General features: G+C 60.0%; 53 protein-coding genes and 1 pseudogene (2 of these 54 cut by a window edge). 36 read left to right on the forward strand and 18 right to left on the reverse strand.

Features of this window, described 5'->3' with window-relative positions:
• A protein-coding gene (plsB, locus tag EJ576_RS07085) for a glycerol-3-phosphate 1-O-acyltransferase PlsB (RefSeq protein ID WP_122724626.1) crosses the window boundary here: on the reverse strand, nt 1–69 show its start. The gene continues 2451 nt to the left of window position 1, outside the view; only the first 69 of its 2520 coding nucleotides appear in the window; the start codon lies at nt 67–69; the stop codon falls past the left edge of the window.
• Between the two features lie 182 nt (nt 70–251).
• On the opposite strand from plsB, the gene EJ576_RS07090 reads away from it, so the two are divergent.
• Nucleotides 252–461: a cold-shock protein gene (locus EJ576_RS07090; RefSeq protein WP_003219353.1), complete on the forward strand. Its 210-nt coding sequence runs from the start codon at nt 252–254 to the stop codon at nt 459–461.
• A gap of 137 nt (nt 462–598) precedes the next feature.
• Here EJ576_RS07090 and EJ576_RS07095 read toward each other — a convergent pair whose 3' ends face one another.
• From EJ576_RS07095 to EJ576_RS07110, 4 genes are all read right to left on the reverse strand, one after another.
• Nucleotides 599–976: a hypothetical protein gene (locus EJ576_RS07095; RefSeq protein WP_016975830.1), complete on the reverse strand. Its 378-nt coding sequence runs from the start codon at nt 974–976 to the stop codon at nt 599–601.
• Between the two features lie 54 nt (nt 977–1030).
• Nucleotides 1031–1840, reverse strand: a complete 810-nt coding sequence (locus EJ576_RS07100; protein WP_028619140.1) for a putative RNA methyltransferase — start codon at nt 1838–1840, stop codon at nt 1031–1033.
• Nucleotides 1840–2991 carry a succinyl-diaminopimelate desuccinylase gene (gene dapE / locus EJ576_RS07105; protein ID WP_028619141.1) on the reverse strand — a complete coding sequence of 384 codons (1152 nt, stop codon included), beginning with the start codon at nt 2989–2991 and terminating at the stop codon, nt 1840–1842. Before dapE ends, EJ576_RS07100 begins: the two co-directional genes overlap by 1 nt.
• A 246-nt stretch (nt 2992–3237) precedes the next feature.
• On the reverse strand, nt 3238–5829 hold the full coding sequence (locus tag EJ576_RS07110; protein ID WP_126569951.1) for a glycosyltransferase: 2592 nt from the start codon (nt 5827–5829) through the stop codon (nt 3238–3240).
• Nucleotides 5830–6046: 217 nt separating this feature from the next.
• Between EJ576_RS07110 and tcdA the strand changes: the two genes are divergently transcribed.
• Entirely contained in the window at nt 6047–6856 is an 810-nt protein-coding gene (tcdA, locus tag EJ576_RS07115; RefSeq protein ID WP_164393649.1) for a tRNA cyclic N6-threonylcarbamoyladenosine(37) synthase TcdA, read from the forward strand.
• A 116-nt stretch (nt 6857–6972) separates the two neighbouring features.
• On the opposite strand, the gene EJ576_RS07120 is transcribed toward tcdA, so the two are convergent.
• From EJ576_RS07120 to EJ576_RS07135, 4 genes are all read right to left on the reverse strand, one after another.
• Nucleotides 6973–7386, reverse strand: coding sequence for a SufE family protein (locus EJ576_RS07120; RefSeq protein ID WP_122724633.1), 414 nt, complete (start codon nt 7384–7386; stop codon nt 6973–6975).
• A complete protein-coding gene (locus EJ576_RS07125) occupies nt 7383–8588 on the reverse strand; it encodes an aminotransferase class V-fold PLP-dependent enzyme (protein ID WP_126569952.1) in 1206 nt (401 codons plus the stop codon). The genes EJ576_RS07120 and EJ576_RS07125 overlap by 4 nt, the downstream gene beginning before the upstream one ends.
• Nucleotides 8589–8652: 64 nt before the next feature.
• On the reverse strand, nt 8653–9687 hold the full coding sequence (dapD, locus tag EJ576_RS07130; RefSeq protein ID WP_028619146.1) for a 2,3,4,5-tetrahydropyridine-2,6-dicarboxylate N-succinyltransferase: 1035 nt from the start codon (nt 9685–9687) through the stop codon (nt 8653–8655).
• Nucleotides 9688–9720: 33 nt separating this feature from the next.
• On the reverse strand, nt 9721–10029 hold the full coding sequence (locus EJ576_RS07135) for an arsenate reductase (protein ID WP_236318523.1): 309 nt from the start codon (nt 10027–10029) through the stop codon (nt 9721–9723).
• Between the two features lie 255 nt (nt 10030–10284).
• On the opposite strand from EJ576_RS07135, the gene EJ576_RS07140 reads away from it, so the two are divergent.
• Nucleotides 10285–11928 (forward strand): Na+/H+ antiporter, encoded by a 1644-nt coding sequence (locus tag EJ576_RS07140; RefSeq protein WP_123476543.1) that lies wholly within the window; start codon nt 10285–10287, stop codon nt 11926–11928.
• A 121-nt stretch (nt 11929–12049) separates the two neighbouring features.
• Here the strand turns inward: EJ576_RS07140 and EJ576_RS30175 are convergent.
• From EJ576_RS30175 to map, 4 genes and pseudogenes are all read right to left on the reverse strand, one after another.
• Nucleotides 12050–12640, reverse strand: a pseudogene (locus tag EJ576_RS30175) (M12 family metallopeptidase); the annotation flags it as partial.
• A gap of 134 nt (nt 12641–12774) precedes the next feature.
• Nucleotides 12775–13971, reverse strand: coding sequence for a succinyldiaminopimelate transaminase (dapC, locus tag EJ576_RS07150; RefSeq protein ID WP_123476539.1), 1197 nt, complete (start codon nt 13969–13971; stop codon nt 12775–12777).
• Between the two features lie 143 nt (nt 13972–14114).
• Nucleotides 14115–16817 (reverse strand): [protein-PII] uridylyltransferase, encoded by a 2703-nt coding sequence (locus EJ576_RS07155; RefSeq protein WP_122724639.1) that lies wholly within the window; start codon nt 16815–16817, stop codon nt 14115–14117.
• A 64-nt stretch (nt 16818–16881) separates the two neighbouring features.
• Entirely contained in the window at nt 16882–17664 is a 783-nt protein-coding gene (gene map / locus EJ576_RS07160; protein WP_016975842.1) for a type I methionyl aminopeptidase, read from the reverse strand.
• 387 nt (nt 17665–18051) lie between these two features.
• On the opposite strand from map, the gene rpsB reads away from it, so the two are divergent.
• The 23 genes from rpsB (at nt 18052) to ispD (ending at nt 44190) form a co-directional block, all read left to right on the forward strand.
• Nucleotides 18052–18789: a 30S ribosomal protein S2 gene (gene rpsB, locus EJ576_RS07165; protein WP_003189158.1), complete on the forward strand. Its 738-nt coding sequence runs from the start codon at nt 18052–18054 to the stop codon at nt 18787–18789.
• 192 nt (nt 18790–18981) lie between these two features.
• Nucleotides 18982–19845 carry a translation elongation factor Ts gene (tsf, locus tag EJ576_RS07170; RefSeq protein ID WP_028619201.1) on the forward strand — a complete coding sequence of 288 codons (864 nt, stop codon included), beginning with the start codon at nt 18982–18984 and terminating at the stop codon, nt 19843–19845.
• A gap of 212 nt (nt 19846–20057) precedes the next feature.
• Nucleotides 20058–20801 (forward strand): UMP kinase, encoded by a 744-nt coding sequence (pyrH, locus tag EJ576_RS07175; RefSeq protein ID WP_003172271.1) that lies wholly within the window; start codon nt 20058–20060, stop codon nt 20799–20801.
• A complete protein-coding gene (frr, locus tag EJ576_RS07180; RefSeq protein ID WP_126569954.1) occupies nt 20798–21355 on the forward strand; it encodes a ribosome recycling factor in 558 nt (185 codons plus the stop codon). Before pyrH ends, frr begins: the two co-directional genes overlap by 4 nt.
• Nucleotides 21356–21372: 17 nt before the next feature.
• A complete protein-coding gene (uppS, locus tag EJ576_RS07185; RefSeq protein ID WP_016974405.1) occupies nt 21373–22128 on the forward strand; it encodes a polyprenyl diphosphate synthase in 756 nt (251 codons plus the stop codon).
• Nucleotides 22129–22935: a phosphatidate cytidylyltransferase gene (locus tag EJ576_RS07190; protein ID WP_028619203.1), complete on the forward strand. Its 807-nt coding sequence runs from the start codon at nt 22129–22131 to the stop codon at nt 22933–22935.
• Nucleotides 22932–24122 (forward strand): 1-deoxy-D-xylulose-5-phosphate reductoisomerase, encoded by a 1191-nt coding sequence (gene ispC / locus EJ576_RS07195; RefSeq protein ID WP_126569955.1) that lies wholly within the window; start codon nt 22932–22934, stop codon nt 24120–24122. Before EJ576_RS07190 ends, ispC begins: the two co-directional genes overlap by 4 nt.
• Before the next feature lie 40 nt (nt 24123–24162).
• Nucleotides 24163–25515, forward strand: coding sequence for a sigma E protease regulator RseP (gene rseP / locus EJ576_RS07200; RefSeq protein WP_068937584.1), 1353 nt, complete (start codon nt 24163–24165; stop codon nt 25513–25515).
• 74 nt (nt 25516–25589) lie between these two features.
• A complete protein-coding gene (gene bamA, locus EJ576_RS07205) occupies nt 25590–27977 on the forward strand; it encodes an outer membrane protein assembly factor BamA (RefSeq protein ID WP_028619206.1) in 2388 nt (795 codons plus the stop codon).
• 45 nt (nt 27978–28022) lie between these two features.
• Nucleotides 28023–28526 (forward strand): OmpH family outer membrane protein, encoded by a 504-nt coding sequence (locus EJ576_RS07210; RefSeq protein WP_003219314.1) that lies wholly within the window; start codon nt 28023–28025, stop codon nt 28524–28526.
• A gap of 3 nt (nt 28527–28529) precedes the next feature.
• Nucleotides 28530–29585, forward strand: a complete 1056-nt coding sequence (gene lpxD / locus EJ576_RS07215; RefSeq protein WP_028619207.1) for a UDP-3-O-(3-hydroxymyristoyl)glucosamine N-acyltransferase — start codon at nt 28530–28532, stop codon at nt 29583–29585.
• Nucleotides 29586–29696: 111 nt separating this feature from the next.
• The gene (gene fabZ, locus EJ576_RS07220) at nt 29697–30137 is read left to right on the forward strand and encodes a 3-hydroxyacyl-ACP dehydratase FabZ (RefSeq protein ID WP_016976866.1); all 441 of its coding nucleotides are present in this window, start codon (nt 29697–29699) and stop codon (nt 30135–30137) included.
• Nucleotides 30134–30910 carry an acyl-ACP--UDP-N-acetylglucosamine O-acyltransferase gene (lpxA, locus tag EJ576_RS07225; protein WP_122724648.1) on the forward strand — a complete coding sequence of 259 codons (777 nt, stop codon included), beginning with the start codon at nt 30134–30136 and terminating at the stop codon, nt 30908–30910. Before fabZ ends, lpxA begins: the two co-directional genes overlap by 4 nt.
• A 2-nt stretch (nt 30911–30912) precedes the next feature.
• The gene (gene lpxB, locus EJ576_RS07230; RefSeq protein WP_126569956.1) at nt 30913–32052 is read left to right on the forward strand and encodes a lipid-A-disaccharide synthase; all 1140 of its coding nucleotides are present in this window, start codon (nt 30913–30915) and stop codon (nt 32050–32052) included.
• Nucleotides 32049–32681: a ribonuclease HII gene (rnhB, locus tag EJ576_RS07235; protein ID WP_126569957.1), complete on the forward strand. Its 633-nt coding sequence runs from the start codon at nt 32049–32051 to the stop codon at nt 32679–32681. The genes lpxB and rnhB overlap by 4 nt, the downstream gene beginning before the upstream one ends.
• Before the next feature lie 73 nt (nt 32682–32754).
• Entirely contained in the window at nt 32755–36276 is a 3522-nt protein-coding gene (gene dnaE / locus EJ576_RS07240; protein ID WP_122724655.1) for a DNA polymerase III subunit alpha, read from the forward strand.
• 128 nt (nt 36277–36404) lie between these two features.
• Nucleotides 36405–37352 carry an acetyl-CoA carboxylase carboxyltransferase subunit alpha gene (locus EJ576_RS07245; protein ID WP_016976871.1) on the forward strand — a complete coding sequence of 316 codons (948 nt, stop codon included), beginning with the start codon at nt 36405–36407 and terminating at the stop codon, nt 37350–37352.
• Between the two features lie 139 nt (nt 37353–37491).
• Nucleotides 37492–38820, forward strand: a complete 1329-nt coding sequence (gene tilS, locus EJ576_RS07255; RefSeq protein ID WP_126569959.1) for a tRNA lysidine(34) synthetase TilS — start codon at nt 37492–37494, stop codon at nt 38818–38820.
• A gap of 273 nt (nt 38821–39093) precedes the next feature.
• On the forward strand, nt 39094–40725 hold the full coding sequence (locus EJ576_RS07260) for a CTP synthase (protein ID WP_010212443.1): 1632 nt from the start codon (nt 39094–39096) through the stop codon (nt 40723–40725).
• Between the two features lie 5 nt (nt 40726–40730).
• The gene (kdsA, locus tag EJ576_RS07265) at nt 40731–41576 is read left to right on the forward strand and encodes a 3-deoxy-8-phosphooctulonate synthase (protein ID WP_010212442.1); all 846 of its coding nucleotides are present in this window, start codon (nt 40731–40733) and stop codon (nt 41574–41576) included.
• A 157-nt stretch (nt 41577–41733) separates the two neighbouring features.
• A complete protein-coding gene (gene eno, locus EJ576_RS07270) occupies nt 41734–43023 on the forward strand; it encodes a phosphopyruvate hydratase (RefSeq protein WP_028619212.1) in 1290 nt (429 codons plus the stop codon).
• 184 nt (nt 43024–43207) lie between these two features.
• Complete coding sequence (gene ftsB, locus EJ576_RS07275) at nt 43208–43486, forward strand: cell division protein FtsB (RefSeq protein ID WP_003231201.1); 279 nt, start codon at nt 43208–43210, stop codon at nt 43484–43486.
• A complete protein-coding gene (gene ispD / locus EJ576_RS07280; RefSeq protein ID WP_122724663.1) occupies nt 43483–44190 on the forward strand; it encodes a 2-C-methyl-D-erythritol 4-phosphate cytidylyltransferase in 708 nt (235 codons plus the stop codon). Before ftsB ends, ispD begins: the two co-directional genes overlap by 4 nt.
• Before the next feature lie 129 nt (nt 44191–44319).
• Here ispD and EJ576_RS07285 read toward each other — a convergent pair whose 3' ends face one another.
• Nucleotides 44320–45216, reverse strand: a complete 897-nt coding sequence (locus EJ576_RS07285; RefSeq protein WP_122724666.1) for a LysR substrate-binding domain-containing protein — start codon at nt 45214–45216, stop codon at nt 44320–44322.
• Between the two features lie 108 nt (nt 45217–45324).
• Between EJ576_RS07285 and EJ576_RS07290 the strand changes: the two genes are divergently transcribed.
• The 8 genes from EJ576_RS07290 to rpoS all read left to right on the forward strand — a co-directional run bounded on the left by EJ576_RS07290 (nt 45325) and on the right by rpoS (nt 52445).
• On the forward strand, nt 45325–46437 hold the full coding sequence (locus EJ576_RS07290) for an S-(hydroxymethyl)glutathione dehydrogenase/class III alcohol dehydrogenase (RefSeq protein ID WP_010212435.1): 1113 nt from the start codon (nt 45325–45327) through the stop codon (nt 46435–46437).
• 8 nt (nt 46438–46445) lie between these two features.
• Entirely contained in the window at nt 46446–47291 is an 846-nt protein-coding gene (gene fghA / locus EJ576_RS07295; protein WP_122724668.1) for an S-formylglutathione hydrolase, read from the forward strand.
• Between the two features lie 54 nt (nt 47292–47345).
• Nucleotides 47346–47819 carry a 2-C-methyl-D-erythritol 2,4-cyclodiphosphate synthase gene (gene ispF / locus EJ576_RS07300; protein ID WP_122724671.1) on the forward strand — a complete coding sequence of 158 codons (474 nt, stop codon included), beginning with the start codon at nt 47346–47348 and terminating at the stop codon, nt 47817–47819.
• Complete coding sequence (truD, locus tag EJ576_RS07305) at nt 47816–48874, forward strand: tRNA pseudouridine(13) synthase TruD (RefSeq protein WP_028619216.1); 1059 nt, start codon at nt 47816–47818, stop codon at nt 48872–48874. The genes ispF and truD overlap by 4 nt, the downstream gene beginning before the upstream one ends.
• Nucleotides 48862–49611 (forward strand): 5'/3'-nucleotidase SurE, encoded by a 750-nt coding sequence (gene surE, locus EJ576_RS07310; RefSeq protein ID WP_068931518.1) that lies wholly within the window; start codon nt 48862–48864, stop codon nt 49609–49611. Before truD ends, surE begins: the two co-directional genes overlap by 13 nt.
• A gap of 41 nt (nt 49612–49652) precedes the next feature.
• Entirely contained in the window at nt 49653–50288 is a 636-nt protein-coding gene (locus EJ576_RS07315; RefSeq protein WP_010212427.1) for a protein-L-isoaspartate(D-aspartate) O-methyltransferase, read from the forward strand.
• Between the two features lie 209 nt (nt 50289–50497).
• On the forward strand, nt 50498–51334 hold the full coding sequence (locus EJ576_RS07320; protein ID WP_126569960.1) for a peptidoglycan DD-metalloendopeptidase family protein: 837 nt from the start codon (nt 50498–50500) through the stop codon (nt 51332–51334).
• Nucleotides 51335–51440: 106 nt separating this feature from the next.
• Nucleotides 51441–52445 (forward strand): RNA polymerase sigma factor RpoS, encoded by a 1005-nt coding sequence (gene rpoS / locus EJ576_RS07325; protein WP_016976882.1) that lies wholly within the window; start codon nt 51441–51443, stop codon nt 52443–52445.
• Between the two features lie 242 nt (nt 52446–52687).
• Here the strand turns inward: rpoS and EJ576_RS07330 are convergent, their stop codons facing one another.
• On the reverse strand, nt 52688–52897 hold the full coding sequence (locus EJ576_RS07330; RefSeq protein ID WP_002554837.1) for a cold-shock protein: 210 nt from the start codon (nt 52895–52897) through the stop codon (nt 52688–52690).
• A 389-nt stretch (nt 52898–53286) separates the two neighbouring features.
• On the opposite strand from EJ576_RS07330, the gene dcd reads away from it, so the two are divergent.
• Both dcd and EJ576_RS07340 read left to right on the forward strand, forming a co-directional pair.
• Entirely contained in the window at nt 53287–53853 is a 567-nt protein-coding gene (gene dcd / locus EJ576_RS07335) for a dCTP deaminase (RefSeq protein ID WP_010212421.1), read from the forward strand.
• 108 nt (nt 53854–53961) lie between these two features.
• Complete coding sequence (locus tag EJ576_RS07340) at nt 53962–54159, forward strand: hypothetical protein (protein ID WP_016976883.1); 198 nt, start codon at nt 53962–53964, stop codon at nt 54157–54159.
• 3 nt (nt 54160–54162) lie between these two features.
• Here EJ576_RS07340 and pdeM read toward each other — a convergent pair whose 3' ends face one another.
• The 3 genes in view from pdeM to EJ576_RS07355 are tightly spaced (at most 57 nt apart) and all read right to left on the reverse strand, a layout consistent with a single transcriptional unit that may run on beyond the window.
• Nucleotides 54163–54813 (reverse strand): ligase-associated DNA damage response endonuclease PdeM, encoded by a 651-nt coding sequence (gene pdeM, locus EJ576_RS07345; protein ID WP_126569961.1) that lies wholly within the window; start codon nt 54811–54813, stop codon nt 54163–54165.
• Nucleotides 54813–57293 carry a ligase-associated DNA damage response DEXH box helicase gene (locus EJ576_RS07350; protein ID WP_126569962.1) on the reverse strand — a complete coding sequence of 827 codons (2481 nt, stop codon included), beginning with the start codon at nt 57291–57293 and terminating at the stop codon, nt 54813–54815. Before EJ576_RS07350 ends, pdeM begins: the two co-directional genes overlap by 1 nt.
• 57 nt (nt 57294–57350) lie before the next feature.
• A protein-coding gene (locus EJ576_RS07355; protein WP_123476519.1) for an ABC transporter ATP-binding protein crosses the window boundary here: on the reverse strand, nt 57351–57671 show its 3' end. It continues 444 nt past the right edge of the window; only the last 321 of its 765 coding nucleotides appear in the window; its start codon lies off the right edge, out of view; it ends in the stop codon at nt 57351–57353.

Here is a 57671-nt window from a genome sequence, read left to right on the forward strand (position 1 = left end):
GCGGACCCAGAGGTACAACAGTCGGCGCAATGTGCCGAACACTAGACGGCGGAACGGGGAACGGGTCATAGGCGTGCTGCTTCAAGTGGAAAAAACCGAGCAGGCGCTCGGGCGGGTAGTGTGCCGTATTCGCCGAAAATCGGCAAAAAAGCAGCGATGTAAACTTGAGTTGATCGTTTTTGAGCCTGTCTTATACTCGGCAGTTCAATGCGAGCGACTCAACAATAAAAATGCATGTGGGAGTAAGACAGATGGCAACGCGTGAAACCGGCAATGTGAAGTGGTTCAACGATGCAAAGGGATATGGCTTTATCCAGCGCGAAGACGGCAAGGATGTGTTTGTGCACTACCGTGCCATTCGCGGTGAGGGCCACCGCTCTCTGGCTGAGGGCCAGCAAGTGGAATACGCCGTGGTGACCGGCGAGAAGGGGTTGCAGGCGGAGGATGTGGTCGGTCTATAAAGACCCAGGCTTGGTAACCCAATCAACTGTGGGAGCTGGCTTGCCTGCGATAGCATCACTGTGGTCTTACTGATAGACCGAGGTGTCTGCATCGCGGGCAAGCCAGCGCCCACATTGATTGGGTTTGCAGGTTTAGCTCAGGCGGTTTTCCAGGTGATCTGTTCTTCACCGTCTTCGCTGATGCGAATCCAGGTGTCAGCGCTTTCCTCACCTTCTTCCTCAACCCAAGTCCCCGGCGCGCAACGCACTTCCACGTTCAGCGCAGCAAACGCCGCGCGGGCGCAGGCGATGTCGTCGTCCCATGGGGTCTGGTCGCTTTCCAGGTACAGGCTGTTCCATTTGCCGACGGCTTTGGGCAGCCAAGTGATGGGCACATTGCCGGCTTTGCATTTGTAGGTCTGGCCTTTCTGGACCCAGTCGGAGCACGGGCCCAGGGCGGCGCCCAGCCAGGCGGCGATGGCCTTGTGGTCGACGTCGGCGTCCTTCAGGTAAATCTCGATATCGGGTTGGCGCATGGATGTTCCTCGTTGCGGGATTCGAAAATCCATTCGCGGATACTGGAAAGTCAGTTATTGAAGCACGAAATAGTCGTAGCGCATCGACACAGTGACCACCAGCGGCTCAGCCGCCTCAATCACCTGTGCGCGACGCTCGGCGCTGGCACGCCAGCCGTGTGGGGTCATGGCCAGCAGGTTGGCGCGGTCCTGGGGCTCGGCGAGGCTCAGGGTGAATTCCAGCGTCTCGCTGTGCGCCAGGCTCATGCCATCCGGCACCAGGGCCAGGTGCTTGTCGTCGGTGTACTCGCGCACTTCGTCGTACAGGCGTTCGCGCAGTTCCATCAGGTGACCGCTGGTCGGGCCGACCTTCATTAACCCACCGCCGGGGCTGAGCAGGCGCTTGGCCTCTTCCCAGTCCAATGGGCTGAACACGCTGGCGAGAAACTGGCAGCTGCCTGACGCCAACGGCACACGGGCCATGCTCGCGATCAGCCAGGTCAGCGCTGGGGTGCGCTTGCAGGCACGCTTGACTGCTTCCTTGGAGATATCCAGCGCGTAGCCATCGGCGTGGGGCAGGGCGTCGGCGATCTGCGCGGTGTAGTAACCCTCGCCACAGCCGATGTCGACCCAGCGCGCCGGGGCACGTTCTGCGGCCAGTTCGGCCAGGCGCTTGGCCACTGGGGCGTAGTGCCCGGCGTTGAGGAAGTCGCGGCGCGCCTCCACCATCGCCAAGTTATCGCCCGGGTCGCGGCTGTTCTTGTGCTGCACCGGCAACAGGTTCAAGTAACCCTGGCGTGCGCGGTCGAAACGATGTCCGGCCGGGCACGCCACGCCATTGTCCACCGCGGTGAGCGGGGCGCTGCAAAGAGGGCACGCGAGCATCAGGCGAGCAACTTGATCAGGGTCTGGTAGTAGATTTCGGTCAGCACATCGAGGTCACTGGCGAGGATGCGCTCGTTGACCTGGTGGATTGTCGCGTTGACCGGGCCCAACTCGACCACTTGCGTACCCAACGTGGCGATGAAACGCCCATCAGAAGTACCGCCGCTGGTGGACGCCTGGGTTTCGCGACCGGTGATCGCCTTGATGCTGGCTGAGACCGCATCCAGCAACGCGCCCGGTTCGGTGAGGAACGGCAGGCCCGACAGCGCCCACTCCACGTGCCAGTCCAGCCCGTGTTTGTCGAGGATCGCCGCAACGCGCTGCTGCAGGCCTTCGACGGTGGACTCGGTGGAGAAGCGGAAGTTGAACACTGCCGTCAGGTCACCCGGAATCACGTTGGTCGCGCCGGTACCGGAGTTGAGGTTGGAGATTTGGAAACTGGTGGGCGGGAAGAAGGTGTTGCCGTCGTCCCAGTGCTCAGCGGCTAATTCGGCCAGGGCCGGCGCAGCCAGGTGGATCGGATTCTTCGCCAGGTGCGGGTAGGCCACGTGGCCTTGTACGCCGCGCACGGTCAGGGTGGCGCCGAGGGAACCGCGACGGCCGTTCTTGACCACATCGCCCACCAGCGTAGTGCTCGATGGTTCGCCGACGATGCACCAGTCCAGGCGCTCCTTGCGTGCGGCCAGGCGTTCGATCACGGCTTTGGTGCCATGGTGCGCCGGGCCTTCTTCATCGCTGGTGATCAGGAAGGCCACCGAACCCTTGTGGTCCGGGTAGTCGGCGACAAAACGCTCCGACGCCACCAGCATCGCGGCCAGGCTGCCTTTCATGTCTGCTGCGCCACGCCCGCAAAGCATGCCGTTTTCATCGATCAACGCGTCGAACGGGTCGTTTTGCCAGGCCTGCACCGGGCCGGTCGGCACCACGTCGGTATGACCGGCGAAGCACAGCACCGGGCCTTCGTGCTTGCCATGGGTGGCCCAGAAGTTGTCCACGTCTTCGATGCGCATCGGCTCAAGCGCAAAACCGGCGTCGCCCAGACGCTGCATCATCAGCTTCTGGCAATCGGCATCGATTGGCGTGACCGACGGGCGACGGATCAGGTCGATGGCGAGTTGAAGGGTCGGCGAAAGGTCGGCGTGGGCCGTCATGGGGGAACTCCGGAAAGCATGTAATGGGCGCAGGGCGAATGTGGACTTGAAACGGCGCAGATTCAGTGTGGGAGCTGGCTTGCCTGCGATAGCATCGCCGCGGTGTACCAGCCAGACCGCAGCGCCTGTATCGCAGGCAAGCCAGCTCCCACATTAGAGCAGGGCTGGGCCAAGACTCACAAAACGGCCGTTATCTTATAGCAAAACGGCGGCCAGAGGCCGCCGTTTAGTGCATTGCGCAAGTTTTTACGCCGCTGGCACGGGTTCCGGCGCCGCCGCAGGTTTCGGCAGCGAAGACAGGAACGCCATGATCAGTGCCGCCACATACGGCAGCGACTGCACCAACAACATCACCACCCAGAAGCGGATGTCATTGCTCGGCAGGCCCTGCACCAGGTAAATCCCCAGCGCCGCGCCCCACAACAGCAGCATGATGAACATTTCTTCGCGGGCTTCGGAAATCGCCACCCAGAAGCCGTGGTTATCCGCGTTTTTCGGTGTGCGGAAGAACGGAATGCTGGTGGTGAAGAAGCCATACAACACCGCCTTGGCGATGGTGTGCGACAACGCCAGGCCGGCCAGGGCCGCGCAGAACGCATCCTTCAAGTTCACGCCTACCGCGCGACGGTAGAGGAAGATGATCTTGCCCACCTTGAACACAAACAACGCCAACGGCGGGATCGCGAAAATCAGCAGCGGCGGGTCAACCCGCGTCGGCACGATGATCATCGCCGCCGACCACAACAACGCGCCGACGGTGAAGAAGATGTTCATGCCATCCGCCACCCACGGCAACCAGCCCGCGAGGAAGTGGTAACGCTGGCCACGGGTCAACTCGGTGTCCTTGCCGCGCAAGAGGCTTGCGGTGTGACGCTTGATGATCTGGATCGCGCCGTAAGCCCAGCGGAAACGCTGTTTCTTGAAGTCGATAAAGGTATCCGGCATCAAGCCTTTGCCGTAGCTGTCGTGGTAATACGCCGCCGACAGGCCTTTCTCGAATACGCGTAGGCCCAGTTCGGCGTCTTCGCAGATGCACCAGTCGGCCCAGCCCAGTTCCTCAAGCACCGAGCGTCGGGTCATGGTCATGGTGCCGTGCTGGATAATCGCGTCACGGTCGTTGCGGGTGACCATGCCGATATGGAAGAAGCCCTTGTATTCCGCGTAGCAGAGCTTCTTGAAGGTGCTTTCGTTCTGGTCGCGGTAATCCTGCGGCGACTGCACTACGGCGATTTTCGGGTCGGCGAAGTGCGGGACCATGTGCTTGAGCCAGTTCGGCGATACGCAGTAGTCGGAGTCGATCACCGCGATCACTTCGGCGTCCTTGGCGGTGTGCGGGATCAGGTAGTTCAGCGCACCCCCCTTGAAACCGGCCAGGGGCGCGACATGGAAGAACTTGAAGCGCGGGCCGAGGGTTTCGCAGTAGTCGCGCACCGGCTCCCACACCGCTGGGTCCTTGGTGTTGTTGTCGATGATCAGGACTTCGTAGTCCGGGTAATCGAGGGCGGCCAGGGCGTCGAGGGTCTGTTTGACCATCTCCGGCGGCTCGTTGTAGCACGGCACGTGGATCGACACTTTCGGGCGGTAGTCCGAATCCCCCTCGACCGGCAGGAATTCACGCCGACGCTTGTGGGTCCACACCGCTTCCGCCAGTTCGTGGGCTTCGGTCAGCAACACGATAAACACGCCCAGGGCGCCGAGGGCGAGAAGGATGCCCACGGTGACACTGAACCAGGTGCTGTATTGCTGGCTGTAGTCATAGCCGATCCATACCAGCACCGAACCGCAGAGGAACGCGATAAAGGTCAGGAAGGTACGACCACGCTGGCGCAGGGCCGAGCCGTCGATCATCAGCAGGGTCAGGGACAGCAGCGCGAGCACCACCGAACCGATGGCCAGCACGCGCCATTGCGGGATCGCGACCACCGGCCCTTCAAAGTTGAATTTCTGCTGGCGTGCGGCGTTGTACACACCCCAGTAAGCGCCCGCCGAGCCTTCGTCGCTGACTTTCCACGGCTGATCGAAGGCCTCGATCACGAAGTAGTTGAAGCCCTGGCGATTCAGCTTGTTCACCAGCGTCCGCAAATAGATCGCCTGGTCGGCCGGGGAGGTTTCATTGCCCCCGCGCATGCGGCCGTTGCTCGGCCAGCCCACTTCCGACAGCAACAGCGGTTTTTTCGGGAACAGTTTCTTCAGGTCGCGGGCGCGGTCGAGTACGTACTGGCCGGCCTTGTCCATCGGGATGTATTCCCAGAACGGCAGGATGTGCGCGGCGATCAGGTCGACGTGCTTGGCCAACTGCGGGTTCTTTTCCCAGATATGCCATTGCTCGGACGTGGTCACCGGTACTTTCACGGCGGCGCGCACCCGGTCCAGCAGCACGATCAGCGCTTCAGGGGTGATTTCTTCACGGAACAGCGCTTCGTTACCGACCACGACCCGCACGACACTGCGCGAGCTGTTGGCTATTTCGATGGCGCGCTGGATTTCTCGCTCGTTGCGCTCAAGGTCCGGGCTGATCCAGATCCCCAGGGTCACACGCAGGCCGAACTCTTCCGCCAGCTTGGGGATATCCCCCAGGGTGCCGTCGACCGAGTAGGTACGGATGTTGTCCGTCAGCTTGCTCATGATCTCGAGGTCGCGACGCATCTGGTCGTCGGTCGGGTACTGGTCTTTCTGCGGGTACTGGCCTTGCTGGAACGGCGAGTAGGAAAAACCGGAGATCTGTTCAGGCCAGTTGGGGGTGGTGACGGGGCGGTTGATCAGCGCCCAGAAACCGGTGAACAGCGCGGCGATTGCCAGCACGATCACCAGGTTGAGTCCAAATTTACGCGATGCCATGGCTATTTCGGGTTCCAAAGGGTGTGGAACGAAAAGAGGTGTCGGCCTACGCCGAACGGCGCGCATCCTACACCGGCCCTTCCCTGACCGTACAGCAAGCAGAGAAAAACCGGACATTAGTCCGCGAAAGACCATCTAAGTTCTTTACTTGTAGCTTGTCGCTTCGAACTTGTCGCTGCGTAGTCCATAATGCGCGCCGGTTTTTGGGGTAATGGTCATGAGTACAGAAGATCCGCGGTTTGCAGGCGTCGCCCGCTTGTATGGCATTGAAGGCCTGGAACGCTTGAAAGCGGCCCATGTGGCGATCGTCGGCGTCGGCGGCGTGGGCTCCTGGGCGGCGGAAGCCGTGGCCCGTTGCGGGGTGGGCGAGATTTCGCTGTTTGACCTGGACGATGTCTGCGTCAGCAACAGCAACCGCCAGTTGCACGCGCTGGACAGCACCGTGGGCAAGCCCAAGGTCGAGGTGATGGCTGAGCGCCTGCGCGGCATCAACCCGGATTGCACGGTGCATGCGGTGGCGGACTTCGTGACCCGCGACACCATGGCCGAATACATCACGCCGGACATCGACTGTGTGATTGACTGCATCGACGCGGTGAATGCCAAGGCCGCGCTGATTGCCTGGTGCAAGCGCCGCAAGATCCAGATCATCACCACCGGCGGCGCTGGTGGGCAGATTGACCCGACGTTGATCCAAGTCTGCGACTTGAACCGCACCTTCAATGACCCGTTGGCGTCGAAAGTGCGCTCGACCCTGCGCCGCGACTACAACTTCTCCCGCACCGTGACCCGTCATTACAGCGTGCCGTGTGTGTTTTCCACCGAACAGCTGCGCTATCCCAAGCCGGACGGCAGCATTTGTTTGCAGAAGAGTTTTGTCGGGGATGGCGTGAAGCTGGACTGCGCGGGCGGCTTTGGTGCGGTGATGATGGTGACGGCCACCTTTGGCATGGTCGCGGCGACCAAGGCGGTGGACAAGATTGTGGCCGGGGTGCGCAGGCCTTCCGAGCGGGTCAAACCCGCCTAGATCTCACTGCTGAACATAGATCCAAATGTGGGAGCGGGCTTGCTCGCGAATGCGGTGATTCAGTCAATGATGTATCTACTGACACTGCGCTTTCGCGAGCAAGCCCGCTCCCACATTTAGTTTTGTGTAAGGCTTAATGCCCGCATACGCTGCAGCACAGCGTTCAGGCCATTGCTGCGCGACGGTGACAGTTGGCGGGAAAGCCCCAGTTGCGCGAACCAATCCGGCAAGTCCACCGCCTGCAACTCAGCCGTCGACAACCCATTGACCCGCGCCAGCAGTAACGCCACCAACCCTCGAATCATCCGTGCATCGCTGCTCGCAACAAACTGCCAGTGGCCATCCTCCAAACGCCCCACCAGCCACACCAGGCTTTCACAGCCCTGCACCAGGTTGGCGTCGACCTTGTCCTCATCCGCCAATGGCGGCAGACGCTCGCCCCATTGCATCAGCATCCGCGCGCGCTGCTCCCAACTGCCGACGGCCTGGAAGGCGTCAAGCGCGGCAACGGCCTCTACCGGCAAGCTCATCGCAGCATATCCAGGGACTGGTCCAGCGCTTCGAAGAAGCGTTCCAGGTCATCGGAATCGTTATACAGCGCCAGGGACACGCGAATGGCTCCCGACAGGTGCATCGCCTTGAGCAGGGGCATCGCGCAGTGATGGCCGGCGCGCACGGCAATACCTTGCTCGGTGAGCAAGTGCGCAAGGTCGGCGTTATGCACGCCCTCCACGACAAAACTCACCAGAGCGACCTGCGGTGATCCGAGTACGCGCACGCCATTGCGCGCGTTGAGTCCGCGCAACAAGTAGTCATGCAGCGCCGCTTCGTGGGCAACGACGGCCTGCTGGTCCAGCGAACTCAGGTAATCCAGGCTGGCGCCCAGGCCAATCACGCTGGCAATCGGCGGTGTACCGGCCTCAAAACCCAGCGGCGCAGGGCGGAAGCTGGCGCTGTGGTAGTCGGCCTGCTGCACCATCTCGCCGCCAAACTGCCAGTGGCGCAGGTGGTGCAGGGCTTCGTTGCGACCAAGCAGCACGCCAACGCCATCCGGGCCATACAGCTTGTGGCTGGAAAACACATAGAAGTCGCAACCCAGGGCCTGCACGTCGTGACGACCATGGACGATACCCTGGGCGCCGTCGATCACGGTCAACGCGCCGTGTGGCTGAGCGAGTGCCAGCAAGGCTTCCAGCGGCTGCCAGGCGCCGAGCACGTTGGACAGCTGGCTCACTGCCAATAACCGTGTACGCGGACCGATCAGCTCGGCAGCGGCAGCCAGGTCGATCACGCCGTCATCGCCCAGTGGCAGTACCACCAGGTTCAGTGCGCGGCGCTTGGCCAATTGCTGCCAGGGCAGCAGGTTGGCGTGGTGTTCCAGGGCGCTGATGACAATCTCATCGCCCGCATTGAATAAGTGCTCAAGGCCATAGGCCAGGAGGTTCAGCGCTGAAGTTGCGCCGTGGGTGAACACGATCTGCCCGCTGTCGCCTGCATTCAACCACTGCGCGACCTTGCTGCGGCTGTCTTCAAACGCCTGGGTCGCATGGGCGCCTGGCAAATGCTGGGCCCGGTGCACATTGGCTGCGCCGTTGGCGTAGTAATGGCTGATGGCATCCAACAAAGCCTGGGGTTTTTGCGTGGTGGCGGCGTTGTCCAGGTAGGTCTGGTCTTGCCGTTGCAGGGTGGCGATGGCCGGAAAGTCGGCGCGCCAGGGGGAGGGCACTAGCATGGTGTTCAAGACTCGTATAAGCGAGCCCCAGGGTCGGGGCCCGCTAGTGGCATCGAGTGGCTGCTTAGTTGTGAGCGTGCAGCGCTTCGTTCAGTTCGATGGCCGATTTGTGGGTTTTGCACTCCACGGCACCGGTCTCGGAGTTACGGCGGAACAGCAGGTCCGGCTGGCCGGCCAGCTCACGCGCCTTGACCACCTTGACCAACTGGTTCTGCTCGTCCAGCAACGCAACCTTGGTGCCGGCGGTGACGTACAGTCCCGACTCCACAGTGTTGCGGTCGCCCAACGGGATACCGATACCGGCGTTGGCGCCGATCAGGCAGCCTTCGCCGACCTTGATCACGATGTTGCCGCCGCCCGACAGGGTGCCCATGGTGGAGCAACCGCCGCCCAGGTCCGAGCCCTTGCCGACGAATACGCCCGCCGATACACGGCCTTCGATCATGCCCGGGCCTTCGGTGCCGGCGTTGAAGTTGACGAAGCCTTCGTGCATCACAGTGGTGCCTTCGCCCACGTAGGCGCCCAGGCGGATGCGTGCTGCGTCAGCGATACGCACGCCGCTCGGCACCACGTAGTCGGTCATTTTCGGGAACTTGTCCACCGAGAACACTTCCAGCAGCTCGCCACGCAGGCGGGCTTCCAGTTGGCGCTCGGCCAGTTCGTTGATGTCGATCGCGCCCTGGCTGGTCCAGGCCACGTTTGGCAGTTGCGGGAACACACCGGCCAGGCTCAGGCCGTGGGGCTTGACCAGGCGGTGGGACAGCAGGTGCAGCTTGAGGTAGGCCTCAGGCGTAGAGGTCAGTGCGGCGTCTTCGGCCAGCAGGGTGGCGACCAGCGGTGTGTGGCTTTCGGCCAGGCGGTTGAGCAGCGCGGCTTGGGTGGCGTCGACATTCTTGAGCGCATCAGCCAGTTGCAGCGCTTGGCTGATGGTGAAGGTGATCGCCTGGTTGCCTTCGGTGTAGCCGAGGATCGGCGCGATGGCGTTGATGATTTCTGCCGACGGGTTGAGCAGCGGTTGTGCGTAAAACACTTCCAGCCAAGCACCTTGGCGGTTCTGAGTGCCGACGCCGAAGCCCAGGCTGAACAGGGAATTGGACATGCTGTTACCTCTACAAAAATGGAAAGGGCTGGCCTACTTGAGGGCCGCCGAATAACTATCTGGCTTGAAGCCAATCAGGGTTCTGTCACCGAGATCCAGCACCGGGCGCTTGATCATCGAAGGTTGTGCGAGCATCAATTCAATGGCTTTCGACTGATCGAGATCGGCTTTGCGTTCGTCTTCGAGTTTGCGAAAGGTGGTGCCCGCACGGTTCAAAACCACCTGCCAACCGTGCTCGTCGCACCATTGGGTCAAGTGTTCGCGGTCGATACCGGCCGTTTTGTAGTCGTGAAACTCATAGTTGACGCCGTGCTCATCGAGCCAGGTGCGCGCCTTTTTCATGGTGTCGCAGGCTTTGATGCCGAAAAGGTGCAACGTTTTGCTTGAAGCGGTCAAGGAATTGCCCCCCTTTGGACCAAGTAGAAACGAAAGGTCACGGATTATGCCACGACCAGCGCGTTTGGGTGCCGCTCGTCAGCGCTGTGCGACTTTTGTGCAAAAGCCAGCGAATAACATAGCCGGGTAATATGGCACTTCAACGGCCAGTTGTTGCCTGATGTGTGTCGTTGCAAGTCGATTGTCCGGGAAAACCGCGTTATGCAAACCGCCTACACCGTTCTTATCCTGCTGATGCTGGTCAGCGTTTCGCGTCTGGTCGGGCGTGTCATTCCTCTGCCGTTGCCCTTGGTACAGATTGCCGCCGGTGCCTTGCTGGCCTGGCCGACGCTGGGGCTGCATGTGGCGCTGGACCCGGAGTTGTTCCTGTTTCTGTTCTTGCCGCCGTTGCTGTTCTCCGATGGCTGGCGTATGCCCAAGCGAGAGTTGTGGCGCCTGCGCGGGCCGATCCTGACACTGGCCGTGGGCTTGGTGCTGTTTACCGTGGTGGGCGCCGGTTACTTCATCCATTGGATTTTGCCGACGATCCCGCTGCCGGTGGCCTTCGCCCTGGCGGCCGTGTTGTCGCCGACGGATGCCGTGGCGGTGTCGGCCATTTCCCAGAATCGCTTGCCCACGCCGCTGATGCACATGCTCCAGGGCGAGGCCTTGATGAATGATGCCTCGGGCCTGGTGACCTTCAAGTTCGCCCTGGCGGCGGCGTTGACCGGGGTGTTTTCCCTGGCGGATGCCAGCCTCACCTTCGTCTTGGTGGCTGTCGGTGGTCTGGCGGTCGGCGTGGCCCTGAGTTGGCTGGTCGGCCGGTTGCGCGCGTGGATGATCGCTCGGGGCTGGGACGACCCGGCAACTCACGTGGTGTTCATGTTGCTGCTGCCGTTTGCGGCCTATGTGCTGGCCGAACGGCTGGGGGCTTCGGGCATTTTGTCGGCGGTGGCGGCGGGCATGATGCAGAGCTGGCTCGACCTGCTGCCGCGCCAGACCAGCACGCGGCTGCTCAATCGCAGCGTGTGGTCGTTGCTGGAGTTCGCCTTCAATGGGTTGATCTTCCTACTGCTGGGCCTGCAACTGCCGGACATCATCAAGGCGGTGGTCAGCCATGAGCCGACTCTGTGGCCGACCCTGTTTTATCGCTGCCTGGATGTGGTCGCGATCTTCCTGGTGCTGGTGGTGCTGCGCTTTATCTGGGTGCAGAGCATCTGGCGGCTGTCGGGATTGTTGCGCAGGCTACGTGGGAAAAGCGAACTGACGCTGGTACCGACCGCCCGGTCCTGCTGGCTGTTGACGGTCGGTGGGGTGCGCGGTGCGGTGACGCTGGCGGGTGTGATGTCGGTGCCGTTGCTGCTGGCGCCAGGCCAGGATTTTCCCGAACGTGACTTGCTGATCTTCATCGCGGCGGGCGTGATTCTGTTGTCGCTGATTGCCGCCTGTATCGCCTTGCCGCTGTTGTTGCGCGGTATCGAAAAGAGTCCCGACGAAAAGCGCCACAACGAGGTGCGCGAAGCCTGGAAGAAAACCGCCGTGGCCGCGATCCATGCTCTGGAAACCGAAGAGCCCGGTGAGGCCGGGACCCAGGATGCCGCCCAGTCGGCATTGGCCGCTGAGCTCAAGGCACGATTGATGTCGGAATATCGCCATCAATTGGAGGTGTTCAACGACTCGACCGAAGCCCAAATGCTGGCGCAGCAGTTGGACCAGTTGGAGCGCAAGCTTCGGCTCAAAGCCCTGCGTGCGCAACGCCTTGAGTTGTACAGTCTGAGTCGGCATCACGAAATCGCGGACGATGTATTGCGGGAGGTATTGGCGGAGCTTGATATGAGTGAGGCGAACCTGGGATTGAAAAAGTAGCGTTTTCGCCCTTATTGGGTCTGGGGTAGGTTTTTTTTGCCCAGGCAATGTCCCCCGCACTGAGTGTCGAGCCTCTTGAGTGAAACTCGTTGCTAGTGGTCAAGGCGGGGTTGATGGAGTAATGCATGATCGAGTCTGGATCGTAGGGCAAAAAATCGTAGGACCCGCTGCGCGGTAGCGGTAGAAAGTTGGTTTGCTGATAGGTTTGTGGGTAGTTCATGTCAAGAACTGACTGATTCCATTGGATATTGGCATCGGGATGTTGATGCGCGTGGTGTGCGCCCAGCATGTGCCCGAACTCATGCAGCACGGTTTGGTTGAATGACGGCAACGTATGATCTATCGGCAGGCTCATCGTTGGGGCTCCATACAAAGCACGTTGAGCGTCGTTACCTATCCGTGAGGAGCCGCCCGTGTCGCCTACTATGTTCTGCGTAATTCTAACGTCGCCCTCGTCGCCCGATACGAACTCGAATGTGAGGTTGATATGGGTTGACCACTCGCTGGCGGCGTTTTTGACTGCCAGCACATAGGGGTCATCCATCGGGTAATCGTACATCGCGATCTTGATGGTGCTGTTTTGCGGCCAGTATTTAGCGGGTTCACCCACATTGCGTCGACGTCTGGAAAGGCGTTCGGGTTGATCGACGCCGTCGTTCGAGCGATCAGTGGGGGGAGGGGAGCAGGGGGTAAAAACGGTGGCTGAGATCATGGCGTTTTCCCGTTGGAGTCAGTGACGAAACTGTCATTTGATTCGTCCTGAACGTAGGGAAAGTTCCAGCATTGAGTGTAGGCGATTGTTACCTTGGCCCGTGATATCTGTCAGATACCACGGGCTTTAGCGTTTTAGCGGCGGCTAATGAACGCCCGGATCCGCTCAGCCGCTTCCACACACTCCGCCAACGGCGCAACCAACGCCATGCGCACACGGCCGGCGCCAGGGTTGAAGCCATCCACCTCCCGCGACAGGTACGAGCCCGGCACGACGGTCACATGTTCTTCCACGAACAGGTCGCGGCAGAACGCAGCGTCGTCGCCATTCACATTCGGCCACAAATAGAAGCCGCCATCTGGGCTCTCTACGTCCAGTACCGGCTTGAGAATCGCCAGTACTGCGTCGAATTTCTCGCGATACAAGTCACGATTGGCCAGCACGTGGGCTTCGTCCTGCCAGGCCGCAATGCTGGCCAGTTGTGTTTGTACCGGCATCGCGCAGCCATGGTAGGTGCGGTACAGCAGGAAGGCCTTGAGGATGTCCGCGTCGCCGGCCACAAAACCAGAACGCAGGCCCGGCAGGTTGGAGCGCTTGGACAGGCTGTGGAACACCACGCAGCGCTTGAAGTCCTGGCGGCCCAGGTCGACGCACGCGCTCAACAGGCCAGGCGGCGGGGTGTGTTCGTCGAAGTACAGTTCGCTGTAGCACTCGTCGGCGGCGATGACGAAGTCGTATTCGTCGGCCAGGGCGATGAGTTTTTTCAGGGTGTCGACCGGGATCAGCGCGCCGGTTGGGTTGCCGGGCGAGCACAGGAACAGGATCTGGCAGCGCTTCCAGATGTCCGGCGTCACGGCGTCGAAGTCCGGGTTGAAGCCATTGGCGTCCAGGCATGGCAGATAGTGCGGCTTGGCCCCGGCCAGGAACGCGGCGCCTTCGTAGATCTGGTAGAACGGGTTCGGGCTGACCACCAGTGCGTCGTCGCCACGGTTGACTACGGTCTGGGTGAAGGCGAACAGCGCTTCACGGGTGCCGTTGACCGGCAAGATGTTGCGCGCCGGGTCGAGCCAGCCCTTGGGCACGTTGAAGCGACGCTCGCACCAGGCACCGATGGCTTCGCGCAGGGCCGGAATGCCCAGGGTGGTCGGGTACACGGCCATTTGGTCGAGGTTGTTGCTCAATGCTTCAGCCACGAAGGTAGGCGATTTATGTTTCGGTTCGCCGATGGACAGCGCGATCGGGCGCTTGTCCGGGTTAGGCGTGACGCTGCCCAGCAGGGCGCGCAGTTTCTCGAACGGGTAGGGCTGGAGCTGGTTCAGGGCGTTGTTCATGTAAGCCTCAGTCACGGTGTACACAGACCCTGTGGGAGCTGGCTTGCCTGCGATGGCATCGCCGCGGTGTACCTGCCGGGCCGTGGTGCCCGCATCGCAGGCAAGCCAGCTCCCACAGGGGTTGTGTTTACACAGTTAAATAATCAAATGGTCAGGCGCGTGAGTTCGACGCCGGGTTCCTGGGTCACGCTTAGCTGCTGGACGATGGCTTCCTGCAGGCGCAGGCACAGTTCCGGGTCGGACAACGGTTGGTTGTAGGCATCGGTAATGAAGAACACGTCTTCCACGCGTTCGCCGAGGGTCGCAATCTTGGCGTTCTGCAATGACAGGTCGAACTCCAGGAAAATCCCGCCGATGCGTGCCAGCAGGCCCGGACGATCCGGAGCACTGAGTTCCAGCACCGTCACCGGGCGCTGGGCGTCATTGGAAATGGTCACCTGTGGCGCAAACGCAAAGTGCTTGAGTTGGCGCGGTACCCGACGCTGGATGATGGTCGGGTAGTCGTCAGGGTTGCGCAGGGCCTCGGTCAGGCCTTCGCGGATCTTTTTCACCCGTGCCGGGTTGTCGCCAATCGAGTCGCCATCGGTGTCGAGCACGATATAGGTGTCGAGGGTGAACTGGCTGCTGGAGGTGATGACGCGGGCGTCATGGATGTTCAGGTTGAGCTGGTCCATGGCCGCCACGGTCACGGCGAAGAAGTCGTGCTGGTCCGGCGCGTAGATGAAGATCTGCGTGCCGCCTTCGAATTCGCGCTGGGTGGTTTCCTTGATCAGCACCAGCGGGCCGCCATCGGCGGGCTGTTGCAGGATTGCGTCAGTGTGCCAGGCGACATCGCCGGCGGTGTGGCGCAGGAAGTAATCGTCACCCAACTGCGACCACAACTGTTCCACGTCGTCCGGATCGTTGCCACCGCGCACCAGAATGTCCAAGGCCGCGCTTTGGGTGCGGCGGATCTGCTCTTCGCGGTCCACCGGGTTCTCCAGGCCGCGGCGCAAGGCGCGCTTGGTCTCGGTGTAGAGCTGGCGCAACAGGCTGGCGCGCCAGGAGTTCCACAGTGTCGGGTTGGTAGCGTTGATGTCGGAGACGGTCAGCACGTACAGATAGTCGAGGCGGGTTTCATCGCTGACGATCTGCGCAAAGTCGTGGATCACCTGCGGGTCGGACAAGTCCTTGCGCTGGGCGGTGGTCGACATCACCAGATGGTTCTGCACCAGCCAGACGATCAGGCGGCTGTCCCAAACGGGCAACTGATGACGCTGGCAGAAGGCTTCGGCGTCAACCGCACCCACCTCGGAGTGGTCGCCATGCCGGCCCTTGCCGATGTCGTGGTACAGGCCGGCCAGGTAGATGAGCTCGGGCTTGGGCAGTTTGGCCATGAGTTTGCTGGCCAGCGGGAATTTCTCTGACACTTGCGTGTACTGAAGCTTACGCAGGTGCTTGATCAGGTTCAGGGTGTGCGCGTCCACGGTATAGATGTGGAACAGGTCGTGTTGCATCTGACCGACGATAAAGCCGAACTCCGGCAGATAGCGCCCGAGGATGCCGTAACGGTTCATGCGCCGCAGGTTGCGGTGGATGCCGATCTTGCACTTGAACAGCTCGATGAACAGGCTGGTGTTGCGGATATCGTTGCGGAAATCGTCGTCGATCAGGTGACGGTTCTCCCGCAGCAGGCGGATGGTGTCGGCGCGCACGCCTTTGATTTCCGGCTGCTGGGCCATCAGCACGAAGATTTCCAGCATGGCGAACGGCGTGCGGCGGAACACGTTGTCGTTGCGCGCCTCGATATAGCCGTCATGCAACTGGAAGCGCGCGTTGATCGGCTGCGGCGGCGCTTCGTCTTCGGGGGCCAGGATCACCTCTTCGAAATGCTGGATGATCAGGTCGCTGAGCTGGGCAATGCTCATGACCACCCGGTAGTACTGCTGCATGAAGCTTTCGATGCTGGTCTTCGCGTCCTCGCCTTCAAAACCCAGCAGGGTGGCGATGGAGCGTTGGTGGTCGAACAACAGGCGGTCTTCGGAGCGCCCGGCGAGCATGTGCAGGGCGTAGCGCACTTTCCACAGGAATTCCTGGGACGAGGCCAGCAAGGCGTTTTCGCTCTCCACCAGGAAACCCTCGCCGGCCAGGGCGCGCAGGTTCAGGGTGCCGTACTGGCGACGGGCAACCCACAAAATCGTCTGGATGTCGCGCAGCCCGCCGGGCGAGCCTTTGACGTTGGGTTCCAGGTTGTATTCGGTGTCGTTGTACTTGTGGTGCCGGGCCTTTTGCTCGGCACGCTTGGCCAGGAAGAAGTCCTTGCTCGGCCACATGTGCGCGGTGCTGGTGACTTCGAGCATGCGCTGGCGCAGGCGCTCGGGGCCAGCGATGGTGCGGCTTTCCATCAGGTTGGTGATGACGGTGAGGTCGGCGCGGGCCTCTTCGGCGCATTCGTCGACCGAGCGCACGCTTTGGCCGACTTCCAGGCCGATGTCCCACAGCAGCGTCAGAAAACGCTCGATGGAATCGCGAAAGATCTCATGATCTGCACTGTCCAGCAGGATCAGCAGGTCGATGTCGGAATAGGGGTGCAACTCGCCACGCCCGTAGCCGCCGACCGCCACCAGGGCAATGTCGGCGTCTTCGCTCCAACTGAACTGTTCCCAGGCCTTTTGCAGGATGTTATCGACGAACCAGGCGCGGTCCTCGATCAGCCGGCGGATGTCCCGGCCACTGCGAAAGCGCTCGTCGAGCACCTCACGGGCCTGGCGGATAGCCTTCTTGAACGCGGCAATTGGGCTCGCTTTCAGGGCCAGTTCGGCCTGGAACTGGCCACGGTCGAAGAGTTCGGGATCCACCTGGGGCATCGATCGGCTTTCCTTTCTATCTAACAGTCAGTCACAACACAGTGGGGGAAAACCTGGGTGATCCTTACGCGGAAACGCGGGGGATCGTGTCGTCCGCACGCAGGGTGAAGATCTCGTAGCCGGTTTCGGTGACCAGCAGGGTGTGCTCCCACTGGGCCGAGAGCTTGCGATCCTTGGTGATAGCGGTCCAGCCGTCGCCCAGCACCTTGGTGTCGGCCTTGCCCTGGTTGATCATCGGCTCGATGGTGAAGGTCATGCCCGCCTTGAGTTCCATGCCGGTGCCTGCGCGGCCGTAGTGCAGGATCTGCGGCTCTTCGTGGAATACGGTACCGATACCGTGGCCGCAGAATTCGCGCACCACCGAGAAACCATTCTTTTCAGCGTGCTTCTGGATCACTTCACCGATGTCGCCCAGGCGGCAGCCGGGTTTCACGATCTCGATGGCCTTGTACATGCATTCCTGGGTGACTTGGGACAGGCGCTCGGCCCAGACCGGCACATTGCCGACGTGGAACATGCGGCTGGTGTCGCCGAAGTAGCGGTCCTTGATCACGGTAACGTCGATGTTCAGGGTGTCGCCGTCCTTCAACGGTTTGTCACCTGGAATCCCGTGGCAGACCACGTGGTTGACCGAAGTGCAGATCGACTTGGGGAAGCCTTTGTAGTTCAGCGGGGCAGGGATGGCACCTTGCACATTGACTATATAGTCGTGGCAGATCTGGTTCAGGGTTTCGGTGGTGACGCCGGGCTTGACGTGTTCGGCAATCATTTCCAGCACGTCGGCAGCCAGTTTGCCGGCGATGCGCATGCCAGCGATGTCTTCGGCGGTTTTCAAGCTAACGGTCATACAGGCTCTCTCTAGCGCGATGCGCTGAAATCAATACGGTTTACGGGCGTGCGACAAAAGGTTGCAAGATTCGCACAAGCCACAGAAAACGCGATTCTAACAGACGATGGCCTCAAATCATGAGCCTCTGATGATCGCTTCTCTCTATAAGGTAGGGCTATATCAGGTCTATTCAAGGGGTTACACGAAAGCGCGCTGCGGCAAGTGTGATTGCGTATTCCGTTTTTGCCGATGCTGTGGTATAAAATGCGCCGCTTTCCGGGGATGCCCCGCAGAGCTTAAATCCACACACGTGTCGACACGATGACCTGGGTGCCGGAGGCCTTGATGCCGCTGGTTGGTCATTGGGATACGTGGAGGCCAAACCCGACTTATTAAGGAACTATCATGTCCCAAGTCAATATGCGCGATATGCTGAAGGCCGGTGTGCACTTCGGTCACCAGACCCGTTACTGGAACCCGAAAATGGGTAAATACATTTTCGGCGCGCGTAACAAGATCCACATCATCAACCTTGAAAAAACCCTGCCAATGTTCAACGAAGCTCTGACTTTCGTAGAGCGCCTGGCCCAGGGCAAAAACAAGATTCTGTTCGTCGGCACCAAGCGTTCCGCTGGCAAGATCGTTGCTGAAGAAGCAGCACGTTGCGGTTCGCCGTACGTCGATCATCGCTGGTTGGGCGGCATGCTGACCAACTTCAAAACCATCCGTGCTTCCATCAAGCGTCTGCGTGACCTTGAAGTACAAGCCGAAGACGGTACTTTCGCCAAGCTGACCAAGAAAGAAGCGCTGATGCGCTCCCGTGACCTGGAAAAGCTCGATCGTTCCCTGGGTGGTATCAAGGACATGGGCGGTCTGCCTGACGCACTGTTCGTTATCGACGTTGATCACGAGCGCATCGCGATCACCGAAGCCAACAAGCTGGGCATCCCGGTTATCGGCGTAGTCGATACCAACAGCAGCCCGGAAGGCGTTGACTACATCATCCCAGGCAACGATGACGCAATCCGCGCTATCCAGCTGTACATGGGTTCGATGGCTGACGCTGTAATCCGTGGTCGCAACCACGTTGCTGGTGGTACCGAGCAGTTCGTTGAAGAAGCTCCGGTAGCTGCCGCTGAGTAATTGACGCCCTGGCGTTGACTCAGTAAGCAAAAAGGGGGCTTGGCCCCCTTTTTGCCACCTCGAAAACCGTTTGTCGGCAGCGTAGCTACATCTATTTGTAACGTGCAGCGGCCTACAACGGAAATTCGGGAAGAATTGATCGCCCGTTTGATCGGGTGGAATGGTTGAAAACCTATCCAAGAGGATTTTGAAATGGCAGAGATTACTGCAGCGTTGGTTAAAGAACTGCGTGAGCGTACTGGCGAAGGCATGATGGATTGCAAAAAGGCCTTGACCAAGGCCGGCGGCGACATCGAAAAAGCCATCGACGACATGCGTGCCTCGGGCGCCATCAAGGCCGCCAAGAAAGCCGGCAACGTCGCTGCTGAAGGCGCTATCGCTCTGGTTGAAGACGGTAAAGCTGCCGTTCTGCTGGAAGTGAACTCGCAGACCGACTTCCTGGCCCTGCAAGACGACTTCAAGGCATTCGTTGCTGCCAGCGTCAAGAAAGCATTCGACGAGAAGCTGACTACCGTTGAGCCTCTGATCGAAGCGCAAGAAGCTGATCGCCTGGTACTGGTCGGCAAGGTTGGCGAAAACGTCAACATCCGTCGCCTGACTCGCGTTGAAGGTGATGTGGTTGGTGGTTACCTGCACGGCAACAAGATCGGTGTAGCGGTTGTTCTGAAAGGCGGCGACGTTGAGCTGGCCAAAGACATCGCTATGCACGTTGCTGCAAGCAACCCTGAATTCCTGCTGCCTTCGGAAGTTTCCGAAGAAGCCATCGAGCGCGAAAAAGCTGTGTTCCTGAGCCTGAACGCCGACAAGATCGCCGGCAAGCCAGAAAACATCGTTGAAAACATGATCAAAGGCCGTATCAGCAAGTTCCTGGCTGAAGCGAGCCTGGTTGAGCAGGCGTTCGTCAAGAACCCTGAAGTCAAGGTTGGCGAACTGGCCAAGAAAGCCGGTGCTGAAATCGTTTCCTTCACTTACTACAAAGTAGGCGAAGGCATCGAGAAGCCGGTCGACAACTTCGCTGAAGAAGTTGCTGCCCAGCTGGCTGCCGCCAAGCAATAAGACAGTTTTCAACTGTCGCCCAAAAGAGGCTGCCCGCTCACGCGCGCAGCCTCTTTTCAAATGGGAAGGCCGATTTTAATTGGCTTCCTTTCGGAACTGGCTTACAAAGCCGTGTTCCGATGGCGCTGTAGCAGCGTCCAGCTAGAGTGAACGCAAGCCGTAAAACGGCTCGCCAAGATTTTTTAAAAAATACGCCGCAGGAGAGATTCGCAATGGCTCAGCAGGGCAGTGGTTATCAGGCTCGCTATAAACGCATTCTACTCAAGCTTAGCGGCGAGGCCCTGATGGGCTCGGAAGAGTTCGGGATCGATCCCAAAGTACTCGACCGCATGGCGCTGGAAGTCGGCCAACTGGTCGGCATCGGCGTACAGGTCGGCCTGGTAATCGGTGGCGGCAACCTGTTCCGCGGTGCGGCGCTGAGTGCTGCTGGTATGGACCGTGTTACCGGCGACCACATGGGCATGCTGGCCACTGTGATGAATGCTCTGGCAATGCGTGACGCCCTGGAACGTGCCAACATCTCGGCTATCGTGATGTCGGCTATTTCCATGGTTGGCGTGACCGATCACTATGATCGCCGCAAAGCCATGCGCCACCTGAACGCCAAGGAAGTGGTGATCTTCGCCGCCGGCACGGGCAACCCGTTCTTCACCACCGACTCCGCAGCCTGCCTGCGCGCCATCGAAATCGATGCTGACGTTGTGCTGAAGGCAACCAAGGTGGATGGTGTATACACTGCCGATCCATTCAAAGACCCGCATGCCGAGAAGTTCGATCATCTGACCTACGATGAAGTGCTGGATCGCAAGCTGGGCGTGATGGACCTGACGGCTATTTGCCTGTGCCGCGACCACAAGATGCCGCTGCGCGTATTTAACATGAACAAGCCCGGCGCCCTGCTGAATATCGTACACGGCGGCGCAGAAGGGACTCTGATCGAGGAAGGCCAACAATGATCAACGAAATCAAGAAAGACGCCCAGGCGCGTATGCAGAAATCCCTGGAATCTCTGAGCCACGCATTCGGCCAGATCCGTACCGGCAAGGCGCACCCAAGCATCCTGGGCAGCGTGATGGTGCCTTACTACGGTTCCGATACTCCGATCAGCAGCGTCGCCAATATCACTGTTAAAGACTCGCGCACCCTGCAAGTCGTCGCGTTCGAGCGCAACATGCTGGGTGCTGTCGACAAGGCCATCCAGAGCGCCGGTTTGAACCTCAACCCGACCAATCTGGGTGAGTTGCTGCTGATCTCCATGCCGGCCCTGACCGAAGAAACCCGCAAGGGCTTCACCAAGCAGGCGCGCAGCGCAGCCGAAGACGCCCGTGTTGCTGTGCGCAACATCCGTCGTGATGCCTTGGGTGACTTGAAGAAACTGGTCAAGGACAAGGAAATCAGCGAAGACGAAGAGCGTCGTGCCACCGCTGATATCGAAAAGCTGACCAAGGATGCCGAGGCCCAAATCACCAAGGCCACCGAAGAAAAAGAAAAGGACCTGATGGCCGTATAAGGGGTCAGGACGCCTTCATGGAAAAGACCAAGCAGACTGTACCCTCTGTGGTGCCGCGCCATGTCGCGATCATCATGGATGGGAATAATCGCTGGGCGAAGAAGCGCTTTATGCCGGGTGTTGCCGGGCATAAAGCGGGTGTCGATGCGGTTCGGGCTGTGATCGAGGTGTGCGCCGAGGCCAAGGTCGAGGTGTTGACCTTGTTCGCCTTCTCCAGTGAGAACTGGCAGCGGCCCGCCGAAGAAGTCAGCGCCTTGATGGACCTGTTCTTCAAGGCCTTGCGTCGTGAAGCCAAGCGCCTCAACGACAACAACATCAGCCTGCGCATCATCGGCGATCGCTCGCGCTTTCATCCCGAACTGCAAGCCGCGATGCGCGAAGCCGAGGCCATTACGGCCGGGGCCAATCGATTTGTGCTGCAGATCGCTGCCAACTACGGTGGCCAGTGGGATATCGCCCAGGCTGCACAGCGTCTGGCGCGTGAAGTGCAGGCCGGTCATCTTCGGCCCGACGACATCACCCCTGAACTGTTGCAAACCTGCCTGGTGACCGGCGACCTGCCGCTGCCAGACTTGTGCATCCGTACCGGTGGTGAGCACCGCATCAGCAATTTCTTGCTGTGGCAGCTGGCGTACACCGAGCTGTACTTCTCCGACCTGTTCTGGCCGGACTTCAAACACGATGCCATGCGTAACGCGCTGGCCGATTTCGCTTCCCGTCAGCGTCGCTTCGGTAAAACGAGCGAGCAGATCGAAGCTGGAGCCCGGGTTTAAATGCTTAAACAACGAATCATCACAGCACTGATCCTGTTGCCGATCGCCTTGTGTGGGTTTTTCCTGCTCGACGGTTCCGCCTTTGCGCTGTTTATCGGCCTGGTGGTCACTCTGGGTGCCTGGGAATGGGCGCGCCTGGCGGGTTTCAGCGCGCAATTGCCGCGCGTTGTGTATGCCGCTGTCGTAGCTGCCTTGGCGTTCCTCCTGTACATCCTGCCGGATATAGCGCCCTGGGTGTTGGGGGCGGCGGTGCTGTGGTGGGCGCTGGCGACATTCCTGGTGTTGACCTATCCGGGCACCAGCAGCAAGTGGTCCAGTGTGGCCTGCAAGCTGGTGATCGGGTTGTTGATCCTGCTACCGGCCTGGCAAGGGCTGGTGGAGATCAAGCGTTATCCAATGGGTAACTGGCTGATCCTGGCGGTTATGGTGCTGGTCTGGGGCGCGGATATCGGCGCCTACTTTTCCGGTCGGGCCTTCGGCAAGCGCAAGCTGGCGCCGGCGGTCAGTCCAGGCAAGAGCTGGGAGGGCGTGTATGGCGGCCTGGCGTTGACCCTGGTGATCACGCTGGTCGTCGGTGTAGTGCGTGACTGGTCGGTGAAGGAAATTTTCCTGGCACTGCTGGCCACCGCCATTGTCGTGTTCATCTCGGTTGTAGGTGATCTCACTGAAAGCATGTTCAAGCGTCAGGCCGGGATCAAGGACAGCAGCAACCTGCTGCCGGGTCATGGCGGTGTGCTGGACCGTATCGACAGCCTGACCGCAGCCATCCCGATCTTCGCCGTACTGTTGTGGATGACCGCTTCGTGAGCCGCCTGCAGCAAGTCACCGTGCTCGGTGCAACCGGCTCGGTGGGGTTGAGCTCCCTGGACGTGATAGCTCGTCATCCAGATCGCTACCAGGTCTTTGCCCTGACCGGTTTTACCCGGCTGAGCGAACTGCTGGCCTTGTGCGTGCGTCACGCGCCGCGCTTCGCCGTGGTGCCTGAGGCCGCTGCTGCTCGGGGCCTGCAGGATGATCTGCAGGCCGCCGGGCTTGCCACTCAAGTGCTGGTGGGGGAGGAGGGGCTGTGCCAGGTCTCGGCCGATGCTGAAGTGGATACCGTGGTCGCCGCTATCGTCGGCGCTGCGGGCCTGCGTCCAACTTTGGCTGCCGTGGATGCTGGCAAGAAGATCCTGCTGGCCAATAAAGAAGCATTGGTCATGTCTGGTGCGCTCTTCATGCAGGCGGTACGCAAAAGCGGGGCCGTGCTGCTGCCACTCGATAGCGAGCACAACGCAATCTTCCAGTGCATGCCTGGCGACTATGCTCGCGGCTTGAGCCAGGTGGGCGTACGCCGGATCCTGCTGACCGCCTCTGGTGGTCCGTTCCGACAAACCCCGCTGGCTGAGTTGGAGCATGTGTCGCCCGACCAGGCGTGCGCTCATCCGAACTGGTCCATGGGGCGCAAGATCTCCGTGGATTCGGCGAGCATGATGAACAAAGGCCTGGAGCTGATCGAAGCGTGCTGGTTGTTCGATGCGCGCCCGGATCAGGTCGAGGTGGTGATTCACCCACAAAGTGTGATTCATTCTCTCGTTGATTACGTGGACGGCTCGGTCCTGGCGCAGTTGGGCAACCCTGATATGCGCACGCCGATTGCCAATGCCCTGGCCTGGCCAGAGCGGATCGACTCGGGCGTAGCGCCTTTGGACCTGTTTGCCGTGGCCCGTCTGGACTTCGAGGCGCCGGACGAGGAGCGCTTCCCCTGCCTGCGACTGGCGCGGCAAGCGGCTGAAGCGGGTAACAGTGCACCGGCAATGCTGAATGCGGCCAACGAAGTGGCTGTGGCAGCGTTTCTCGAACGGCGCATCCGCTTTCCGCAGATCGCGAGTATTATCGAGGACGTCCTGGCGCTTGAGCCTATCGTGGCGGTGAATGATCTGGCGGCAGTGTTCGAGGCGGATACCAAGGCCCGAGCCTTGGCAGAACAATGGTTGAGCCGCAACGCGCGTTAGCCTGATCTTCAGGCACTGGATTGGAATGCGGAGAAATTAGATGAGTGCGCTTTACATGATTGTCGGCACCCTGGTTGCTCTGGGTGTGCTGGTTACCTTCCACGAATTCGGCCACTTCTGGGTGGCGCGTCGTTGCGGCGTCAAGGTACTGCGTTTTTCTGTCGGTTTCGGCATGCCGCTGGTGCGCTGGCACGACCGTCGTGGCACCGAGTTCGTGATTGCGGCCATCCCGCTGGGTGGCTACGTCAAGATGCTCGACGAGCGCGAAGGTGAAGTGCCTGCAGATCAGTTGGACCAATCTTTCAACCGCAAGACCGTTCGTCAGCGCATTGCTATCGTCGCCGCCGGCCCGATCGCCAACTTCCTCTTGGCGATGGTGTTCTTCTGGGTCTTGGCCATGCTGGGCAGCCAGCAGGTGCGTCCGGTCATCGGTGCGGTCGAGTCAGACAGTATTGCCGCCAAGGCTGGATTGGTTGCCGGGCAGGAAATTGTATCTATTGATGGCGAACCCACCACGGGATGGGGTGCGGTCAATTTGCAGTTGGTGCGTCGCCTCGGTGAAAGCGGCATCGTCAATGTGGTGGTGCGCGAGCAGGATTCCACCAGCGAAACTCCGCGTGAGCTGGCCCTTGACCACTGGCTCAAGGGCGCTGATGAGCCTGATCCGATCAAGTCCTTGGGCATACGTCCGTGGCGCCCGGCCTTGCCGCCGGTCCTCGCTGAGCTCGACCCGAAAGGTCCGGCCCAGGCTGCCGGCCTGAAGACCGGTGATCGCCTGTTGGCCCTTGATGGGCAGGCGCTGGGCGACTGGCAGCAGGTGGTCGATCTGGTTCGTGTACGTCCTGATACTAAGATTGTGCTGAAAGTTGAGCGCGACGGTGCTCAAATCGACGTCCCGGTGACCTTGTCGGTCCGTGGGGAAGCCAAGGCCGCTGGGGGTTACCTCGGTGCCGGGGTCAAGGCTGTCGACTGGCCACCATCGATGGTGCGCGAGGTGAGCTACGGGCCTTTGGCTGCGATTGGCGAAGGTGCAAAACGCACTTGGACCATGAGTGTGCTGACCCTCGAATCCCTCAAGAAAATGTTGTTCGGCGAGCTCTCGGTAAAAAACTTGAGTGGACCGATAACCATTGCTAAAGTGGCGGGCGCTTCTGCCCAGTCGGGTGTCGCGGATTTCCTGAATTTCCTGGCTTATCTGAGTATTAGCCTGGGTGTTCTGAATTTGCTGCCCATTCCTGTATTGGATGGGGGGCATCTGTTGTTTTATCTGGTCGAGTGGGTGCGTGGTCGCCCCTTGTCGGATCGGGTGCAGGGTTGGGGGATACAGATCGGTATCAGTTTGGTGGTCGGGGTGATGTTGTTAGCTCTGGTCAACGATCTGGGTCGACTGTAACGCTTCGCTGAATTGCGAATCTGCCGCATTTTGCGGCAGTTTGTTTATTGCCAGTTGGAATAAGAAAGGACTTCATGAAACGTCTGCTGCTAACTGCGGTTCTCACCGTATTGATGATCGCCGAAGTTCACGCCGAGTCCTTCACCATCTCCGATATTCGCGTCAATGGCCTCCAGCGGGTTTCCGCGGGTAGCGTCTTTGGTGCCTTACCGTTGAACGTCGGTGAACAGGCTGATGACCGTCGCCTGGTGGAATCCACTCGTGCGCTGTTCAAAACCGGTTTCTTTCAAGACATCCAACTGGGTCGCGAAGGCAACGTCCTGGTCATCACCGTGGTCGAGCGACCTTCCGTCGCCAGTATCGAGATCGAAGGCAACAAGGCGATCTCTACTGAAGACCTGATGAAAGGTCTGAAACAATCCGGTCTGGCCGAAGGCGAGATCTTCCAGCGCGCCACCCTTGAAGGTGTGCGTAACGAACTGCAACGCCAGTACGTTGCCCAGGGTCGCTACTCCGCCACCGTGGAAACGGAAGTGGTGCCGCAACCGCGTAACCGTGTCGGCCTCAAGGTCAACATCAACGAAGGCACCGTGGCGGCGATTCAGCACATCAACGTGGTGGGTAACACCAAGTTCGCTGATGAAGACCTGATCGACCTGTTCGAACTCAAGACCACCAACTGGTTGTCGTTCTTCAAGAACGATGACAAGTATGCCCGTGAAAAGCTGTCCGGTGACCTGGAGCGCCTGCGTTCCTACTACCTGGACCGTGGCTATATCAACATGGATATCGCTTCGACCCAGGTGTCCATCACCCCGGACAAGAAGCACGTCTACATCACCGTCAACGTCAACGAAGGCGAGAAGTACAAGGTTCGTGACGTAAAACTGAGCGGCGACCTGAAAGTACCTGAAGACCAGGTCAAGGCGCTGCTGCTGGTGCAGAAGGACCAAGTGTTCTCGCGCAAGCTGATGACCACTACTTCCGAACTGATCACCCGTCGCCTGGGTAACGAAGGCTACACCTTCGCCAACGTCAACGGCGTGCCGACGCCCCATGATGATGACCACACCGTGGACATCACCTTCGTGGTCGATCCAGGCAAGCGTGCTTACGTAAACCGTATCAACTTCCGCGGCAACACCAAGTCTGCGGACGAAGTGCTGCGTCGCGAAATGCGTCAGATGGAAGGTGGCTGGGCGTCGACTTACCTGATCGACCAGTCCAAGACCCGTCTCGAGCGCCTGGGCTTCTTCAAGGAAGTCAACGTCGAAACCCCGGCCGTACCGGGTGTGGATGACCAGGTTGACGTGAACTACGCCGTGGAAGAACAAGCGTCGGGCTCGATCACCGCCAGCGTCGGCTTCGCACAGAGTGCCGGTTTGATCCTCGGTGGTTCGATTACCCAGAACAACTTTCTGGGTACCGGTAACCGTGTATCTATTGGCCTGACCCGAAGCGAATACCAAAGCCGATACAACTTCGGTTACACCGACCCCTACTGGACTGCTGATGGTGTGAGCCTGGGCTACAACGCCTTCTACCGCACCACCGACTACAAAGACCTCGACGTTGACGTTGCAAGCTATGCGATCGACAGCCTCGGCGCCGGTGTGAACATCGGTTACCCGATCAGCGAGACTTCGCGTCTGACGTTCGGCCTGACTGCACAACAGGATGAGATCAAGACCGGTGTGTACACCGTGGATGAGATCTTCGACTTTACCCGTCGCGAAGGTGACAAGTTCCTGAACTTCAAGGCGTCTGCCGGCTGGTCCGAGTCGACCCTGAACAAAGGTGTACTGGCAACCCGTGGTCATTCCCAGAGCCTGACCCTGGAAACCACCACGCCGGGCAGCGACCTGTCGTTCTTCAAGCTCGACTACCGTGGCCAGTTGTTCACGCCGTTGAGCGATAACTACACCATGCGCCTGCACACTGAACTGGGTTATGGCGATGGTTATGGTTCCACCAATGGTCTACCGTTCTACGAGAACTACTATGCGGGTGGCTTCAACTCCGTACGTGGTTTCAAAGACAGCACCTTGGGCCCGCGTGGTACGCCAAGCCGTGGTGTCGGCATCACCGGTAACCAGGGCACTGTGGCGGATTCGGACAACGACCCGCTGCCGTTCGGTGGTAACGTGTTGATCCAAGGTGGTGCGGAGATCCTGTTCCCACTGCCGTTCGTGAAAGATCAGCGTTCCCTGCGGACTTCGGTCTTCTGGGACGTGGGTAACGTGTTCGACTCCAAGTGCGAGCAGATCCGTAACCCGAGCGGTGTGAAGTCCAACACCCAGTGCAACGATGTGAGCCTGAGCAACCTGGCAAGCTCCGTGGGTGTGGGTGTGACTTGGGTGACTGCGCTTGGCCCATTGAGCTTTGCTCTGGCCATGCCGATCAAGAAACCGGATAACGCTGAAACCCAGATTTTCCAATTCTCCCTCGGCCAGACGTTCTAAGCGTCTGACCCAAGATAACGACAACGGATTCTGTAGGAGTGCATCGTGCGTAAGTTGACTCAATTGGTGCTGCTGGCAACCGTGCTGGTAGCGACCCCGGCCTTCGCCGAAATGAAAATCGCCGTCCTGAACTATCAGATGGCCCTGCTGGAATCCGATGCGGCCAAGAAGTACGCCGTGGATGCCGAGAAGAAGTTCGGTCCGCAACTGACCAAGCTCAAGACCCTGGAAAGCAGCGCCAAGGGCATCCAGGATCGCCTGGTAGCCGGTGGTGACAAGATGCAGCAAGGTGAGCGCGAGCGCCTGGAGCTTGAATTCAAGCAAAAGGCCCGTGATTACCAGTTCCAGTCCAAGGAGCTGAACGAAGCCAAGGCTGTAGCTGACCGTGAAATGCTGAAGCAACTGAAGCCGAAACTCGACAGCGCTGTGGAAGAAGTCATCAAGAAAGGTGCCTTTGACCTGGTGTTCGAGCGTGGCGCTGTGATCGACGTCAAGCCTCAATACGACATCACCCGTCAGGTGATCGAGCGCATGAACCAGCTGAAGTAAGCCATGACCGCGACTATCAAACTCGGCGAGTTGGCCGAGTTCCTGGGGGCCACCTTGCGTGGCTCCCCGGAGAAAGAAATCACTGGGCTAGCCACCTTGCAGGAGGCTGGCCCAGCTCAGTTGAGCTTCCTCGCAAACCCCCAATACCGTAAATACCTGGTCGACAGCCAAGCTGCAGCCGTGTTGCTGAAAGCCGCTGACGCCGAAGGGTTTGCCGGGGATGCGCTGGTGGTGCCTGACCCGTACCTCGCTTATGCGCGGGTGTCGCATCTGTTTGATCCGAAACCCAAGGCCGCTGCCGGTATTCATCCGTCTGCAGTCATTGCCGATGATGCCCAGGTTGATCCTGCGGCCAGTATCGGCGCCTTTGCGGTGATCGAGAGCGGTGCACGCATCGCGGCCGGTGTCACAGTCGGTGCCCACTGCTTTATCGGCGCACGCTGTGAAATCGGCGCCGGCGGTTGGCTGGCACCTCGCGTGACCCTTTACCACGATGTGCGTATCGGTGAGCGTGTGGTCATCCAGTCGGGTGCCGTGATTGGCGGTGAAGGCTTCGGCTTTGCCAACGCCAAGGGCATCTGGAACAAGATCGCCCAGGTTGGCGGCGTACTGATCGGCGACGACGTGGAAATTGGCGTGAACACGGCTGTTGATCGCGGGGCCCTGGCCGATACGGTGATCGGCAACGGTGTGAAACTCGACAACCAGATCCAGATCGCCCACAACGTGCAGATTGGTGATCACACCGCCATGGCGGCCTGCGTGGGTATCTCCGGCAGCACCAAGATCGGCAAGCATTGCATGCTCGCCGGTGGCGTAGGGCTGGTGGGGCATATCGATATTTGCGACAACGTCTTCATTACCGGCATGACCATGGTCACCCACTCGATCACCGAGCCAGGCGCCTATTCTTCCGGTACCGCCATGCAGCCTGCGGCTGAATGGCGCAAGAGTGCAGCACGGTTGAGGCAGCTCGACGACATGGCTCGACGTCTCAAACAGCTGGAAAAGCGTGTTGGGGACGTGACCCCTGGCGGTAATGCTTCATCAGAAGGCTGATACCATTTCCATATCAAGTGTGCACAGCCGCTAGACTGCCTCCTTGATTTGCTAGCGGGGCGTGCTTTTAGTTCGCCCGCCCCCAATCTTTATTACAGGCTTCCCCCCGAAATGATGGACATCAACGAGATTCGCGAATACCTGCCTCACCGTTACCCGTTCCTGTTGGTGGACCGCGTAGTGGACCTCAACATCGAGGAAAAGCGCATTCGTGCCTACAAGAATGTCAGCATCAACGAACCGTTCTTCAACGGTCACTTTCCTGCGCATCCAATCATGCCGGGCGTGTTGATCATCGAAGCGATGGCCCAGGCTGCCGGTATCCTTGGTTTCAAAATGCTCGACCTCAAGCCTGCCGACGGCACGCTTTACTATTTCGTGGGCTCCGACAAGTTGCGTTTCCGCAACCCGGTTACCCCGGGTGACCAGTTGATCCTGGAAGCCAAGTTCATCAGCTGCAAGCGCCAGATCTGGAAGTTCGAATGCCAGGCCTCGGTGGACGGCAAGCCGGTGTGCTCCGCCGAGATCATCTGTGCGGAACGCAAACTATGAGTTTGATTGACCCTCGCGCAATCATCGATCCGTCGGCCGTTCTGGCCGCCGACGTTGAGGTCGGCCCCTGGTCGATCATCGGCGCAGGTGTGGAAATCGGCGAGGGGACTGTCATCGGGCCGCACGTGATCCTCAAAGGTCCGACCCGCATTGGCAAACACAATCGCATCTACCAGTTTTCCTCGGTAGGTGAAGACACCCCGGACATGAAGTACAAGGGTGAAGAGACTCGTCTGGTAATCGGTGATCACAACATCATCCGAGAAGGCGTGACTATTCACCGTGGCACCGTGCAGGATCGTGCCGAGACCACCCTGGGTGATCACAACCTGGTCATGGCTTACGCGCACATCGGCCACGACAGTGTCATCGGCAACCACTGCATCCTGGTCAACAACACTGCATTGGCCGGACATGTGCACGTTGATGATTGGGCGATCCTGTCCGGCTTCACGCTGGTGCATCAGTACTGCCATATCGGTGCCCACAGCTTTTCCGGCATGGGCACTGCCATTGGCAAAGATGTTCCAGCGTTCGTCACGGTATTCGGCAACCCGGCGGAAGCGCGCAGCATGAACTTCGAAGGCATGCGCCGTCGCGGTTTCAGCGAAGACGCCATCCATGCCCTGCGCCGTGCCTACAAGGTGGTTTACCGCCAAGGGCTCACGGTTGACCAGGCATTGAGCCAACTGGCCGAGCCGGCAGCGCTGTTCCCGGAAGTCGCGGTGTTCCGTGACTCGATCCAGGCGTCGACTCGCGGCATCACCCGCTAATCATGGCTAATCTGCGTATCGCGCTGGTGGCCGGGGAAGCTTCCGGCGACATTCTGGGCGCAGGTCTCATGCGGGCCCTCAAGGTCCAGCATCCAGCGGTTGAGTTCATCGGTGTCGGCGGTCCGTTGATGCAGGCTGAAGGGCTCACGTCCTACTTCCCCATGGAGCGTCTGTCGGTCATGGGGCTGGTCGAGGTGCTGGGTCGCCTGCGCGAGCTGTTGGCCCGCCGTAAGCTGCTGATCCAGACTCTGATCGAAGAAAAGCCCGACGTATTTATTGGTATCGACGCGCCGGACTTCACCCTCAATATCGAACTCAAGTTGCGTCAGGCCGGCATCAAGACCGTGCATTACGTCAGCCCGTCTGTGTGGGCGTGGCGGCAGAAGCGCGTGCTGAAGATCCGTGAAGGCTGCGATCTGATGCTGACACTGCTGCCGTTCGAGGCCAGGTTCTACGAAGAGAAGGGCGTGCCGGTGCGGTTTGTCGGGCATACCCTGGCCGACGCGATTCCGTTGCAGGCTGACCGCACGGCCGCGCGTGCCGAATTGGGCTTGCCTGACGGCCCGTTGGTCGCGCTGATGCCCGGTAGTCGTGGCGGCGAAGTCGGTCGCCTGGCCTCTGTATTCTTTGACGCTGCCGAGCGTTTGCAAGCCTTGAAGCCAGGCGTACGTTTCGTACTGCCTTGTGCCAGTCCGCAACGTCGGGCACAAATCGAAACACTGCTGGAAGGCCGCAACCTGCCGTTGACCTTGCTCGACGGCCAATCGCACCTGGCCCTGGCGGCCTGTGATGCGGTGCTGATCGCCTCGGGCACCGCGACCCTGGAGGCCTTGCTGTACAAGCGCCCGATGGTGGTGGCCTACCGTTTGGCGCCGTTGACCTTCTGGATTCTCAAGCGCATGGTCAAAAGCCCTTACATCTCCCTGCCCAATCTGCTGGCTCAACGCCTGCTGGTACCGGAGTTGTTGCAGGACGATGCGACGCCTGAGGCCCTTGCGCAAACCCTACTACCCTTGATCGACGGCGGCGAAGAACAGACCCGCGGTTTCGACGACATCCATCGCATATTGCGTCGTGATGCCTCGAACCAGGCGGCAGACGCCGTGTTGACCTTGATCGGCCAGAAACAGGAAACCTTATGACGACGCAAATGGGCCTGGATTTCAGCCTGGTTGCCGAAGCCCACGAACTGGTCGCCGGTGTCGACGAAGTCGGGCGTGGACCTTTGTGCGGTGCCGTGGTTACGGCGGCGGTGATCCTCGATCCGAACCGCCCGATCCTCGGCCTCAATGACTCGAAGAAACTCACCGAGGCGCGCCGCGAAAAGCTCTACGACGAGATCATCGAAAAAGCCCTGAGCTGGTCTATCGCCCGGGCTGAAGTCGAAGAAATCGACAAACTGAACATTCTCCACGCCACCATGCTCGCGATGCAGCGTGCGGTTGAAGGCCTGCACATCACCCCTAAAATGGCGATGATCGACGGTAACCGTTGCCCCAAGCTGGCCATGCCTTCTGAGGCGGTGGTGAAGGGTGATAGCAAGGTGCCTGCCATCGCAGCCGCCTCGATCCTCGCCAAAGTCAGTCGTGATCGTGAAATGGCCGCGTTCGAATTGATCTATCCCGGCTATGGCATTGGCGGGCATAAAGGTTATCCGACGCCCGTTCATCTGGAAGTCCTGGCTCGGCTTGGCCCGACGCCGATCCACCGCCGCTCCTTCGCCCCAGTTCGCCAGGCTTACGAGTTGCGCGAGAGCCTCAACGAGGCGTAGTCGCAAGGCTGATGTTTTGCTCAAGGCCCGGTACAATCCGGGCCTTGTTGTTTTCCACGTATAAGAGATCACTATGCCGGCTTCATTCGTTCACCTACGCCTGCACACTGAATACTCCCTGGTCGACGGCCTGGTACGGATCAAACCGCTGGTCAAAACCCTGGTGGGCATGAACATGCCTGCGGTCGCGGTGACCGATCAGAACAACATGTGTTCCCTGGTCAAGTTCTACAAGAACGCCATGGGCGCCGGCATCAAGCCGATCTGCGGTGCCGACCTGTGGCTGTCCAACAAAGACCCGGATAACCCCCTGAGCCGCATCAGCCTGCTGGCGATGAACGGCGTGGGTTATCGCAACCTCACCGAACTGATTTCCCGTGGTTTCATCGACGGCCAGCGTAATGGCTCGATCATCATCGAGCGCGAATGGGTCGCCGAGGCCAGCGAAGGCCTGATCATGCTGTCGGCCGCCAAAGAGGGCGAGATCGGTATCGCGCTGCTGGGTGGCAATCCTCAAGAAGCCGAAGTACTGGCCAAGGAGTGGATGCAGGTCTTCCCGGATCGTTTCTACCTGGAAGTCCAGCGTACCAACCGCCCCAACGATGAAGAACACCTGCACGCCGCCGTGGCTCTGGCCGATAAGCTGGGCGCGCCGTTGGTGGCGACCAACGATGTGCGCTTCATCAAGAAGGAAGACTTCGAAGCCCACGAAACCCGCGTGTGCATCGGCGAAGGCCGTGCCCTGGATGACCCGCGTCGCTCGAAGAACTACAGCGAAGAGCAGTACCTCAAAAGCGCCGACGAAATGGCCGAGCTGTTCAGCGACCTGCCCGAGGCCCTGGAAAACTCCGTCGAAATCGCCAAGCGCTGCAATATCGAAGTGAAGCTGGGCAAGCACTTCCTGCCCAACTTCCCGATTCCCGATGGCATGACCATCGATGAATATTTCCGCAAGGTGTCCTTCGACGGGCTGGAAGAGCGCCTCAGCGTTCTGCTGCCCAAGGACACCACCGAAGATTACGATGCCAAACGCCAGGTCTACGTCGATCGGCTGAATTTCGAGCTGGATATCATCATCCAGATGGGGTTCCCCGGTTACTTCCTGATCGTAATGGACTTTATCCAGTGGGCCAAAAGCAACGGCGTGCCGGTAGGTCCAGGCCGGGGGTCGGGTGCCGGCTCGCTGGTGGCCTATGTGCAGAAGATTACCGACCTCGACCCGCTGGAATATGACCTGCTGTTCGAACGGTTCCTGAACCCGGAACGGGTTTCCATGCCCGACTTCGACGTCGACTTCTGCATGGACGGCCGTGACCGCGTGATCGAATACGTGGCCGAGAAATATGGCCGCAACGCGGTGAGCCAGATCATCACCTTCGGTTCCATGGCGGCGAAGGCTGTAATCCGTGACGTGGCCCGGGTGCAGGGCAAGTCCTACGGCCTGGCGGACCGTCTGTCGAAGATGATCCCGTTCGAAGTCGGCATGACCCTGGAAAAAGCCTACGAGCAGGAAGAAATCCTGCGCGACTTCATCAAGGTCGATGAAGAAGCCGCCGAAATCTGGGATATGGCCCGCAAACTCGAAGGCGTGGTGCGTAACGTCGGTAAGCACGCCGGTGGTGTGGTTATTGCTCCTACAAAACTCACCGACTTTTCGCCGATCTACTGCGACGAAGAAGGCGACGGCCTGGTAACCCAGTTCGACAAGGACGACGTGGAGGCTGCCGGCCTGGTGAAGTTCGACTTCCTCGGGCTGCGAACCCTGACGATCATCGACTGGGCGCTCAAGACCATCAACCGCGACCGCGCCAAGGTCAACGAAGCGCCGTTGGATATCGCGTTTATCCCGCTGGACGACAAACCGACTTACACCTTGTTGCAAAAAGCCGAAACCACGGCGGTGTTCCAGCTTGAGTCGCGCGGCATGAAAGAGCTGATCAAAAAGCTCAAGCCCGACTGCCTGGAAGACTTGATCGCACTGGTGGCCCTGTTCCGTCCGGGCCCGCTGCAATCGGGCATGGTGGACGACTTCATCAACCGTAAGCACGGCCGCGCCGAGCTGGCGTACCCGCACTCCGATTACCAGTATGAAGGCCTCAAACCAGTACTGGCGCCGACCTATGGCATCATCCTGTATCAGGAACAGGTGATGCAGATCGCCCAGGTGATGGCCGGCTACACCCTCGGCGGCGCGGACATGCTGCGTCGCGCCATGGGTAAGAAAAAGCCCGAAGAAATGGCCAAGCAGCGTGGCGGTTTCATTGAAGGTTGCGCCACCAACAATATCGACGCGGACCTGGCCGGTAACATCTTCGATCTGGTGGAAAAGTTCGCCGGTTATGGTTTCAACAAATCCCACTCGGCCGCCTACGGCCTAGTGTCGTACCAGACTGCCTGGCTGAAAGCCCACTACCCGGCGCCGTTCATGGCCGCGGTACTCTCGGCGGATATGCACAACACCGACAAGGTCGTAACCTTGATCGAGGAAGTGCGCACCATGAAGCTGCGCCTTGACGCGCCGGACGTGAACGCCTCGGAGTTCAAGTTCACGGTGAACGACGAAGGCCGCATCATTTATGGCCTGGGCGCGATCAAAGGCGTAGGCGAAAGCCCGGTGGAAGCTATCGTCGAAGCGCGTCAGAGTGGGCCGTTCGCCGACCTGTTCGACTTCTGTGCGCGGGTTGACCTCAAACGCATTAACAAGCGTACCCTCGATGGCCTGATCCGCAGCGGCGCACTCGACCGTCTCGGCCCGTATTTCCATGATGAGCCCAAGGCTTACCAGGCGAATATCGACCGCAACCGTGCGGTGCTGCTCACCGCCATGGAAGAAGCGATCAAGGCCGCCGAACAGACCGCGCGCACCCATGACAGCGGCCATGCCGACCTGTTTGGCGGGTTGTTCGTCGAAGAAGATGCGGATGTGTACGCCAACCACCGCAAGGCCAAGGAGCTGACCCTCAAGGAACGTCTCAAGGGTGAGAAAGACACCTTGGGCCTGTACCTTACCGGTCACCCGATTGACGAATACGAAGGTGAAATCCGCCGTTTCGCCCGTCAGCGCATCATCGACCTGAAGCCTGCGCGGGATACCCAGACCGTCGCCGGCATGATCATCGCCTTGCGGGTGATGAAGAATAAAAAGGGCGACAAGATGGGCTTCATCACCCTTGACGACCGTTCAGGGCGCATCGAAGCCTCACTGTTTGCCGACGCCTTCCACTCCGCACAGTCGCTGTTGCAGACCGATGCCATGGTGGTGGTGGAAGGGGAGGTCAGCAACGATGACTTCTCCGGTGGCCTGCGCCTGCGGATTAAGCGGGTGATGAGCATGGAAGACGCGCGCACCAATCTGGCCGAAAGCCTGCGCTTGAAGGTAAAAACCGAAGCGCTCAAGGGTGATCAGCTACGCTGGTTGGGCGATCTGCTCAAACGCCACCGCGGCGCATGCCCGGTGACCATGGAGTACACCGGCAGTGACGCCAAGGCCATGTTGCAGTTTGGCGAGACTTGGCGGATTGATCCGGCTGATGGCTTGATTCAAGCTTTGCGTGACCAGTTCGGGCGAGACAACGTCTTCCTCCAATACCGTTGACGGTCAGGGCACCTGATCTCGACTGAACATTTAATCTCGACCTAAACGCGCCTCTCCCTTAAGGTAGGGCGCGAATAGACAACCGGCTGGCCAGGCACTCCCTGGCCGTCGACCCAAGACGGACGCTTATGAACCCGAATTTTCTTGATTTCGAACAGCCGATCGCTGACCTGCAAGCCAAGATCGAAGAACTGCGCCTGGTCGGCAATGACAATTCGCTGAATATCGGCGATGAAATCGCTCGCCTGCAAGACAAGAGCAGCACGCTCACCGAAGACATCTTCGGCAAGCTGACCAGCTGGCAGATCGCGCGCCTGGCCCGCCACCCGCGCCGTCCGTATACCCTGGACTACATTCAGCACATTTTCACCGAGTTCGACGAGTTGCATGGTGATCGCCACTTCTCCGACGACGCGGCCATCGTGGGCGGTATCGCTCGCCTGGACGACCAGCCGGTGATGGTGATCGGTCACCAGAAAGGCCGTGAAGTGCGCGAGAAAGTCCGTCGCAACTTCGGCATGCCGCGTCCAGAGGGCTACCGCAAGGCGTGCCGCCTGATGGAAATGGCCGAACGCTTCAAGATGCCGATCCTGACCTTCATCGACACCCCGGGCGCCTACCCAGGTATCGACGCTGAAGAGCGCAACCAGAGCGAGGCTATCGCCTGGAATCTGCGCGTCATGGCCCGCCTGAAAACCCCGATCATCGCCACCGTGATTGGTGAAGGTGGTTCCGGCGGCGCACTGGCTATTGGTGTCTGCGACCAGTTGAACATGCTGCAGTATTCGACCTACGCGGTGATTTCGCCGGAAGGTTGCGCCTCGATCCTGTGGAAAACCGCCGAAAAGGCGCCGGACGCTGCCGAAGCCATGGGCATTACCGCCGATCGCCTCAAAGGCCTGGGTATCGTGGACAAAGTCATCGCCGAGCCGCTGGGCGGCGCCCACCGCGACCCGGCTGCTGCTGCCGCGACTATCCGCGCTGAACTGGGTTCGCAACTGGCGATGCTCAAGAAGCTGGACAACGAAGCGCTGCTAGCCCGTCGTTATGAGCGCTTGATGAGCTACGGTCTCTAAGTACGACGCAATACCTGGCTTTTGTGGGAGCTGGCTTGCCTGCGATAGCATCAACGCGGTATCACTGATATACCGAGTTGCTTGCATCGCCGGCAAGCCGGCTCCTACAAAGGTGTGATTCGGTTCGGACGGTAATGCAATGAAACCTTTCAAACCGAATCTGCCTGCCAAGCTGTTGCATACCCTGGCTCCCTGGCGCAATGCCCCAGCCTGGCACATCGCATTCTCGGGTGGGCTTGATTCCACCGTCCTGCTGCATCTCCTGGCCAACCTGGCCAATATCGACACCCTGCCGCCCCTCAGCGCTGTCCATGTTCATCATGGCCTGCAAGCCGCCGCCGACGCCTGGCCGGCCCATTGCCAATCGATTTGCGACCACCTGGGGGTCCCCCTGCGCGTGATGCGCGTCCAGGTACACCCCGGTGCCAGCCTCGAGCGTGCCGCCCGTGAAGCGCGTTACCAAGCATTCATCCAAGTGACCGGGGCAGGGGAGGTGCTGCTGACAGGCCAGCATCGCGATGATCAGGCTGAAACCTTGTTATTCCGACTCTTGCGCGGGGCTGGTGTGCGCGGGCTGGCGGCAATGCCAGTACAGCGCCCGCTGGCGGCTGGCTGCCTTGTGCGGCCCTTGTTGGATGTCTCGCGTGCAGAGCTGGAAGCCTATGCCGAGGCGCATCAGCTCAAATGGATCGAAGATCCTTCCAATGCGGACTCGCGATTCTCCCGTAATTACCTGCGCCATCGCGTGCTTCCCGTCCTGACGGAACGTTGGCCGCAGGCTACCGCAAACCTGGCGCGCACCGCCGAGCACCTGAGTGAAGCCCAGGACTTGCTGGATGAGCTGGCGCAGATGGACCTGCGAGCCGCCAATCAATCTTCGCCGTTTTCATGGCTGCATTTACCGTCCTTGGCCCTTGCACCTTTGCGCGAGCTTACCGACGCTCGCCAGCGCAACGCCCTACGCCACTGGCTAACCCCTCTGACCCGTCTACCCGACAGCGACCACTGGGCCAGTTGGCATTCCCTACGTGACGCCAAGGGCGACGCGCAGCCCCTGTGGCGCCTGGCGGACGGTGATCTGCACCGCAGCGGCGAGCGTATCTGGTGGCTGCCCTCCACTTGGTCGGATTTTTCCGACGCGTCGGTGAGCTGGCCCGATCCGCAAAACCCACTAGAGTTACCCGGCAATGGTCAGGTGCAGCTGACGGGCAGGGTGCCTGGAGGTCCATTGACGATCCGCTACCGCCAAGGCGGCGAAATCCTCGCAGTGCCAGGCCGCGGTCGGCGTGACTTGAAGCGCCTGCTTAACGAAAGTGGCTTGCCGGGCTTCGTCCGTGGCAGATTGCCGCTGCTGTACCAAGGCGAGCAATTGCTGGGCGCGCCCAGCCTTGTGGGACTCTGGCCGGCACCGAGCGATGAGTGGCAATTACATTGGATGCCACAGACCTGCGATCAAGGTTTGAGCTGATAGCGCCTTTCCGGTAGACTACGCTCCCTTCTTGATACAACTTCTGTGGATTCTCTTGAATTGCAGCAGTTGCCGATTACCAAGCAGTCTTTGCTGGGCGATTCCAAAAAATGTGTAGCGATCAACGTACCGGTGTTTCATTGCTGGTCTGTCACCACGCGGCGGTTTTTTTGAAAGGTGCACTGTGATTAATGCAGGTGATCGGGGGCTTCGGCCTTCCTTCGCTTTCCCCGGCGGCTCGGACCGCTTTAACGCAGACTTCTAGGGTTTTTCATGACGCGCTACATATTCGTCACGGGCGGTGTTGTTTCTTCATTGGGGAAAGGCATCGCATCGGCTTCATTGGCGGCCATCCTGGAGGCGCGGGGACTTAAGGTCACCATGCTCAAGCTGGACCCGTACATCAACGTTGACCCGGGCACCATGAGCCCGTTCCAGCACGGTGAAGTGTTCGTCACCCACGATGGCGCCGAGACCGACCTGGACTTGGGCCACTACGAGCGGTTCATCCGCACGACCATGACCCAGAACAACAACTTCACCACCGGCCGTGTCTACGAGCACGTGCTGCGCAAGGAGCGCCGTGGTGACTACCTGGGTGCAACCATCCAGGTGATCCCGCACATCACCGACGAAATCAAGCGCCGCATCATCAAGGGTGCAGGCGATGCCGACGTGGCAATGGTCGAGATCGGCGGCACCGTCGGTGACATCGAGTCCCAACCGTTCCTCGAAGCCATCCGCCAGCTGCGTTTCGAAGTCGGCGCCAAGCGCGCGATGCTGATGCACCTGACCTTGGTGCCGTACATCGCCACCGCCGGCGAGACCAAAACCAAGCCTACCCAGCACTCGGTCAAGGAACTGCGTTCCATCGGCCTGCAGCCGGACGTACTGGTTTGCCGCTCCGATCACCCGATCGACATTTCCTCGCGTCGCAAGATTGCGCAATTCACCAACGTTGAAGAACGTGCGGTAATCGCGCTGGAAGACGCCGACACCATCTACAAGATCCCGGGCATCCTGCACTCGCAAGGCCTGGACGATTTTGTGGTCGAGCGTTTCGGCCTGCAATGCAACGGCGCGGACCTGTCCGAGTGGGAAGCCGTGGTCGACGCCAAGCTCAACCCTGAGCACGAAGTCACCATCGCCATGGTCGGCAAGTACATGGAACTGCTGGACGCGTACAAGTCGCTGATCGAAGCGATGAGCCACGCCGGTATCAGCAACCGCACCAAGGTCAACCTGCGCTACATCGATTCCGAAGACATTGAGAACCAAGGCACTGCCTTGCTCGAAGGTGTGGACGCGATCCTCGTTCCCGGCGGTTTCGGCCTGCGTGGCGTGGAAGGCAAGATCACCGCAGTTCAATATGCTCGCGAGAACAAGGTGCCGTACCTGGGTATCTGCCTGGGCATGCAAGTGGCCGTCATCGAGTTCGCCCGTAACGTGCTGGGCTGGAAAGACGCCAACTCCACCGAGTTCGACAGCAAGAGCGGCCACCCGGTCGTGGGCCTGATCACCGAGTGGGAAGATGCCACTGGCGCGGTCGAAACCCGTACCGAAGCGTCCGACCTGGGCGGCACCATGCGCCTCGGCGCGCAGGACTGCCTGCTGGAACCGGGCTCGCTGGTTCACGACTGCTACGGCAAGGACGTGATCGTCGAGCGTCACCGTCACCGCTACGAAGTGAACAACAACCTGCTGCCGCAAATCAAAGAAGCTGGCCTGAAAATCTCCGGTCGCTCCGGTGATGGCGCGCTGGTTGAAGTGGTCGAGGCGCCGGATCATCCGTGGTTCGTGGCGTGCCAGTTCCACCCTGAGTTCACCTCGACACCGCGTGACGGTCACCCGTTGTTCAGCGGTTTCGTCAAGGCCGCACTGACGCAACACCAGAAGAAGGCGTAACCCTGATGGCCCAGAAGATCATTCGCGTCGGCGACATCGAGATTGCCAACGACAAGCCCATGGTGCTGTTCGGCGGCATGAACGTGCTGGAAAGCCGCGACATGGCGATGCAGGTCTGTGAAGAGTACGTCAAGGTGACCGAGAAACTCGGTATCCCTTACGTGTTCAAGGCCAGCTTCGACAAGGCCAACCGTTCGTCCGTGACCTCCTATCGCGGCCCGGGCCTTGAGGAAGGCATGCGGATCTTCCAGGACATCAAGCAAGCCTTCGGCGTGCCGATCATCACCGACGTCCACGAGCCTGAACAGGCCGCCGTGGTCGCCGAGGTGTGCGACATCATCCAGTTGCCGGCCTTCCTGTCGCGCCAGACCGACCTGGTCGTCGCGATGGCCAAGACTGGCGCTGTGATCAATATCAAGAAAGCCCAGTTCCTCGCGCCCCAGGAGATGAAACACATCCTGAACAAGTGCGTGGAAGCGGGTAACGACCAGTTGATCCTCTGCGAGCGCGGTTCTAGCTTCGGCTACAACAACCTCGTGGTGGACATGCTCGGTTTCGGCATCATGAAACAGTTCGAATACCCGGTGTTCTTCGACGTGACCCACGCGCTGCAAATGCCTGGTGGTCGCGCCGATTCCGCTGGCGGGCGTCGTGCCCAGGTGCTGGACCTGGCCAAGGCCGGCATCAGCCAGTCCCTGGCGGGCCTGTTCCTGGAAGCCCACCCGGATCCGGACAACGCCAAGTGCGACGGCCCATGCGCCCTGCGCCTGGACAAGCTGGAGCCATTCCTGGCCCAGCTCAAGCAGTTGGACGAACTGGTCAAGAGTTTTCCGACGGTAGAGACCGCGTAAGCTTCGTTTCTCCGGTAGAATTTCCCACGCTTTACGCTCAGGCCTGCGGGCCTGAGCCTTGTCGTCTGCAAGCCTGCCTCGTTGTTCCACCCTTGCGGTCGGTCAAAAGATTTCCTTCAGCTGCGTCGTTTTCGTCAACTTTGGAGTGTTTACAACAATGGCAAAAATCGTCGACATCAAAGGTCGTGAAGTTCTCGACTCCCGTGGCAACCCCACCGTCGAAGCCGACGTGCTTCTCGATAACGGCATCATCGGCAGCGCCTGCGCGCCGTCCGGTGCTTCCACCGGTTCGCGCGAAGCGCTGGAACTGCGTGATGGCGACAAGAGCCGTTACCTGGGCAAGGGTGTACTCAAGGCGGTAGCCAACATCAACGGCCCGATCCGTGACCTGTTGCTGGGCAAGGACCCGCTGGACCAGAAAGCCCTGGACCACGCGATGATCAAGCTCGACGGCACCGAAAACAAAGGCAGCCTGGGCGCCAACGCCATCCTCGCCGTGTCCCTGGCCGCTGCCAAGGCTGCTGCCCAGGACCAGGACCTGCCGCTGTACGCGCACATTGCCAACCTGAACGGCACGCCGGGTGTTTACTCGATGCCGGTGCCGATGATGAACATCATCAACGGTGGCGAGCATGCCGATAACAACGTCGACATCCAGGAATTTATGGTGCAGCCGGTGGGCGCCAAGTCCTTCTCCGAAGGCCTGCGCATGGGCACCGAGATTTTCCATCACCTCAAAGCGGTACTGAAGGCCCGTGGCCTGAGCACTGCGGTGGGTGACGAAGGTGGTTTCGCACCGAACCTGGCGTCCAACGAAGATGCACTGAAAGTGATCTCCGAAGCTGTGGCCAACGCTGGCTACAAGCTCGGCACCGACGTGACCCTGGCCCTGGACTGTGCGGCCAGCGAGTTCTACGAAGACGGTAAATACAACCTGTCCGGCGAAGGCCAGGTGTTCAACTCCGAAGGTTTTGCTGACTACCTGAAGGGCCTGACCCAGCGCTACCCGATCATCTCGATCGAAGACGGCCTGGACGAGTCCGACTGGGATGGCTGGAAAATCCTTACCGACAAGATCGGCGAGAAAATCCAACTGGTGGGCGACGACTTGTTCGTGACCAACACCAAGATCCTGAAAGAAGGCATCGATAAAAAGATCGCCAACTCGATCCTGATCAAGTTCAACCAGATCGGCACCCTGACCGAAACCCTGGAAGCCATCCAGATGGCCAAGGCTGCGGGCTACACCGCCGTGATCTCCCACCGCTCCGGTGAAACCGAAGACTCGACCATTGCCGACCTGGCCGTGGGCACCTCGGCGGGCCAGATCAAGACCGGTTCCCTGTGCCGTTCCGACCGCGTTTCCAAGTACAACCAATTGCTGCGTATCGAAGAGCAACTGGCGGGCAAGGCCAAGTACAACGGTCGCGGCGAGTTTCGCGGCTGATCGCTACTTGATGGTAAGGCATGGTAAAAAGTCAGCGGATTGCGTCGGAAAACTCACGACAGTGTGGATTTCGACGCTAATCTGATGGCTATCAAGCACAAGCCTGGTTCTTCCAGGCTTCGTGCTATCAGTTGTTTCAAAAGTTTTGCATGGCTGTCTTTTTTCACTGGATACCCGATATTCGATGCGCAGTCCCAATTGGTTGTTCCTCGTCTTGCTCTTGTTGCTGGCTGGCCTGCAGTACCGCCTATGGGTGGGTAATGGCAGCTTTGCGCAGGTAAAAGACCTGACCGAGCAAATTGCTGCACAGCACGCCGAAAACGAGATCCTGCTGGAGCGTAACCGCGTCCTCGATGCCGAAGTGCTTGAGCTGAAAAAAGGTACGGAGACCGTGGAAGAGCGGGCTCGTCATGAACTGGGCATGGTCAAGGAGGGCGAAACCCTCTACCAGTTGGCCCAATGAACCACCGCTTGCCGGCCTTCTGGGCCGTGATTCCTGCCGCGGGCGTCGGTGCCCGGATGGCCGCGGACCGTCCCAAGCAATATTTGCAACTGGGCGGGCGCACTATTCTCGAACACAGCCTCGGCTGTTTTCTTGACCATCCATCGCTCAAGGGCTTGGTGGTCAGCCTTGCTCCTGATGATCCTTATTGGCCGACGCTGGCGTGTGCGAATGATCCGCGTATCCAGCGTGCGGACGGCGATTCGGAGCGCTCGGGCTCGGTGCTCAACGCGCTGTTGCACCTGAATGCCCTGGGCGCCGGCGATGAGGATTGGGTGTTGGTACACGATGCGGCGCGGCCGAACCTGAGCCGCGATGACCTCGACAAACTGCTGGCTGAGCTGGCTGACGACCCGGTCGGCGGCCTGCTGGCCGTGCCGGCCCGCGATACGCTCAAGCGCGTCGACAAACACGGCCGTGTGGTAGAGACCGTCGACCGCAGCCTGATCTGGCAAGCCTACACGCCGCAGATGTTCCGCCTCGGAGCCCTGCACCGCGCGTTGGCCGACAGCTTGGTGGCGGATGCGGTGATTACCGATGAAGCCTCGGCGATGGAATGGTCGGGTCAGGCGCCGCGCCTGATTGAAGGGCGTTCGGACAATATCAAAGTCACCCGGGCGGAAGATCTCGAGTGGTTGCGCTTGCGGTGGGTTAACCGACAGTAGTCAGTTGCACCGAGTCGACCCCTTCGCAGGCAAGCCAGCTCCCACATTTGACCGCGTTTATCCTGTAGGAACGCGATCAAATGTGGGAGCTGGCTTGCCTGCGAAGAGGCCGGGACAAACAGCCATTAATTACCGGCTGTACTCCGGCCGCTCAGCCAACCCTTCCTTCAAAAAATCCACCAACTTGCGCACCTTCGGCGACAAATGCCGCTGCTGCGGATACAACGCCCACACCGCCGTATTCGGTGGCTGATGCGCCTCCAGCAACGACACCAGCGCACCACTGTGCAAATGCTCCAGCACGTAATAATCCGGCAACTGGCACAACCCCACACCTTGCAACGCTGCGTCCAGCACCGCTTGCCCACTATTGCAGCGCCAGTTTCCCTGAACTCGCTGAGAAAATTCGCGCCCATCCTGGGCCAGTTGCCAGATATCCGAACTGCCAATCAAGCAGTTATGCCGACTCAACTCCGACAAGCTATGTGGCCGACCATACCGCGCCAGGTAGGACGGTGACGCGCACAAGTACATGCGCCTCGGTGCCAGTCGGCTGGCGACCATGCGCGAATCCTGCAATCGCCCCAGGCGGATCGCCAGGTCGAGGCCTTCGTGCACCAGGTCCAACTGGCGGTTGCTCAGCTCAATATCCACGCGCAACTGCGGATAGAGCGCCATGAAGCGGGTGACCAGCGGCACGATAAAGCGCTCGCCGTACGCCACTGCACAGGTCATGCGCAACATGCCCTTGGGTTCGCTGGTGAGGTCGCCCACTGCGCGCAAGGCTTCTTCGCGACCGTCCTGCAGGCGTTGGCAATGTTGCAGGAACGTCTGGCCCGCTTCGGTCAGGGTCACCTTGCGCGTACTGCGGTACAGCAGCCGTGTTTGCAGGCGTTCTTCCAGGCGCGCCACTTGGCGGCTGATGTGGGACGACGACACTCCCAGGCGTTCCGCCGCTGCCGTGAACTGGCTGCATTCGGCGACCGCGACAAACTCGTCGATGCCTTCCCAGCGGTTTTCCAGCATGTGATTATCCCTGTACAGCAATAAAGTTTTGCTTTTGCCCGGATTATTCATCAGTCAGCCATGTTTTACACTCACCGTCTCAATTTTTAACCGCCTGGAGAAACCCGGATGATCAAGTCCCGCGCTGCCGTAGCTTTCGAAGCCAAAAAGCCCCTTGAGATCGTCGAAGTGGATGTCGCCATGCCGAAGGCTGGCGAAGTGCTGTTGCGGGTGGTCGCCTCCGGTGTCTGCCATACCGACGCCTACACCCTGTCGGGCGCTGACCCGGAAGGCATCTTCCCGTCGATCCTCGGTCATGAAGGTGGTGCGGTGGTTGAGGCGATTGGCGAGGGCGTGACGTCGGTAGCGGTGGGTGATCACGTGATCCCGCTGTACACCCCGGAATGCGGCAAGTGTAAATTCTGCCTGTCGGGCAAGACCAACCTGTGCCAGGCCATCCGTTCCACTCAGGGCAAAGGCCTGATGCCGGACGGCACCACGCGTTTCTCCTACAAAGGCCAGCCGATTTTCCACTACATGGGCACCTCGACTTTTTCCGAGTACACCGTGCTGCCGGAAATTTCCGTAGCCAAGATTCCTAAAGAAGCCCCGCTGGAAAAAGTCTGCCTGCTGGGCTGTGGCGTCACCACCGGCATCGGCGCGGTGATCAATACTGCCAAGGTCAAGCCGGGCGACACCGTGGCCATTTTCGGCCTCGGCGGTATCGGCCTGTCGGCGGTGATCGGTGCGGTCAAGGCTAAGGCCGGGCGTATCATTGCCATCGATATCAACCCGGCCAAGTTCGAAATCGCCAAGCAACTGGGCGCCACCGACTGCATCAACCCGAAAGACTACGATCGCCCGATCCAGGACGTGATCGTCGACCTCACCGACGGCGGCGTGGACTTCTCTTTCGAATGCATCGGCAACGTGCAACTGATGCGCGCCGCCCTTGAGTGCTGCCACAAAGGTTGGGGCGAGTCGGTGATCATCGGCGTTGCCGGTGCCGGCCAGGAAATCGCCACCCGTCCGTTCCAGTTGGTGACCGGTCGCGTCTGGCGCGGTTCGGCCTTTGGCGGCGTGCGCGGCCGCAGCGAATTGCCAAGCTATGTGGAAATGGCCCAGACCGGGGAGATCCCGCTGGACACCTTCATCACCCACACCATGGGCCTGGAAGACATCAACAAAGCGTTTGACCTGATGCATGAAGGCAAGAGCATTCGTACCGTCATCCACTTCTGAGGTCGACCATGAGTCTGGAAAACCTGTCGTGCCAGAAAAGCTTCGGCGGCTGGCATAAACGCTACAAGCATCATTCCGATGTGCTCGGTTGCGACATGACGTTCGCCGTCTACCTGCCGCCGCAAGCGGAAGAGGGCGGCAAGTTGCCGGTGCTGTACTGGCTGTCCGGCCTGACCTGCACCGACGAGAACTTCATGCAGAAGGCCGGCGCCCAGCGCATGGCTGCCGAGCTGGGCTTGATCATCGTCGCGCCGGACACCAGCCCGCGTGGGCCGGGTGTGCCGGGCGATCCAGACAACGCCTGGGATTTCGGCCTCGGCGCCGGCTTCTACCTGAATGCCACCCAGGAACCCTGGGCCAAGCACTATCGGATGCATGACTACGTGGTGCAGGAATTGCCGGCATTGGTTGAAGCGCATTTCCCGGCTTCGGACAAACGCGGCATCAGCGGCCACTCCATGGGCGGCCACGGGGCGCTGGTGTGTGCCTTGCGCAACCCCGGGCGATACCTGTCGGTGTCGGCGTTTTCGCCGATCAACAATCCGATGGATTGCCCGTGGGGCCAGAAAGCCTTCTCGCGTTATTTGGGTGAAGAGCGCTCGAAATGGCGCGAATGGGATGCCTGCGTGTTGATCAGCGAGGCCTCGCAAAAGCTGCCGCTGCTGGTGGACCAGGGCGATCGCGACGATTTCCTCGCTGTGCAACTCAAGCCCGAAGCCCTGCAGCAAGCGGCCAAGGCGGCCAACCATCCGTTGGAACTGCGCCTGCAACCCGGCTACGACCACAGCTACTTCTTTATCGCCAGCTTCATCGAAGACCATTTGCGACACCATGGCCGTGCTTTGCTCGGTTAATGTGAGGCAAAAGTAGGTAGAATCACGCCCTGAATTAAATCGGGGCGTTTTTTTATGCGTATTGGCCACGGCTACGATGTGCACCGTTTCGCCGAAGGCGATTTCATCACCCTGGGCGGCGTGCGCATTGCACACCACCATGGGTTGCTAGCTCATTCCGACGGCGACGTTGTGTTGCATGCCTTGAGCGATGCCTTGCTCGGCGCGGCGGCGTTGGGCGATATCGGCAAGCACTTTCCGGACACCGACCCGACCTTCAAGGGCGCGGACAGCCGTGTACTGCTGCGCCATGTGGTTGGCCTGATCCACGCCAAAGGCTGGAAGGTCGGCAACGTCGACAACACCATCGTGGCCCAGGCGCCGAAGATGTCCCCCCATATCGAGTCGATGCGCGCGCTGATTGCCGCGGATCTGCAAATTGAACTGGATCAAGTGAACGTGAAAGCCACTACTACCGAAAAGCTCGGCTTTACCGGTCGTGAAGAGGGCATCGCCGTGCACTCCGTCGCCTTGTTGCTGCGCGCATGAATGACGTGCAACTGTTGGGTCCACGGGCCTATGGCGAAGCTCTGGGCAGCGCGGTACTGAAAGCGACGGCCGAAGACTTCCAGGTTGATGAAGTGCTGGATATCCCGCTGACCGGCGAGGGTGAGCACCTGTGGTTGTGGGTTGAGAAGCGCGGCCTCAATACAGAAGAAGCCGCGCGGCGCATCGCCAAGGCGGCGGGCGTGCCACTGCGCACGGTCAGCTACGCCGGGCTCAAGGATCGCCAGGCGTTGACCCGCCAATGGTTCAGCGTGCAACTGCCCGGCAAGGCCGATCCGGACATGAGCGCGGCGGAGAACGACACGCTCAAGGTCCTCAAGACCGCCCGCCACAAGCGCAAGCTGCAACGCGGTGCGCACTCAGCGAATGGTTTCACCTTGCGCCTGACCCAGTTGGCCGGTGACACCGCCGCCATCGACGCGCGGTTGCAACTGATTGCACAACACGGCATTCCCAACTACTTCGGCGCGCAGCGTTTTGGCCACAACGGCGGCAACGTGGTCGACGCCCGTGAGTGGGCCGCGCGCAAGGCGTTGCCGGAACAGCGCAACGTGCGATCGCGGTTGCTGTCCACGGCGCGCAGCTTCCTGTTCAACAAAGTGTTGGCGGCGCGTGTGGCCGACGGTTCATGGCAGCGCGCCCAGGTTGGCGACTTGCTGGCCTTTACCGACAGCCGCAGTTTTTTCCCGGCGGGGGAGGCTGAATGCAGCGACCCACGCTTGGCGATCCTGGACCTGCACCCGACCGGACCACAGTGGGGCGAAGGTGATTCGCCTGCCACGGGGGCAACTTTTGAGCTTGAACAGGCGGTCGCCGCCGGTGAAGCCGACTTGCGTGATTGGCTGGTGAATGCCGGCATGAGCCAGGAACGTCGCATTCTGCGACTGCCCATTGGCGGTTTGACGTGGCATTATCCCTCGCTGGACATTCTGCAATTGGAATTCGTCCTGCCGGCCGGATGCTTCGCCACTGTCTTGGTGCGCGAGCTTGTTGATCTGGTGCCGGTGGGGCAGACGGACAACCCATGCGTATTCTGATATCAAACGATGACGGTGCCACCGCACCCGGTCTTGCCGCGCTCTATGCTGCGCTGGAAGATTACGCCGAGTGCGTGGTGGTTGCCCCCGACCAGGACAAGAGCGGCGCCAGCAGTTCGCTGACGCTCGACCGTCCGCTGCACCCGCAAGTCCTGGCCAATGGCTTTATCAGCGTGAACGGCACCCCCACCGACTGCGTCCACCTGGCGATCAACAGCCTGCTGGATCATGAGCCGGACCTGGTGGTGTCGGGTATCAACCTCGGCGCCAACCTGGGCGACGACGTGCTGTATTCCGGCACCGTGGCGGCGGCGCTTGAAGGTCGCTTCCTGGGGCGTACGGCGTTCGCCTTTTCGTTTGCTTCGCGCCAGCTGGATAACTTGCCGACTGCTGCGTATTTCGCGCGCAAGCTGGTCGAGGCCCATGGTTCCCTGAGCCTGCCGCCGCGCACGGTGCTCAACGTCAATATTCCCAACTTGCCCCTCGACCATATTCGCGGCATCCAACTCACGCGCCTGGGGCATCGTGCCCGCGCGGCGGCGCCGTTGAAGGTGGTCGACCCGCGTGGCAAGGAAGGCTATTGGATTGCGGCAGCGGGTGATGCGGAAGATGGCGGTGAGGGCACGGACTTTCATGCCGTGATGCAAGGCTATGTGTCGATTACCCCGTTGCAATTTGATCGCACCTTCAGTGATGCCTTCAGTGGTCTCGATGGCTGGCTGGAGGGGCTGCGCTGATGGGCCGTGAACAAGACGACTTGCTGCGCCGGGGGATCGGGATGACGTCCCAGCGTACCCGCGAACGCTTGATCCAGCGCTTGTACGAAGAGGGGTTGTCCAACGCTCAGGTGCTGGAAGTGATCCGGCGCACGCCTCGGCATCTGTTTGTCGATGAAGCCCTGGCCCACCGAGCCTACGAAGACACCGCGCTGCCCATCGGCCATAACCAGACCATCTCCCAGCCGTATATGGTGGCGCGCATGAGCGAGCTGCTGCTGGCGGCGGGGCCTTTGGACAAAGTGCTGGAGATCGGCACCGGCTCCGGCTACCAGACCGCCGTGCTGGCGCAACTGGTGGAGCGGGTGTTCTCGGTCGAGCGCATCAAGGTGCTGCAAGACCGTGCCAAGGAGCGCCTGGTCGAATTGAACCTGCGCAACGTGGTGTTTCGCTGGGGCGATGGCTGGGAAGGCTGGCCGGCGCTGGCGCCTTACAACGGCATTATCGTCACCGCCGTGGCCACCGATGTGCCCCAGGCGTTGCTCGATCAACTTGCTCCAGGCGGACGGCTGGTCATCCCGGTGGGCTCCGGTGAAGTGCAACAATTGATGCTCATTATCCGTGAGGAAGAAGGGTTTTCCCGGCATGTACTGGGCGCTGTGCGTTTCGTGCCGCTGCTCAATGGGCCGCTGGCCTGAGCATTTGTTTGCAGGCAGTGAATTCTGTTGGCGGGGATGTGTCTTACGGCGGGGTCCATCGAGTCAACATGATCGGGCGTCGGCATTAAACGCGATGAATTTTTCGTTTCAGTCGTGTGCCGGTAAAAAGCCAATGCCCAGTTATACTTGCGTCATATTTCAAGCCTGATACAGGCATTCATGTTCAGCCACCACAAAGGGAGCGGCGGGTGAGTCTCACAGGTCTTGCGCAGCGTATGAGTAAAACAAGCTTTCATCGACTGGTGCTTGGCCTCGTCTTCAGTTCCGTGTTGGTAGGATGCTCCAGCTCGCCAAGCAGCGGCGCGCGGGTGGTTGACCGTAATAATGCGGTCCCGCAGAAACCGACGGTGACCACCGGGCAATACGTGGTGCGCAAGGGCGACACGATGTTCTCGATCGCCTTCCGTTATGGTTGGGATTACAAGGCACTTGCAGCTCGTAACAATATTCCCGTGCCCTATACGATACATCCGGGTCAGACGATTCGCTTCGACGGGCGCACCGGTTCAACGCCTACGGCAGTTGTGACAAACACCGGATCTTCGCCGTCGTCTTCGAGCAAAACCACCATCATCACCCGGCCTGCAGGCACCGCCACGCCGACCCCTGCGGCCAAGCCGGCACCCGCGCCGTTGCCACCTGCCGGGCCTGCGCCGACCGGTTGGGGATGGCCCTCAAACGGGGTGTTAATTGGAAAATTCTCTTCAAACGGTAGTTTGAATAAAGGCATTGATATCGCCGGAGATTTGGGACAGCCTGTTTTAGCTGCGTCTGATGGGACAGTGGTGTACGCCGGGAGTGGTTTACGGGGCTACGGCGAGCTGGTCATCATCAAACACAGCGATACCTACGTCAGTGCTTACGGCCATAACCGTAGGCTGTTGGTTCGGGAGGGGCAGCAGGTCAAGGTCGGACAGACAATTGCCGAAATGGGGTCAACTGGTACAGACCGGGTGAAACTGCACTTTGAGATTCGCCGCCAAGGGAAGCCTGTAGATCCACTGCAATTCCTACCCCGTCGTTGATGTGTTGCACAGCCTGTTCCCTCACGTAGAAGGAACAGGCTCCAGCGTTGCCAAGGATAAAGGCGCCGCTTGAGCTTGAGGTCGAACTCACCAAAGGACTATAACAATGGCTCTCAGTAAAGAAGCGCCGGAGTTTGACATCGACGATGAGGTTCTCCTTATGGAGACCGGTATCGATACGGAATCGATGTCGAATGAGGGACCTGCTGTACCTTCAGTTCGCACCAAGTCCAAGAACTCCACCGCGTTAAAGCAACACAAGTACATTGACTACACGCGGGCGCTCGATGCGACCCAGCTGTACCTCAATGAAATCGGCTTTTCCCCTCTGCTGACCCCCGAAGAAGAAGTCCATTTTGCGCGTTTGTCGCAAAAGGGCGATCCGGCTGGGCGTAAGCGCATGATTGAAAGCAACCTGCGCCTGGTGGTGAAAATCGCCCGACGCTACGTCAATCGTGGGCTGTCCCTGTTGGACCTGATCGAGGAAGGCAACCTGGGCCTGATCCGGGCTGTGGAGAAGTTCGACCCCGAGCGGGGCTTCCGCTTTTCGACCTATGCCACCTGGTGGATTCGCCAGACCATCGAACGGGCGATCATGAATCAGACCCGCACGATCCGGTTGCCGATCCATGTGGTCAAGGAGCTCAACGTCTACCTGCGGGCAGCGCGTGAGCTTACCCAAAAACTCGATCATGAACCTTCGCCCGAAGAAATCGCCAACCTGCTGGAAAAACCGGTAGGAGAGGTCAAGCGCATGCTCGGTCTCAATGAGCGCGTGTCTTCGGTCGATGTCTCGCTGGGTCCTGATTCGGATAAAACCCTGCTGGACACCCTGACGGATGATCGTCCTACCGATCCTTGCGAGCTGTTGCAGGACGATGATCTTTCCCAAAGCATTGACCAGTGGCTGTCGGAGCTCACGGACAAGCAGCGTGAGGTGGTGATTCGCCGCTTCGGCCTGCGCGGCCATGAGAGCAGCACCCTGGAAGACGTAGGCCTGGAGATCGGCCTGACCCGTGAGCGGGTGCGGCAGATCCAGGTGGAAGGGCTCAAGCGCTTGCGTGAGATCCTGGAGAAGAATGGCTTGTCGAGTGAGTCGTTGTTTCAGTAACGATTGATTAGGCCGCTATGACAAAACGCCCGGTGCATGGGAATGCACCGGGCGTTTTGCTGTGCGCTGATCATTCGTTACCAACACTTCCCCTGTAGGAGCCCGGCTTGCCGGCGATGAGGCCCTCAAGACCGCCATCGCCGGCAAGCCGGGCTCCTACAGGGGAGGGTGTAGCACCGAATCCCAGCCATAAAAAAACCCCGCTTTTAAGGGCGGGGTCTTTTCGACTAAGTCAGTACAAGTTAGATAACTTGAACTTCTTCAGCTTGCATGCCTTTCTGACCGCGGGTAGCGATGAAAGAAACCTGTTGGCCTTCTTTCAGGCTTTTGAAGCCGTCGGATTGGATAGCTTTGAAGTGAACGAACAGGTCGTCACCGGATTGTGGAGTGATGAAGCCGAAGCCTTTTTCATCGTTGAACCACTTAACGGTACCAGTTTGGCGATTAGACATGGTGTATCTCCTTGGACAAAGTTAACTGCGACTCAGGAAAAGCCCTGGCCGAGACTGAGTGCAAAGAGCAGGAAAAATTCTTGGAGATGGTTGGATCGAAATTCAACATATCGTGTAGAGATTCTCAGTGACACAAGCAGCACAGTGGCGCCACCTTAACCCTTTTTCCGGGACGTGCCAATGATATTTCCGAAGGTTTCTCCAAATTCGTTACTGGCGGTGGTATTTCCGCTCACCGGACATGCCAGCACAAGTCCCGGCCCCACTGGCTGCGGCTTATAGGAGCAGACACATTCGTCAAGAAAACCCCTGTGGCCTTTGAACCCCAACGCCAGCCCCGGTAAGATGCCCCACAGAATTTTTCCACCTCGCTATTCAGGACACCCGCCATGAGCATCAAATCGGACAAGTGGATTCGCCGCATGGCGCAGGAACACGGCATGATCGAACCGTTCGTCGAGCGCCAGATCCGTGGTCAGGGCGATGCACCGGTGATTTCCTACGGCGTTTCCAGCTACGGCTACGATGTACGCTGCGCCGATGAGTTCAAGGTGTTCACCAACATCAATTCAGCGATCGTCGATCCCAAGAACTTTGACGAAAAGAGCTTCGTCGACGTCAAGAGCGACGTATGCATCATTCCGCCGAACTCCTTCGCCCTGGCGCGCACCGTGGAATTCTTCCGTATTCCCCGTGACGTGCTGACCATCTGCCTGGGTAAAAGCACCTACGCGCGCTGCGGCATCATCGTCAACGTGACACCGCTTGAACCCGAGTGGGAAGGCCACGTGACCCTGGAGTTCTCCAACACCACCACGCTGCCGGCGAAAATCTACGCCAACGAAGGCGTGGCGCAGATGCTGTTCCTGCAGTCCGACGAGGCCTGTGAAGTGTCCTACAAAGACCGTGCAGGCAAGTATCAGGGCCAGCGCGGCGTCACTCTCCCACGCGCTTGATCGAAAGCTCCTACGCGTAAAGGGAATTAGTCTGCAAAAAGCGACTCTATCTAGGTGTACTGCCCCGGCGCGTGTAAAACGCGCCGGGCCACGCTTGAGGAGTACTTTATGAAGCTCGACCCGCGAATAAGCGCAGAACTTGCCCGGCTTGAACCCAATCAGATTGGCGTTCTGGCCTGGTCCCTGATGGCCGACCCTGCTTATGCGGGCGGCATCCCCGGTCAACCCGAGCCGGATTACCCCCAACCGACCGAGCCTGGCGAGCCGACCCTGCCGGACGAGCCGCCACCCGCGCCGGTTGCCTGATCCCTAGCCCACTGGCCAGACGTCATGATCGCCAATCACATAGATTCGGCGGTCATTGTCCTGTTCCACTCTATGCCCGCCGGTAAATGCACCGAACGCCGGCAGCAGGCTCACTCGGGCACCGACCACAAAGCACGGCAGCCTTAAGCTCTGTCGTCCCTTGCCGCGTAACCGATACACCGGATGCACATGCCCCGCCAGCACGTGGTGGCTGGGGTGGGCGTCAGGTTCGTGCTGCAAGGCAAAAGGGCCTATCAGCAGCGGCTCCGTGACCACCTCTATCCTCAAGTCCTCCGGCGGGTCGCCCGCGCGTTTATCGTGATTGCCACGAATCAAGGTCATGGGCAGGTCAGGATTAAGCGCTCGCCAGCTTCTTAATGCGCCCAGCGTGCCACTGGCGTGCGATCCCGGGCCGTGCAGGAAATCGCCGAGGAAGATCACCTGAGCGCAGGGTAGCGCTGAGAGCAACCGGTCCAGGCGCTGCAAGTTCTCGGTGGTGGTGCCTTGCGGCACCGGTTGCCCCAGGCTGCGATACGCCGAGGCTTTGCCGAAATGCGCATCGGCGATCATCAGGCATTGGCGTGCAGGCCAGTAGACAGCCTTGTCCGCCAGTAACCACAGCTCTTCACCCTCCAGCCTCACCGTGCACACCATCAGCGCTTCCCGTTATCCGCGACTTTTTCCAGGTCCTTGACCATGCGTGCGATGCGTTCCGAGAGTTTTTCCGAACTCAGGCTTTCGCGCATCCGTTCAACCAACAATGGGAAGGCCAGTGGCGTAGGTCGTTCGATCGGATGCAAGCCCAGTTTCAGCGCGCAAAGATGACGCAACGTCTCTTCCAGCCGACGAATATCCAGCTCATCGCGTAAGACTTCTTCGCCTGCCTGAGTCAGCAACAGATTCTGCGGGTCGTACTGCTTGAACACCTCAAAGAACAAACCGCTGGAGGCCTGCACTTGCCGTGTACTTTTTGGTGCACCCGGATAGCCGGCAAACACCAGCCCGGCAATGCGAGCGATCTCACGGAAGCGGCGCAGCGCCAGCTCCCCGGCATTCAGGCTGGCTGCCACGTCTTCCCGCAAATGTTCAGGGCTCAGTAGCGCATCATTCAGCAATGCCGGCCAGTCCATTGCAGTGGCACTCAATAACTCCAGCCCGTAATCATTGACTGCGATCGAAAATGTCACTGCCTGCTGTTGACTCACACGCCACGCCAGCAGGCTCGCCAAACCCAGGTGCACTTGGCGCCCGGCAAAGGGATAGAGGAACAGGTGCCAGCCTTCCCGTGACTTCAGCGCCTCTGCCAGCAGATGTTCGCGCGTCGGCAAGCCGGACCAGCGTAACTGCGTTTGCAACAAAGGTTGCACCGCTTGCATCTCCGGTCCCTCGAAGCGGCCATGGGCCGCTGCATCAAAGCGTTCCACCACCGCTTGCGCCAGCTCATTGGAAAGCGGCATGCGCCCGCCATTCCAGCGCGGCACGGCGGCTTTCTTGGCAGTGCTGCGACGTACATAGGCGGTCATATTTTCCACGCGCACCAACTCCAGCAGGCGGCCGGCAAACAGGAAGCCATCTCCCGGCTTTAGCCGCGCAATAAACCCCTCCTCGACACTGCCCAGGTTCTTGCCGCCACCGCCCTTGCTCCAGAATTTCAAGTGGATGCTCGCATCACTGACGATGGTGCCCACGCTCATTCGATGGCGCCGCGCCAGCCGGGCATCCGGGACACGCCAGATGCCGTGCTCGTCCGGTTCCACGCGGCGATAGTCCGGATAGGCCGTCAGCGACAGCCCACCATGCCGCACGAAACCCAGGGCCCAGGCCCAGTCTTCATCCGTCAGGTCGTGGTAGGCCCAGGCGCCGCGCACTTCCGTCAGCAAGGCCTCGGGCGTGAAGCCACCCCCCAATGCCATGCTGACCAAGTGCTGTACGAGTACATCCAAAGGCTTGTACGGCGATTCCCGCGCTTCGATACGCCGTTGCGCGATCGCATCCTGGGCGGCGGCGGCTTCAACCAGCTCAAGGCTATGGGTCGGCACCAATGTCACCCTCGACGGCCGTCCCGGCGCATGCCCCGAACGCCCGGCGCGCTGCATCAGCCGCGCTATGCCTTTGGCCGAACCGATCTGCAACACCCGCTCCACCGGCAGGAAGTCCACCCCCAGGTCCAGGCTTGAGGTGCACACCACCGCTTTGAGCTGGCCGTCTTTCAAGGCCCGTTCCACCCAGTCACGGGTCTCTCGGGACAGCGAACCATGGTGCAGCGCAATCACCCCAGCCCAATCGGGGCGGGCGTCCAGCAATGCCTGGAACCAAATCTCCGACTGCGCCCGCGTATTGGTAAACACCAGGCAACTGCTGCTGGCGTCCACTTCCGCCACCACCTGGGGCAGCATCTTCAAACCAATATGCCCGGCCCACGGAAAGCGTTCGGTCACGGGGGGCAATAAGGTGTCGATGACTAACTGTTTAGCCGTCTGCCCCTGCACGTTGATCCCATCGCCTTGTGGAACCAACACCTCCAGTGCGTGGGATTGGTTACCCAAGGTCGCCGAAATCCCCCACACCATCAATTCGGGATGCCAGCGCCGCAGGCGCGCCAAGGCCAGTTGCAACTGCACGCCGCGCTTATTGCCGATCAGCTCATGCCATTCATCTACCACCACCATGCGCAGATGCGCCAGGCTCACTTCGCTGTCGGCCCGCGCCAGCATCAGCGTCAGGCTTTCCGGGGTGGTGACCAATGCGGTGGGCTGACGGCGGGTCTGGCGTGCGCGCTCGCTGTTGCTGGTGTCACCGGTGCGCAGGCCGACACTCCAGGGAATCTGCAACGCCTCAAGCGGGGCTTCAAGGGCGCGGGCGGTGTCGGCGGCCAGCGCGCGCATGGGCGTGATCCACAGCACCGTCAGCGGCTCAGCGGGCGGTTTGCGTTTAGCGGTTACAGGTGGGCGAGTGATGGCGAAGCGATTGAGGGCGGCGAACCACAGCGCATAGGTTTTACCCGCACCGGTGCTGGCATGCAGCAGCCCCGATTGGCCGCTCTTGACCGCCGCCCACACCTCTTTCTGGAAGGCAAACGGCTTCCAGCCTTTGGCGGCAAACCAGTGCTTGGCGAAATCGGTGGGTTTTGCCATGGGGCGGCTGACACTCTGGAAGGCCTATTCCACAGACCCTCCAGAGCGGCCAAAGGTTTACTTCAAATTGCCACTCAAAAACTGCTGCAAACGCTCGCTCTTCGGATTGCCCAGCACGTCTTCCGGCACACCTTGCTCTTCCACCAGGCCCTGGTGCAGGAACAACACCTGGCTCGACACCTTGCGTGCAAAACTCATTTCGTGGGTCACCATGATCATGGTGCGGCCTTCCTCGGCCAAACCCTGAATCACCTTCAACACTTCGCCCACCAGCTCCGGGTCGAGGGCCGAGGTGGGTTCGTCGAACAGCATCACCTCCGGCTCCATGGCCAAGGCGCGGGCGATGGCGACGCGCTGTTGCTGGCCGCCGGAGAGGAA

The organism is Pseudomonas sp. C 49-2 (assembly GCF_003970195.1).
GTDB lineage: Bacteria > Pseudomonadota > Gammaproteobacteria > Pseudomonadales > Pseudomonadaceae > Aquipseudomonas > Aquipseudomonas canadensis.

Coding starts and splice junctions, on each gene's coding strand:
- EJ576_RS07090 (WP_003219353.1), top strand. CDS start 252: ATGGCAACGCGTGAAACCGGCAATGTGAAGTGGTTCAACGATGCAAAG.
- EJ576_RS07095 (WP_016975830.1), bottom strand. CDS start 976: ATGCGCCAACCCGATATCGAGATTTACCTGAAGGACGCCGACGTCGAC.
- EJ576_RS07100 (WP_028619140.1), bottom strand. CDS start 1,840: ATGCTCGCGTGCCCTCTTTGCAGCGCCCCGCTCACCGCGGTGGACAAT.
- dapE (WP_028619141.1), bottom strand. CDS start 2,991: ATGACGGCCCACGCCGACCTTTCGCCGACCCTTCAACTCGCCATCGAC.
- EJ576_RS07110 (WP_126569951.1), bottom strand. CDS start 5,829: ATGGCATCGCGTAAATTTGGACTCAACCTGGTGATCGTGCTGGCAATC.
- tcdA (WP_164393649.1), top strand. CDS start 6,047: ATGAGTACAGAAGATCCGCGGTTTGCAGGCGTCGCCCGCTTGTATGGC.
- EJ576_RS07120 (WP_122724633.1), bottom strand. CDS start 7,386: ATGAGCTTGCCGGTAGAGGCCGTTGCCGCGCTTGACGCCTTCCAGGCC.
- EJ576_RS07125 (WP_126569952.1), bottom strand. CDS start 8,588: ATGCTAGTGCCCTCCCCCTGGCGCGCCGACTTTCCGGCCATCGCCACC.
- dapD (WP_028619146.1), bottom strand. CDS start 9,687: ATGTCCAATTCCCTGTTCAGCCTGGGCTTCGGCGTCGGCACTCAGAAC.
- EJ576_RS07135 (WP_236318523.1), bottom strand. CDS start 10,029: ATGAAAAAGGCGCGCACCTGGCTCGATGAGCACGGCGTCAACTATGAG.
- EJ576_RS07140 (WP_123476543.1), top strand. CDS start 10,285: ATGCAAACCGCCTACACCGTTCTTATCCTGCTGATGCTGGTCAGCGTT.
- dapC (WP_123476539.1), bottom strand. CDS start 13,971: ATGAACAACGCCCTGAACCAGCTCCAGCCCTACCCGTTCGAGAAACTG.
- EJ576_RS07155 (WP_122724639.1), bottom strand. CDS start 16,817: ATGCCCCAGGTGGATCCCGAACTCTTCGACCGTGGCCAGTTCCAGGCC.
- map (WP_016975842.1), bottom strand. CDS start 17,664: ATGACCGTTAGCTTGAAAACCGCCGAAGACATCGCTGGCATGCGCATC.
- rpsB (WP_003189158.1), top strand. CDS start 18,052: ATGTCCCAAGTCAATATGCGCGATATGCTGAAGGCCGGTGTGCACTTC.
- tsf (WP_028619201.1), top strand. CDS start 18,982: ATGGCAGAGATTACTGCAGCGTTGGTTAAAGAACTGCGTGAGCGTACT.
- pyrH (WP_003172271.1), top strand. CDS start 20,058: ATGGCTCAGCAGGGCAGTGGTTATCAGGCTCGCTATAAACGCATTCTA.
- frr (WP_126569954.1), top strand. CDS start 20,798: ATGATCAACGAAATCAAGAAAGACGCCCAGGCGCGTATGCAGAAATCC.
- uppS (WP_016974405.1), top strand. CDS start 21,373: ATGGAAAAGACCAAGCAGACTGTACCCTCTGTGGTGCCGCGCCATGTC.
- EJ576_RS07190 (WP_028619203.1), top strand. CDS start 22,129: ATGCTTAAACAACGAATCATCACAGCACTGATCCTGTTGCCGATCGCC.
- rseP (WP_068937584.1), top strand. CDS start 24,163: ATGAGTGCGCTTTACATGATTGTCGGCACCCTGGTTGCTCTGGGTGTG.
- bamA (WP_028619206.1), top strand. CDS start 25,590: ATGAAACGTCTGCTGCTAACTGCGGTTCTCACCGTATTGATGATCGCC.
- lpxD (WP_028619207.1), top strand. CDS start 28,530: ATGACCGCGACTATCAAACTCGGCGAGTTGGCCGAGTTCCTGGGGGCC.
- fabZ (WP_016976866.1), top strand. CDS start 29,697: ATGATGGACATCAACGAGATTCGCGAATACCTGCCTCACCGTTACCCG.
- lpxA (WP_122724648.1), top strand. CDS start 30,134: ATGAGTTTGATTGACCCTCGCGCAATCATCGATCCGTCGGCCGTTCTG.
- lpxB (WP_126569956.1), top strand. CDS start 30,913: ATGGCTAATCTGCGTATCGCGCTGGTGGCCGGGGAAGCTTCCGGCGAC.
- rnhB (WP_126569957.1), top strand. CDS start 32,049: ATGACGACGCAAATGGGCCTGGATTTCAGCCTGGTTGCCGAAGCCCAC.
- dnaE (WP_122724655.1), top strand. CDS start 32,755: ATGCCGGCTTCATTCGTTCACCTACGCCTGCACACTGAATACTCCCTG.
- EJ576_RS07245 (WP_016976871.1), top strand. CDS start 36,405: ATGAACCCGAATTTTCTTGATTTCGAACAGCCGATCGCTGACCTGCAA.
- tilS (WP_126569959.1), top strand. CDS start 37,492: ATGAAACCTTTCAAACCGAATCTGCCTGCCAAGCTGTTGCATACCCTG.
- EJ576_RS07260 (WP_010212443.1), top strand. CDS start 39,094: ATGACGCGCTACATATTCGTCACGGGCGGTGTTGTTTCTTCATTGGGG.
- kdsA (WP_010212442.1), top strand. CDS start 40,731: ATGGCCCAGAAGATCATTCGCGTCGGCGACATCGAGATTGCCAACGAC.
- eno (WP_028619212.1), top strand. CDS start 41,734: ATGGCAAAAATCGTCGACATCAAAGGTCGTGAAGTTCTCGACTCCCGT.
- ftsB (WP_003231201.1), top strand. CDS start 43,208: ATGCGCAGTCCCAATTGGTTGTTCCTCGTCTTGCTCTTGTTGCTGGCT.
- ispD (WP_122724663.1), top strand. CDS start 43,483: ATGAACCACCGCTTGCCGGCCTTCTGGGCCGTGATTCCTGCCGCGGGC.
- EJ576_RS07285 (WP_122724666.1), bottom strand. CDS start 45,216: ATGCTGGAAAACCGCTGGGAAGGCATCGACGAGTTTGTCGCGGTCGCC.
- EJ576_RS07290 (WP_010212435.1), top strand. CDS start 45,325: ATGATCAAGTCCCGCGCTGCCGTAGCTTTCGAAGCCAAAAAGCCCCTT.
- fghA (WP_122724668.1), top strand. CDS start 46,446: ATGAGTCTGGAAAACCTGTCGTGCCAGAAAAGCTTCGGCGGCTGGCAT.
- ispF (WP_122724671.1), top strand. CDS start 47,346: ATGCGTATTGGCCACGGCTACGATGTGCACCGTTTCGCCGAAGGCGAT.
- truD (WP_028619216.1), top strand. CDS start 47,816: ATGAATGACGTGCAACTGTTGGGTCCACGGGCCTATGGCGAAGCTCTG.
- surE (WP_068931518.1), top strand. CDS start 48,862: ATGCGTATTCTGATATCAAACGATGACGGTGCCACCGCACCCGGTCTT.
- EJ576_RS07315 (WP_010212427.1), top strand. CDS start 49,653: ATGACGTCCCAGCGTACCCGCGAACGCTTGATCCAGCGCTTGTACGAA.
- rpoS (WP_016976882.1), top strand. CDS start 51,441: ATGGCTCTCAGTAAAGAAGCGCCGGAGTTTGACATCGACGATGAGGTT.
- EJ576_RS07330 (WP_002554837.1), bottom strand. CDS start 52,897: ATGTCTAATCGCCAAACTGGTACCGTTAAGTGGTTCAACGATGAAAAA.
- dcd (WP_010212421.1), top strand. CDS start 53,287: ATGAGCATCAAATCGGACAAGTGGATTCGCCGCATGGCGCAGGAACAC.
- EJ576_RS07340 (WP_016976883.1), top strand. CDS start 53,962: ATGAAGCTCGACCCGCGAATAAGCGCAGAACTTGCCCGGCTTGAACCC.
- pdeM (WP_126569961.1), bottom strand. CDS start 54,813: ATGGTGTGCACGGTGAGGCTGGAGGGTGAAGAGCTGTGGTTACTGGCG.
- EJ576_RS07350 (WP_126569962.1), bottom strand. CDS start 57,293: ATGGCAAAACCCACCGATTTCGCCAAGCACTGGTTTGCCGCCAAAGGC.